This is a genomic window from Halorubellus litoreus (assembly GCF_037081675.1).
Taxonomy (GTDB): Archaea; Halobacteriota; Halobacteria; order Halobacteriales; family Natrialbaceae; genus Halorubellus; species Halorubellus litoreus.
In genome coordinates this window covers 286133-336663 of the sequence record NZ_JAZAQL010000005.1, presented here as the reverse complement: position 1 = coordinate 336663, position 50531 = coordinate 286133, and the positions used below count along the sequence as shown (strand labels likewise).

Annotated in this window: 55 protein-coding genes and 2 tRNA genes (1 of these 57 cut by a window edge); 26 read left to right on the top strand and 31 right to left on the bottom strand. The window is 69.1% G+C overall.

The window, feature by feature from the left end; genetic code table 11:
* The first annotated feature begins 186 nt into the window (after positions 1-186).
* The 3 genes from VYJ16_RS20870 (at position 187) to VYJ16_RS20860 (ending at position 2446) form a co-directional block, all read left to right on the top strand.
* Positions 187-1110: a cation diffusion facilitator family transporter gene (locus VYJ16_RS20870; protein WP_336352248.1), complete on the top strand. Its 924-nt coding sequence runs from the start codon at positions 187-189 to the stop codon at positions 1108-1110.
* A gap of 94 nt (positions 1111-1204) precedes the next feature.
* A complete protein-coding gene (locus tag VYJ16_RS20865) occupies positions 1205-1855 on the top strand; it encodes a metal-dependent hydrolase (protein WP_336352247.1) in 651 nt (216 codons plus the stop codon).
* A gap of 63 nt (positions 1856-1918) precedes the next feature.
* Positions 1919-2446: a GNAT family N-acetyltransferase gene (locus tag VYJ16_RS20860; RefSeq protein ID WP_336352246.1), complete on the top strand. Its 528-nt coding sequence runs from the start codon at positions 1919-1921 to the stop codon at positions 2444-2446.
* A gap of 6 nt (positions 2447-2452) precedes the next feature.
* On the opposite strand, the gene VYJ16_RS20855 is transcribed toward VYJ16_RS20860, so the two are convergent.
* Together VYJ16_RS20855 and VYJ16_RS20850 are read right to left on the bottom strand one after the other, a co-directional pair.
* Entirely contained in the window at positions 2453-2830 is a 378-nt protein-coding gene (locus VYJ16_RS20855) for a hypothetical protein (protein ID WP_336352245.1), read from the bottom strand.
* Positions 2831-2974: 144 nt separating this feature from the next.
* Complete coding sequence (locus VYJ16_RS20850; RefSeq protein WP_336352244.1) at positions 2975-3598, bottom strand: DUF7978 family protein; 624 nt, start codon at positions 3596-3598, stop codon at positions 2975-2977.
* Positions 3599-3768: 170 nt separating this feature from the next.
* Here VYJ16_RS20850 and VYJ16_RS20845 point away from each other — a divergent pair, with 170 nt between their 5' ends.
* From VYJ16_RS20845 to VYJ16_RS20835, 3 genes are all read left to right on the top strand, one after another.
* Entirely contained in the window at positions 3769-4845 is a 1077-nt protein-coding gene (locus VYJ16_RS20845) for a M24 family metallopeptidase (RefSeq protein ID WP_336352243.1), read from the top strand.
* Positions 4846-5056: 211 nt separating this feature from the next.
* The gene (locus tag VYJ16_RS20840; protein ID WP_336352242.1) at positions 5057-7315 is read left to right on the top strand and encodes an NADP-dependent malic enzyme; all 2259 of its coding nucleotides are present in this window, start codon (positions 5057-5059) and stop codon (positions 7313-7315) included.
* A 220-nt stretch (positions 7316-7535) separates the two neighbouring features.
* Positions 7536-8003 (top strand): hypothetical protein, encoded by a 468-nt coding sequence (locus VYJ16_RS20835; RefSeq protein WP_336352241.1) that lies wholly within the window; start codon positions 7536-7538, stop codon positions 8001-8003.
* A 136-nt stretch (positions 8004-8139) separates the two neighbouring features.
* Here VYJ16_RS20835 and VYJ16_RS20830 read toward each other — a convergent pair whose 3' ends face one another.
* Complete coding sequence (locus tag VYJ16_RS20830; RefSeq protein WP_336352240.1) at positions 8140-8763, bottom strand: reverse transcriptase-like protein; 624 nt, start codon at positions 8761-8763, stop codon at positions 8140-8142.
* Positions 8764-8903: 140 nt separating this feature from the next.
* On the opposite strand from VYJ16_RS20830, the gene VYJ16_RS20825 reads away from it, so the two are divergent.
* Positions 8904-9833, top strand: a complete 930-nt coding sequence (locus VYJ16_RS20825) for a DMT family transporter (RefSeq protein WP_336352239.1) — start codon at positions 8904-8906, stop codon at positions 9831-9833.
* Positions 9834-9923: 90 nt separating this feature from the next.
* Here the strand turns inward: VYJ16_RS20825 and VYJ16_RS20820 are convergent, their stop codons facing one another.
* The 4 genes from VYJ16_RS20820 to VYJ16_RS20805 all read right to left on the bottom strand — a co-directional run bounded on the left by VYJ16_RS20820 (position 9924) and on the right by VYJ16_RS20805 (position 15000).
* Positions 9924-10157 carry a DUF8028 family protein gene (locus VYJ16_RS20820; protein ID WP_336352238.1) on the bottom strand — a complete coding sequence of 78 codons (234 nt, stop codon included), beginning with the start codon at positions 10155-10157 and terminating at the stop codon, positions 9924-9926.
* A 304-nt stretch (positions 10158-10461) separates the two neighbouring features.
* The gene (locus VYJ16_RS20815) at positions 10462-12075 is read right to left on the bottom strand and encodes a hypothetical protein (protein ID WP_336352237.1); all 1614 of its coding nucleotides are present in this window, start codon (positions 12073-12075) and stop codon (positions 10462-10464) included.
* A 204-nt stretch (positions 12076-12279) separates the two neighbouring features.
* Entirely contained in the window at positions 12280-14502 is a 2223-nt protein-coding gene (locus tag VYJ16_RS20810; protein ID WP_336352236.1) for a CDC48 family AAA ATPase, read from the bottom strand.
* Between the two features lie 174 nt (positions 14503-14676).
* Positions 14677-15000: a hypothetical protein gene (locus VYJ16_RS20805; RefSeq protein ID WP_336352235.1), complete on the bottom strand. Its 324-nt coding sequence runs from the start codon at positions 14998-15000 to the stop codon at positions 14677-14679.
* Positions 15001-15117: 117 nt separating this feature from the next.
* Here VYJ16_RS20805 and larC point away from each other — a divergent pair, with 117 nt between their 5' ends.
* Both larC and VYJ16_RS20795 read left to right on the top strand, forming a co-directional pair.
* Positions 15118-16485 (top strand): nickel pincer cofactor biosynthesis protein LarC, encoded by a 1368-nt coding sequence (gene larC / locus VYJ16_RS20800; RefSeq protein WP_336352234.1) that lies wholly within the window; start codon positions 15118-15120, stop codon positions 16483-16485.
* 143 nt (positions 16486-16628) lie between these two features.
* Entirely contained in the window at positions 16629-16853 is a 225-nt protein-coding gene (locus VYJ16_RS20795; RefSeq protein ID WP_336352233.1) for a hypothetical protein, read from the top strand.
* A 207-nt stretch (positions 16854-17060) separates the two neighbouring features.
* On the opposite strand, the gene VYJ16_RS20790 is transcribed toward VYJ16_RS20795, so the two are convergent.
* Positions 17061-17864, bottom strand: a complete 804-nt coding sequence (locus VYJ16_RS20790; protein WP_336352232.1) for a hypothetical protein — start codon at positions 17862-17864, stop codon at positions 17061-17063.
* A gap of 111 nt (positions 17865-17975) precedes the next feature.
* Here VYJ16_RS20790 and VYJ16_RS20785 point away from each other — a divergent pair, with 111 nt between their 5' ends.
* Positions 17976-18260 (top strand): DUF3892 domain-containing protein, encoded by a 285-nt coding sequence (locus tag VYJ16_RS20785; protein ID WP_336352231.1) that lies wholly within the window; start codon positions 17976-17978, stop codon positions 18258-18260.
* A 96-nt stretch (positions 18261-18356) separates the two neighbouring features.
* Positions 18357-19064 carry a DNA repair and recombination protein RadB gene (gene radB, locus VYJ16_RS20780; protein ID WP_336352230.1) on the top strand — a complete coding sequence of 236 codons (708 nt, stop codon included), beginning with the start codon at positions 18357-18359 and terminating at the stop codon, positions 19062-19064.
* A gap of 76 nt (positions 19065-19140) precedes the next feature.
* Here radB and VYJ16_RS20775 read toward each other — a convergent pair whose 3' ends face one another.
* On the bottom strand, positions 19141-20319 hold the full coding sequence (locus VYJ16_RS20775) for a cation:proton antiporter (protein ID WP_336352229.1): 1179 nt from the start codon (positions 20317-20319) through the stop codon (positions 19141-19143).
* Positions 20320-20321: 2 nt separating this feature from the next.
* A complete protein-coding gene (locus VYJ16_RS20770; protein WP_336352228.1) occupies positions 20322-20804 on the bottom strand; it encodes a cation:proton antiporter regulatory subunit in 483 nt (160 codons plus the stop codon).
* A gap of 211 nt (positions 20805-21015) precedes the next feature.
* Between VYJ16_RS20770 and pyrF the strand changes: the two genes are divergently transcribed.
* Both pyrF and VYJ16_RS20760 read left to right on the top strand, forming a co-directional pair.
* Positions 21016-21837, top strand: a complete 822-nt coding sequence (pyrF, locus tag VYJ16_RS20765) for an orotidine-5'-phosphate decarboxylase (protein WP_336352227.1) — start codon at positions 21016-21018, stop codon at positions 21835-21837.
* Positions 21838-21957: 120 nt separating this feature from the next.
* Positions 21958-22131: a hypothetical protein gene (locus tag VYJ16_RS20760; protein ID WP_227133569.1), complete on the top strand. Its 174-nt coding sequence runs from the start codon at positions 21958-21960 to the stop codon at positions 22129-22131.
* Between the two features lie 18 nt (positions 22132-22149).
* Here the strand turns inward: VYJ16_RS20760 and VYJ16_RS20755 are convergent, their stop codons facing one another.
* The 4 genes from VYJ16_RS20755 to VYJ16_RS20740 all read right to left on the bottom strand — a co-directional run bounded on the left by VYJ16_RS20755 (position 22150) and on the right by VYJ16_RS20740 (position 26094).
* Positions 22150-23034, bottom strand: a complete 885-nt coding sequence (locus tag VYJ16_RS20755; RefSeq protein ID WP_379762907.1) for an ATP-dependent ribose-1-phosphate kinase — start codon at positions 23032-23034, stop codon at positions 22150-22152.
* Complete coding sequence (locus tag VYJ16_RS20750; protein ID WP_336352225.1) at positions 23027-23890, bottom strand: DUF63 family protein; 864 nt, start codon at positions 23888-23890, stop codon at positions 23027-23029. Before VYJ16_RS20750 ends, VYJ16_RS20755 begins: the two co-directional genes overlap by 8 nt.
* Positions 23891-24012: 122 nt before the next feature.
* Positions 24013-24993 (bottom strand): ribose 1,5-bisphosphate isomerase, encoded by a 981-nt coding sequence (locus VYJ16_RS20745; protein ID WP_336352224.1) that lies wholly within the window; start codon positions 24991-24993, stop codon positions 24013-24015.
* Between the two features lie 105 nt (positions 24994-25098).
* Positions 25099-26094: a phosphate uptake regulator PhoU gene (locus VYJ16_RS20740; RefSeq protein ID WP_336352223.1), complete on the bottom strand. Its 996-nt coding sequence runs from the start codon at positions 26092-26094 to the stop codon at positions 25099-25101.
* 279 nt (positions 26095-26373) lie between these two features.
* Here VYJ16_RS20740 and phoU point away from each other — a divergent pair, with 279 nt between their 5' ends.
* A complete protein-coding gene (gene phoU / locus VYJ16_RS20735; protein ID WP_336352222.1) occupies positions 26374-27045 on the top strand; it encodes a phosphate signaling complex protein PhoU in 672 nt (223 codons plus the stop codon).
* A 63-nt stretch (positions 27046-27108) separates the two neighbouring features.
* Here phoU and VYJ16_RS20730 read toward each other — a convergent pair whose 3' ends face one another.
* A complete protein-coding gene (locus VYJ16_RS20730) occupies positions 27109-27648 on the bottom strand; it encodes a hypothetical protein (protein WP_336352221.1) in 540 nt (179 codons plus the stop codon).
* A gap of 113 nt (positions 27649-27761) precedes the next feature.
* On the opposite strand from VYJ16_RS20730, the gene VYJ16_RS20725 reads away from it, so the two are divergent.
* Positions 27762-28688 (top strand): prolipoprotein diacylglyceryl transferase, encoded by a 927-nt coding sequence (locus VYJ16_RS20725; RefSeq protein ID WP_336352220.1) that lies wholly within the window; start codon positions 27762-27764, stop codon positions 28686-28688.
* 204 nt (positions 28689-28892) lie between these two features.
* Here the strand turns inward: VYJ16_RS20725 and VYJ16_RS20720 are convergent.
* Positions 28893-29049 (bottom strand) — tRNA-Met (locus VYJ16_RS20720).
* A 137-nt stretch (positions 29050-29186) separates the two neighbouring features.
* Here VYJ16_RS20720 and VYJ16_RS20715 point away from each other — a divergent pair.
* Positions 29187-30572 (top strand): DUF7115 domain-containing protein, encoded by a 1386-nt coding sequence (locus tag VYJ16_RS20715; RefSeq protein WP_336352219.1) that lies wholly within the window; start codon positions 29187-29189, stop codon positions 30570-30572.
* Positions 30573-30625: 53 nt separating this feature from the next.
* On the opposite strand, the gene VYJ16_RS20710 is transcribed toward VYJ16_RS20715, so the two are convergent.
* Entirely contained in the window at positions 30626-31030 is a 405-nt protein-coding gene (locus VYJ16_RS20710; RefSeq protein WP_336352218.1) for a DUF5830 family protein, read from the bottom strand.
* A gap of 141 nt (positions 31031-31171) precedes the next feature.
* On the opposite strand from VYJ16_RS20710, the gene VYJ16_RS20705 reads away from it, so the two are divergent.
* Positions 31172-31834, top strand: coding sequence for a TVP38/TMEM64 family protein (locus VYJ16_RS20705; protein WP_336352217.1), 663 nt, complete (start codon positions 31172-31174; stop codon positions 31832-31834).
* 104 nt (positions 31835-31938) lie between these two features.
* Here the strand turns inward: VYJ16_RS20705 and VYJ16_RS20700 are convergent, their stop codons facing one another.
* Together VYJ16_RS20700 and VYJ16_RS20695 are read right to left on the bottom strand one after the other, a co-directional pair.
* On the bottom strand, positions 31939-32088 hold the full coding sequence (locus tag VYJ16_RS20700; protein WP_336352216.1) for an HVO_2523 family zinc finger protein: 150 nt from the start codon (positions 32086-32088) through the stop codon (positions 31939-31941).
* 128 nt (positions 32089-32216) lie between these two features.
* On the bottom strand, positions 32217-32612 hold the full coding sequence (locus VYJ16_RS20695; RefSeq protein WP_336352215.1) for a hypothetical protein: 396 nt from the start codon (positions 32610-32612) through the stop codon (positions 32217-32219).
* A gap of 125 nt (positions 32613-32737) precedes the next feature.
* Between VYJ16_RS20695 and VYJ16_RS20690 the strand changes: the two genes are divergently transcribed.
* Positions 32738-33715, top strand: a complete 978-nt coding sequence (locus VYJ16_RS20690) for a hypothetical protein (protein WP_336352214.1) — start codon at positions 32738-32740, stop codon at positions 33713-33715.
* Positions 33716-33773: 58 nt separating this feature from the next.
* Here VYJ16_RS20690 and VYJ16_RS20685 read toward each other — a convergent pair whose 3' ends face one another.
* Together VYJ16_RS20685 and VYJ16_RS20680 are read right to left on the bottom strand one after the other, a co-directional pair.
* Complete coding sequence (locus VYJ16_RS20685; RefSeq protein ID WP_336352213.1) at positions 33774-36926, bottom strand: adenosylcobalamin-dependent ribonucleoside-diphosphate reductase; 3153 nt, start codon at positions 36924-36926, stop codon at positions 33774-33776.
* 323 nt (positions 36927-37249) lie between these two features.
* Positions 37250-37963 carry a hypothetical protein gene (locus tag VYJ16_RS20680; protein WP_336352212.1) on the bottom strand — a complete coding sequence of 238 codons (714 nt, stop codon included), beginning with the start codon at positions 37961-37963 and terminating at the stop codon, positions 37250-37252.
* A 151-nt stretch (positions 37964-38114) separates the two neighbouring features.
* On the opposite strand from VYJ16_RS20680, the gene VYJ16_RS20675 reads away from it, so the two are divergent.
* Complete coding sequence (locus VYJ16_RS20675; protein ID WP_336352211.1) at positions 38115-38351, top strand: hypothetical protein; 237 nt, start codon at positions 38115-38117, stop codon at positions 38349-38351.
* A gap of 52 nt (positions 38352-38403) precedes the next feature.
* On the opposite strand, the gene VYJ16_RS20670 is transcribed toward VYJ16_RS20675, so the two are convergent.
* Genes VYJ16_RS20670 through trpD form a run of 4 tightly spaced genes read right to left on the bottom strand, consistent with a single transcriptional unit; the run spans position 38404 to position 42537 of the window.
* The gene (locus VYJ16_RS20670; RefSeq protein WP_336352210.1) at positions 38404-39078 is read right to left on the bottom strand and encodes an aminodeoxychorismate/anthranilate synthase component II; all 675 of its coding nucleotides are present in this window, start codon (positions 39076-39078) and stop codon (positions 38404-38406) included.
* Positions 39075-40820, bottom strand: a complete 1746-nt coding sequence (gene trpE / locus VYJ16_RS20665; protein ID WP_379762901.1) for an anthranilate synthase component I — start codon at positions 40818-40820, stop codon at positions 39075-39077. Before trpE ends, VYJ16_RS20670 begins: the two co-directional genes overlap by 4 nt.
* Complete coding sequence (locus VYJ16_RS20660) at positions 40817-41503, bottom strand: phosphoribosylanthranilate isomerase (RefSeq protein ID WP_336352209.1); 687 nt, start codon at positions 41501-41503, stop codon at positions 40817-40819. Before VYJ16_RS20660 ends, trpE begins: the two co-directional genes overlap by 4 nt.
* Before the next feature lie 2 nt (positions 41504-41505).
* Positions 41506-42537 carry an anthranilate phosphoribosyltransferase gene (gene trpD / locus VYJ16_RS20655; RefSeq protein ID WP_336352208.1) on the bottom strand — a complete coding sequence of 344 codons (1032 nt, stop codon included), beginning with the start codon at positions 42535-42537 and terminating at the stop codon, positions 41506-41508.
* Between the two features lie 186 nt (positions 42538-42723).
* Between trpD and VYJ16_RS20650 the strand changes: the two genes are divergently transcribed.
* Positions 42724-43443 (top strand): PKD domain-containing protein, encoded by a 720-nt coding sequence (locus VYJ16_RS20650; RefSeq protein WP_336352207.1) that lies wholly within the window; start codon positions 42724-42726, stop codon positions 43441-43443.
* Between the two features lie 86 nt (positions 43444-43529).
* A tRNA-Val gene (locus VYJ16_RS20645) sits at positions 43530-43603 on the top strand.
* Positions 43604-44243: 640 nt separating this feature from the next.
* Here VYJ16_RS20645 and VYJ16_RS20640 read toward each other — a convergent pair.
* Positions 44244-45176: a hypothetical protein gene (locus VYJ16_RS20640; RefSeq protein WP_336352206.1), complete on the bottom strand. Its 933-nt coding sequence runs from the start codon at positions 45174-45176 to the stop codon at positions 44244-44246.
* A 534-nt stretch (positions 45177-45710) separates the two neighbouring features.
* Between VYJ16_RS20640 and VYJ16_RS20635 the strand changes: the two genes are divergently transcribed.
* From VYJ16_RS20635 to VYJ16_RS20615, 5 genes are all read left to right on the top strand, one after another.
* Positions 45711-46013, top strand: a complete 303-nt coding sequence (locus VYJ16_RS20635) for a hypothetical protein (protein WP_336352205.1) — start codon at positions 45711-45713, stop codon at positions 46011-46013.
* 107 nt (positions 46014-46120) lie between these two features.
* Entirely contained in the window at positions 46121-46534 is a 414-nt protein-coding gene (locus tag VYJ16_RS20630) for a hypothetical protein (protein ID WP_336352204.1), read from the top strand.
* A gap of 6 nt (positions 46535-46540) precedes the next feature.
* Positions 46541-47242, top strand: a complete 702-nt coding sequence (locus tag VYJ16_RS20625; RefSeq protein WP_336352203.1) for a DUF7546 family protein — start codon at positions 46541-46543, stop codon at positions 47240-47242.
* On the top strand, positions 47215-48717 hold the full coding sequence (locus VYJ16_RS20620; protein WP_336352202.1) for a hypothetical protein: 1503 nt from the start codon (positions 47215-47217) through the stop codon (positions 48715-48717). Before VYJ16_RS20625 ends, VYJ16_RS20620 begins: the two co-directional genes overlap by 28 nt.
* The gene (locus VYJ16_RS20615; RefSeq protein WP_336352201.1) at positions 48714-49121 is read left to right on the top strand and encodes a DUF7410 domain-containing protein; all 408 of its coding nucleotides are present in this window, start codon (positions 48714-48716) and stop codon (positions 49119-49121) included. The genes VYJ16_RS20620 and VYJ16_RS20615 overlap by 4 nt, the downstream gene beginning before the upstream one ends.
* Before the next feature lie 30 nt (positions 49122-49151).
* Here the strand turns inward: VYJ16_RS20615 and VYJ16_RS20610 are convergent, their stop codons facing one another.
* The 5 genes from VYJ16_RS20610 to VYJ16_RS20590 all read right to left on the bottom strand — a co-directional run.
* On the bottom strand, positions 49152-49343 hold the full coding sequence (locus VYJ16_RS20610) for a hypothetical protein (protein ID WP_336352200.1): 192 nt from the start codon (positions 49341-49343) through the stop codon (positions 49152-49154).
* A gap of 97 nt (positions 49344-49440) precedes the next feature.
* Complete coding sequence (locus VYJ16_RS20605) at positions 49441-49656, bottom strand: hypothetical protein (RefSeq protein ID WP_336352199.1); 216 nt, start codon at positions 49654-49656, stop codon at positions 49441-49443.
* Complete coding sequence (locus VYJ16_RS20600) at positions 49653-49994, bottom strand: hypothetical protein (protein ID WP_336352198.1); 342 nt, start codon at positions 49992-49994, stop codon at positions 49653-49655. The genes VYJ16_RS20605 and VYJ16_RS20600 overlap by 4 nt, the downstream gene beginning before the upstream one ends.
* A complete protein-coding gene (locus VYJ16_RS20595; protein ID WP_336352197.1) occupies positions 49991-50254 on the bottom strand; it encodes a cytochrome C oxidase subunit IV family protein in 264 nt (87 codons plus the stop codon). Before VYJ16_RS20595 ends, VYJ16_RS20600 begins: the two co-directional genes overlap by 4 nt.
* A gap of 4 nt (positions 50255-50258) precedes the next feature.
* Positions 50259-50531, bottom strand: the final stretch of a protein-coding gene (locus tag VYJ16_RS20590; protein WP_379762921.1) for a cbb3-type cytochrome c oxidase subunit I. The gene runs 2322 nt beyond the window's last position; 273 of the gene's 2595 nt are visible here — the last part of the coding sequence; its start codon lies off the right edge, out of view; it ends in the stop codon at positions 50259-50261.

Here is a 50531-nt window from a genome sequence, read left to right as displayed (position 1 = left end):
AGAAACGGCGTCCTGGCGGACGCCGTACGCTCGTGCGAGCAGTAATACCCAGAAACGGCGTCCTGGCGGACGCCGTACGCTCGTGCGAGCAGTAATACCCAGAAACGGCGTCCTGGCGGACGCCGTATGCTCGTGCGAGCAGGGGAGTCGACACGCCCTTGAAACCCGACGCCGTAACTCGAAGCGATGAGCGACGCGAAGACGATGCGACGCATGGGCGCACTCGTCCTCGCGGTGAACCTCGCGCTCGCGGCCGGGAAGACCGTCGTCTACCTCGACGGCGGGAGTCTCGCCGTCGGCGGGGAAGCCGTGAACAGCTTCGCGGACGCCGCCTACAGCGTCTTCGTCCTCGTCGGGCTCTACTACACCACGCAGCCGCCGGACTTCGAGCACCCGCACGGCCACGAGCGCATCGAGCCGTTCGTCGCGCTGTTCGTCGCCACGGGCGTGTTCGCCGCCGGCGGCGCCATCCTCTACCAGGCCGGGACGACGCTCCTCTCCGGCGACGCGACGGTTACCACCGGGTTCGCCGCCGTCGGCATCCTCGCGGTCTCCGGCGTCACGAAGTACGCGCTCTACCGCCTCGTGTACGCGCGCGGCGAATCGACGAACTCGCCGGCGCTCAAAGCGGCCGCGCTCGACAACCGGAACGACGTCCTCACCGCGGGCGCGGCACTCGTCGGCGTCGTCGGCGCACGCGCCGGGTTCCCGCTCCTCGACCCCATCGCCGCGAGCGTCGTCGCGGTCGCAGTCTGCTACACGGGCGTCGAGATCGTCCGCGACAACGTCGGGTACCTCGTCGGCTCCGCGCCCCCGGAGGAACTCCGCGTCGAGATCGTCGACCGCGCGCTCGCGCACCCGGACGTCGAGGGCGCGCACGACGTCGTCGCGCACTACGTCGGCCCCGAGGTCGACGTCTCGCTGCACATCGAAGTGGAGGGCGACCGGACGCTGTTCGAAGCGCACGACATCGAGACCGAGGTGATGGACGCCATCCGCGAACTCCCCGAGGTCGACGACGTGTTCGTGCACGTCGACCCGAAGGAACTCGGCGAGTGGAAGGCCGACGCGGACGTCGACCGGCTCGCGCGGAGACACCGAGAGGACTGACCCGGCGGTCTCGGCGGAGACGCCCGAGGCCGGTGGGCGAGGGGGTGAGCGAGGCCGGGATAGGGTTTTGGTACCTGCACCCTTGGCTCGTGGTATGCCTTCGACGCTCGTGCACGTGGCACTCGGTGGGCTGGTTGGGTGCGCGTTGCTCGCCGGTGCGTTCTCGCCGCGCGCCATCCTCGTGGTGCTGGCAGCGGTCGCGGCGGTCGACCTCGACACGTTCCTCGGGTGGGTGGTGGTGGGCGCGCATCGCTCCGCCACCCACACCGTCCTCCTCCCGCTCGCACTGGGCGCGCTCGTGGTCTGGGACGTCCGCGTCCGCGAGCACTCGTGGCTCCGTGCGCGCTTCGGGGCGACCGCGCCGCGGGTCGCGAGCGTCGCCGTCGTCGCGGTCGCGTTCGCGGGCATCGGTCCGGACGTGGTGACCAACGGCGTGAACGTGCTCTGGCCGGTCCACGACCAGTTCTACGAGGTCACCGGGCGGACGTACCTCAGCGACCAGAAGGGGTTCGTGCAGACGTTCGTCGACCTCGGGAACGAGGAGCCCGTGAAGGACGCGAGCCTCGGGTCGACGAAAGAACGCCAGTACCACACGGGCGCGGACACCAACCCCGACAGGAAGGGCGAGCCCGAGGTCCAGGAGCGAATCTTCCCGCTCGCGGGCTCCGGCACCCAACTCCTGCTCGTCGCGACCGGCGCGCTCGTCGTCGCCGGGCGCGTCTACGAGGACGTCCGCGGGCGCTGAGACCCGAGCGGTCACGGGGACCGGACCGCAACGTTCCTGTCGGTCCCGCCTGCACCCTCTCGCATGGACGCGACCATCCGCCCGTACGACGCCGAGTGCGACCGCGACGCGCTCTGGGAGTTGAAGACCGGGTTCGAGACCGGGCTCGGTGCAGGCACCGGCGACGACGAGAAGCAGGCGACGTACGAGGACAAGCTCACTGACGCGTATCGCGCGGACTGGCTGGACTGGGTGGACCGCTGCGTCGCCGACGACGAACGCTGCGTGACCGTCGCGAGCGCGCCCGACGGCCACGAGGACGCGGGAGGGGACGGCGGCGAGACGCTGCTCGGGTACGTGTTCGTGCTCCCCGAGCGCCTCGCGTTCGTCTGGGACGCCGCCGTCCTCAACGAACTCTACGTCGCGCCCGACGCACGCGGGACCGGCGTCGCGGACGACCTCATGGACGCCGCGGTCGCGCTCGCTCGCGACCAGTCCCTCCCGCTCGACCGGCTCGTGCTCGACGTCGACCGCGAGAACGACCGCGCGAAGGCGTTCTACGACCGCCACGGGTTCGCACACTGGGGCGAGATGGTCGCCCGCGAACTGTAGACTGCGTCAGACCGACCGCGATGGGTCCGCCGTGTCGTCGCCCGAACGAGAGACGAAGAACGCGCTCAGCAGGAGAAGCACGCCCACGACCAGCAACTGTGGGCCGACCGCAACGCCGACCATCCCCACGACGAGTACCACGCCGCTCCCAATCCAGAGCGGAAGCTCCGTACCGGTGTACGCGCTACCGAGACACAGGAGGCTCACGAGGACCGGGAGGACCGCGAGGGAGAGCAGCACCACGTTCCCGGCTTCCAATGCAGTCGCGGCGGTCCCGTCGACCGTCGTAACGTCCGTGAACAGCAAGTACGCAGCGGACGCGACGGCGACCGCCGATGCGACGGTCGTCGTCGCCAGGCCGAGTTCGTACGATGACCCACCCATAAGGTATCTAGCCATTCCGTCCCTCGCAGTAAGTAGTACCGACGCGAGGCCGCGCACTGGGGCGAGATGGTCGCCCGCGAACTGGCGGTGCAGAGAAGCAGTCAGTCGAGTCGGACGGCGTCGACGCGGGGAGACGCAGTCGAGTCAGGCGACGTCGGCGAGGACGCCGCCGATGGCGCCGAAGACGACGGGGTAGACGACGCCCGCGATGATGATGGCGTTCGCGAGCGGGACGGTGAGGCTGCCGGCGTCGCCCTCGGCGCTGAACGCGATGGCGCCGACGACGGCGAGCGCGAGCTGGCCGACGACGACGAGCGCGCCCGCGGCGGCGGACTGGCCGGTGCCGCGGATGCTCGGCGACGACGCGACCGCGTAGCCGGCGGCGACGAGCGCGACGGCGGGGACGAGGTACGCGAGCGCGAGCAGCGAGCTGTCGGCGAGCGCGATGAGGCTGAACGTCGACTCGGAGAGCGCGCCCTCGAACGTCACCTCGACGAACTGCGCGTTGAAGAGCACGTAGCCGGCGGCCTTCCACGCGGGGACGCTATCGCGGACGATACCGATGACCGCCTGGTTCAGGGCCTCGCCGATGCTGTCCGGCTCGGGGAGTTCGACGAACGTCCACAGGAGGAACGAGACGACGTACGTCGCGACGAACGCGGCGGCGCCGGCGCCGGCACCGCGGATCGCCGTGGACGCGTCGATGCCGCTGCGGGCCGTGCTACCGCCGGTCGCTGCGTCGTGGTCGCGGGTCGAACGGGCACACATATCAACTACCGGTATCGAACGGGTGCGTAATAAACGAGGGGCTAGGTGTCCGTTGCCCAACGTGTCGATGCGGCTGGCGCCTCGATGGTTCGTCTGGGGGGCGCGAATCGCGGTCGTTCCGCGGTGCGCGAACCGACGGGATTACGGCGCGTCCACTCGACGGCGCTGGTATGGAACGACGGCGACTCGACGACTACCTCGACGCGGAGGACCTGGCGTCGGTGTGGTTCGCGCGCCCCGAGGGGTTCGCGTGGCTGACCGGCGGCGACAACCGCGTCGACCACGAGGCGGGCATCGGCGTGGCGGCAGCGGGCTACGACGGCGAGGACGTGACCGTCGTCGCACCGAACAACGAGACCGAGCGATTGCGCGACGAGGAACTCGCCGAGGACGTGACCGTCGTCGAGTACCCCTGGCACGAGCGCGACCTGCCGGCGGCGGTCGCGGCGGTCGCGAGCCAGCCGGCTGTGGCGGACGTGGACGTCCCCGGGTTCGGTGACGTGGACGCGAGCGCGCTCCGCCAGCCGCTCTCCGAGCGCGACCGCGAGCAGTACGCGGACGTCGGCCGACGCACCGCCGCCGCGGTCGAGGCGGTCTGCACGGAGCTCCAGTCGACTGACACCGAGGGCGAGGTCGCGTCCGCGCTCTCGGTCGCGCTCTCGGTGCGCGAACTCACCGCGCCGGTCGTCCTCGTCGGCGGCGCCGACCGCGCCGCGCCGTACCGGCACTTCACGCCGACGGAGAACCAGCTCGGTGACTACGCGATCGTCTCCGTGACGGCGTACGACGACGGCCTGTACGCGTCGTGTACGCGAACGGTCGCGTTCGACGCGCCCGACTGGCTCGCCGACCGCCACGAGGCGGCGGCGCGCGTGGAGACGACGGCGCTCGCGGCGACGCGCGCCGTCGGTCGCGACGACGGCACCGCCGCGGACGTCTTCGAGCACGTCCAGGCAGCGTACGACGCGGTCGGGTGGCCCGACGAGTGGCGCGAGCACCACCAGGGCGGCGCCGCCGGGTACGCCGGCCGCGAGTGGATCGCGACCCCGACGAGTACCGAGCCCGTGCACCTCCCGCAGGGGTACGCGTGGAACCCGACCGTCGAGGGCGCCAAGAGCGAAGGCACGGTGCTCGTCGACGACGACGGGTTCGAGCCGCTGACGACGGGCGACGACTGGCCGACCATCTCGGTCGACGCCGTCGACTTCGACGTGACCCTGGAACGCCCCGCCGTCTACGACGCCTGACCGCGGTCGCTTCTCCCGGTTCGTTCCCCGCAACGCGAGCGCCGTCGACGTACGTCACCTGACGACGCCGACGAACCGGCCAGACCGTGGCCGGTGGCGTCGTACGCCGGAATCCGACCATGGACGCCCCCGGTCGCGCCGCCCGGTTATCGACAGTCGTCGAATGTGGCTTTCGATTACCTTTTAGTCCGCGCCGGTGGTGGGTTCCTCCATGGGACTCGACGAGGACTCACTGGACTATCACGCGGAGGACCCCCCCGGGAAGCTCGAGATATCGACGACGAAGCCGACGAACACCCAGCGGGACCTCTCGCTCGCGTACTCGCCCGGCGTCGCCGCGCCCTGCGAGGCGATCGCGGCGAACGAGGACGACGCGTACAAGTACACCGCGAAGGGGAACCTCGTGGGCGTCGTCTCCAACGGGAGCGCCGTCCTCGGCCTCGGCGACATCGGCGCCGCTGCCTCCAAACCCGTCATGGAAGGCAAGGGCGTGCTCTTCAAGCGGTTCGCGGACATCGACGTGTTCGACATCGAACTCGACCAGGACGACCCCGAGAAGATCATCGAGGCCGTCGACGCGATGGGCCCGACGTTCGGTGGGATCAACCTCGAGGACATCAAAGCGCCGGAGTGCTTCCAGATCGAGGAGGCGCTCAAGGACTCGATGGACGTCCCCGTCTTCCACGACGACCAGCACGGGACCGCCATCATCTCCGGCGCGGCGCTCGTCAACGCCGCCGAGATATCCGGCAAGAACCTCGAGGACCTCGACATCGTGTTCTCCGGTGCCGGCGCCTCGGCCATCGCGACCGCGCGATTCTACGTCTCCCTCGGCGCGAAGAAGGAGAACATCACGATGTGCGACTCCTCGGGCATCATCACCCAGGAACGCGCGGACGCCGGCGACGTCAACGAGTACAAACAGCAGTTCGCGCGAGACGTCCCCGGCGGGGACCTCGCGGACGCGATGGACGGCGCGGACGTCTTCGTCGGCCTCTCCATCGGCGGCCTCGTCAGTCAGGAGATGGTGCAGTCGATGGCGAGCGACCCCATCGTGTTCGCGATGGCGAACCCCGACCCCGAGATCGGGTACGAGGAAGCGAAGGCGGCGCGCGACGACACCGTCATCATGGCGACCGGGCGCTCCGACTACCCGAACCAGGTGAACAACGTCCTCGGGTTCCCGTTCATCTTCCGCGGGGCGCTCGACGTGCGCGCGACCGAGATCAACGAGGAGATGAAGGTCGCCGCGGCGCGAGCGCTCGCGGAACTCGCACAGAAGGACGTCCCGGACGCGGTCGTGAAGGCGTACGGCGACCAGCCCCTGCAGTTCGGCGCGGACTACATCATCCCGAAGCCCCTCGACCCGCGCGTCCTGTTCGAGGTCGCGCCCGCGGTCGCCGAGGCCGCGATGGACTCCGGGTGCGCGCGGCACGAGGTCGAACTCGACGCGTACGAGGAGCGCCTCGAAGCACGGCTCGGGAAGTCCCGCGAGATGATGCGCGTCGTCCTGAACAAGGCAAAGAGCGACCCGAAGCGCATCGCGCTCGCCGAGGGGACCGACGAGAAGATGATCCGGGCGGCGTACCAGCTCGAGGAGCAAGGTATCGCGGAGCCGGTGCTCATCGGGAACCCGAAGACGATCGCGAAGACGACCGAACGCCTCGGGCTGGACTTCGAGCCGGAGGTCGCGAACCCCCGCGAGGCCGGCGAGTACGAGGAGTACGCGAAACGCCTGCACGACATCCGCAAGCGCAAGGGCCTCACGGAGAACGAGGCCCGCGACCTCGTGCGCCGTGACTCGAACTACTTCGGGAGCGTGATGGTCGAATCCGGCGACGCGGACGCCCTCATGACGGGGCTCACGCATCACTACCCGAGCGCGCTCCGGCCGCCGCTGCAGGTCATCGGGACCGCCGAGGACGCGGACTACGCCGCGGGCGTCTACATGCTGACGTTCAAGAACCGCGTCATCTTCTGCGCTGACGCAACCGTGAACCAGGACCCGGACGCGAAGGTGCTCGCCGAGGTCGCAGAACACACCGCCGACCTGGCCCGCGAGTTCAACGTCGACCCGCGCGTCGCGATGCTCAGCTACTCGAACTTCGGGAGCGTCGACAACCCCGGCACCCGCAAACCCCGGCGCGCCGCGCGGATGCTCCGCGAGAACCCCGAGTTCGACGCGCCCGTCGACGGCGAGATGCAAGCGGACACCGCCGTCGTCGAGGACATCCTCGAAGGCACGTACGACTTCAGCGACCTCGAAGGGCCCGCGAACGTCCTCGTCTTCCCGAACCTCGAAGCCGGGAACATCGGGTACAAGCTCCTCCAGCGCCTCGGCGGCGCGGACGCCATCGGCCCGATGCTCGTCGGCATGGACAAACCCGTGCACGTCCTCCAGCGCGGCGACGAGGTCAAGGACATCGTCAACCTCGCCGGCGTCGCCGTCGTCGACGCGCAAGAGAACTGAGCGAGCTTCCGCGCTCACCTTTTCGCCCACGTTTTGCGGACCGCGAACGAAACGAGGCGACGCAGTCGCCTCGATGGCGAACGCGTCGTCGCGCTCGCCAGCGGCGAGACGTGATGGCTCGGACACGCTGGAGGTGGTCGTCTGGAGACGCGCGCGAGTTGGTCAAATCGGCGTTTGTCTCTCCGGCCGGCTTTTTTCAGTGGGCGTCGTCGGTGGATGCGTGAAGCGACGGGAGTTCGTCGCGGCTGCGGTCAGCGTGGCCTGTGCGGGAGTCGTCGGTGCGTCCCAGGCCGACGAATTCGCGTCGGCGTCGGCGTCGCGCCCGGACCGACTCGACGACGCTGGAGCGGCCGCGAGTGCGGACGCCAGCACCGAGACCGACGCTTCGGCGACCGAGGCCGAGGACGAACTGGCGGAGCCGGCGACGCTCGAGGTCGTGTCGACGGCGTCGGGGACGACGCCCGTCCACTTCCGGCTGGTGCACGAGACTGGGAGGGTCGCGTACGACGACGTCCGCGAGATGACCTACGGGGAGCGCGCGTACCTCTCCGGGCGCTGCGAGCGCGGCGAGACGTACGTGTTCTCGCTCGCAGTCGACGGCGCGACACTCGTCCGCGAGACCATCGAACCCGGCGAGCGCGCCGTGTTCGAGTTACTCGACGAGACGACCGTCTCTGTGGTCGCCTGACCGACGCAACTGAACGCGAAGCATCCGTTTTCGGGAGCGAGAGACTGCCCCGTGGATGGACCGCGAGCCTCGAAGGCCACCTTTTCGCCCACGTTTTGCGGGCCGCGACCGAAGGGAGCGGCCCGACAAAAGGTGGTTAGTCGGAGGCGTGGCGGTCGGCGCGGCTCGGCGGCGGGTACTGCGGGCTGGACCCTGGTGACTCGGGGAGCACGCACCGGTCGGGCTCCTCGTTGACGTGCGCGTACTCGCGGGGTGCGTTCGCGAGGTAGTGCGCGGGGTTGTCCTCGGAGTGGATGCGCGCGGCACGCACCTCGTCGAACCCGGAGACGCGAGCGCGGATGCCGCGCCAGTGGTGCTCGCTCGCCGTCGGCACCTCGATGGCGCGCGTCGGCTGCCAGTCCGGGTGGTGGCCGGCGAGGACGGCGGTGTTCACGTTCCCGGCGAGTTCGTCGTGGTCGACGAGCACGCCGACGCTGGCTGTGCGCGGTGCACGCTCGGCGACGACGTCGAGGCCGAGGTGGAGCGCGCGGTATTCGGCGACGTTGTTGTCGGGCGCATCGTCGCTTGCGGCGATGCGAGCGACGCGCTCGCCGTCTCGAGTCTCGATGACGGCGCCGATACCCCCGTCGTCGTTCGCGCGGAACGACCCGTCCGTCGCCACGTAGAAATCACGATGGTGGGTCCGGGGCGGGTGCGCGATGTGGGGGGTCGGCGACTCATCGAACAGGTCCCGCAGTGCGGGACGGCCGTGAGCGGCCATAGCTGACAGGATGCGACTCTCAGACTTAAATCCATCCCCCGTGAGAGACCATAGCACACGAGAGCGCTCGGGAGTTTCGGTAGCGGCAGACAGCCCTTCGAATCGAAGCATTGAGGCTGGGGCCCGTCGTCGCGTTCGACGTGAGTCGCTATCGAGACGTCGTCCTGTTCGTCGTCCTCGCCGCCGTCTGGGGGAGCGCGTTCCTCGCCATCAAGGAAGGCGTCGAGGTCGTCCCACCCGTGCTGTTCGCGGCACTCCGATACGACATCGCGGGTGTCATCATGCTCGCGTACGCCGCCTGGCGCGTCGACCACTGGATTCCCAGTGGCCGCGGCGAGTGGGCGCTGATCGCGGCCGGCGCGACGCTCATGATCGCCGCGTACCACGCCCTCCTGTTCGTCGGCGAGACCGACCCGGCGGTCACGTCCGCGGTCGCCGCCGTCCTCGTCGCACTCTCGCCAGTCCTGACCACCGGGTTCTCGCGACTGCTCGTCCCCGACAACCCCGTGACGCCCGCGACCGTCGCCGGCACGCTCCTCGCGCTCGTCGGCGTCGCCGTCCTCGTCCGCCCCGACCCCGCGAACCTCCTCGCCGGCGGCGCGGTCGCGAAGACGCTCGTCTTCCTCGCCGCCGCATCGTTCGCGCTCGGGAGCGTCCTGACGAAGGTCCCCGACGCCGAGCTCCCCATCGAGACGATGCAAGCGTGGTCGATGACCGGCGGTGCACTCATCATGCACGGCATCTCCCTCGGGCTCGGCGAGACGCAGACGTTCGGCGTCGAGTGGACGACGACCGCGCTCTGGTCGCTCGCGTACCTCTCCCTCGCCGCCTCCGCACTCGGCTTCCTCCTCTACTTCTACCTCCTCGAGCGCCTCGGCCCCATCGAGATCAACATGGTGAGTTACGTCGCCCCGATATTCGCTGCACTCGCAGGGTGGGCGATACGGGGCGAAGTGCCGACCGCGTACACGGTCGTCGGGTTCCTCGTCATCTTCGCCGGGTTCGCGCTCGTGAAACGCGACGCGCTCCGCGAGGAGGTCGCGTCACTCCAGCGGTCGCTCTCGTCCTGAGAACGTACGACGGCGACGCCGAGTGAGGGAGGGAGTCGATTCCAGCGTCGCCGAGTGGAGGAAGGCAGTCGATTCGAGCGTTGCGTCGGTTCAGTGGTCGCCGTGGCCGTGCCCGACGACGAGCGCGAGGACGTTCAGGGCGAACAGCGCGAGGAACGCGAGCGTGTCCGGGGTCCCGTCGAGTCCGGTCAGCAGGAGCGGGATGTGGAGGAACGGGAGTGCGACTGCGCTCCAGAAGCCCAGGAAGCGCACTGGCTTGACGACCGATTCGGTGACGTGCCGCGAGCGGGGGAGGACGCGGGAGTCGGAGAGCGGGGATGCCATCGTATCTCCACCATGGACGGACAGGAGCATATAATGCCGAGATTATTCGACCGGTTTCAACTCTTTTCACCGCGCTCTAGTCAACACATTAACCTTTCATGAGCGGCCGAGAGACGTCTAGACGTTTTACAATCGCCTTAGAGCCAGTCGTAGTATCCGGGCTCGCCTCGGATGTTAGTCGGTAACTACTAGGGCAGTAGCACGCCACCACCGCGTGACCACGCGGTCCGAGTGCGCCGCGAGCACGCGACCACGCGCCACCACGGAGCCACCACGACCAACTCGTTCACCGCGAGTTACCGGTTCAGACGGCCGGTTCGCCACCGATTGCCGGCAGTCGGCTGCGAGAGTCGTGCGAACCCACGGCCAGACCGTCTGACAGCCCACTCGCGGCGCGCGAGTCCAGGGCCGAGTGCACGAGCACTGGGCCAGCACGCTCGCGGACGGGCGCGTTCGCCGACGGACCGGTCGTCCCGTTCGCCGAGTCGTTCGTCGACGCGACGAGCCGGACCGTGCGCTCGACGCGGACCTCCTCGTAGCGGACGACGACGGTGACGTTCCCGGTCGCGTCCGGCGTCGTCACCTGCCAGCTCGCGGTCGTCGTCTCGCCCGCCGGGACCGTCGTCCTGACGCGCGTCGTCGCCGTTCCGACCGTCACGACCGCGTCCTCGCTCGCGCGCTCGTTCCCGACGTTCGAGAGCGTCGCGTTCACGCGCATCGTCCCGTCCGCCGGCGCCGTCTCCGGGACCGCGACCGCGTCCGCGACGACCTCCGGGCCGACGACGACGAACGACGCGTTCGCACCCACGAATCGCTCGCGCGCCGTGGACGCCTTCGACGCCGACACCGTCGCGTTCCCCGGCGCGTAGAACGGGAACGAGACGCGACCGTCCGCCCCCGTCGGGTACGCGCTCCCGTAGAGTTCCACGGACGCGCCGACGCGCTCGCCCGTATCCGTCCGTCGAACGACGAACCGAGCACGCTCGCCCTCCCGAACCGGGTTCGGCGACACCGACACCGAGAGCGGAACGGGAATCCGTCGCACGTCGACGCGCGCCCGACCGTCGACGAACCGAACCGCCTGCGTCCGGTTCGCGCCCGCCACGACGACCACCTCGCCCGCGGCGTCGAAGCGCACGGTCGCCACGCCGTCCGCGCCCGTCGCGACCGTCCGACCGTCGAGCGACAGCGTCGCGTTCACCGCCTCACCCGTGTCTCGCCGCTGCACCGACACCGCGACCGGTTCGTCGACCCGGGGCGCGCTCCGGTTCGCGGTCGCGACCAACGCCACCGCTCGCCGCTCCACCGTCACCGCCCCAGTCGCCTCGACGAACCGGTACTCCGCAGTCGGCTCCTTCGACGCCCGCACTTCGAACTCGCCAGCGACGTCGAAGGTCACGTTCGCGACGCCGTCCGCGCCAGTCCGAACGGTCTCCCCGTCAGCAGCGACGACCGCATCGACGGCGCTCCCGTTCTCGCGAGCCACGCGAACCGGCATCGACTCGCCAGTCACCACGGACTCGGGGACCGACACCGACAGCGCACTCTCGAACCGCCGCACCCGGAGGGTCGTCGTCGCCGACCGATTCCCGTCCGGACGCACCCCAGTCACCTCGTACGACCCCGGGTCGTCGACCGACACCACAGCTGTCCCATCGCCACTCGTCGCGTACGACGCACCCGCAACTCGAACCGTCGCGTCGCTCACCGGCTTCCCATCGACCGACACCGTCACCGCAACCAGGTCGCCGGGGTCCACCGCCGACCGATTCACCGACACCGACACCCGGCCGTCCTCGCTCTGGTCGCGGAACGGGAACACCGGCCCGCTCTCCCCACCCGAGAGCGTCGCCGGCGACATCACCCCCACGACCCATAGGCCGACGACGGCGACGACGATACCGACGAGCAAGAGCACCTGCGGGTCACGAGTCGGTCGATACGGACCGTTTGCGGTACGACGCGTCGAGGTAACCGAAGACACTGGCGCGTCCTAAGCGGAGCGCGCGTAAAATCGTTTCCGCAGGCACTCGCCCCGAACCAGCCGGTCACCGACCACCGAACACCGGCAACAGAAGAACGCACGCAGTCGACTACTGGAAGCCGATACGGCCGCGCTCGACTACTGGAAGCCGATACGGCCGCCCCGGCGGTCGCGGGTCTCCGCGGCGCCGCCGCGGAACTCGTCCTCGATCTGGTCGTAGTACTCGAGGAGGTCGTCCGTGATGGTGGGACGGACGGACTCCATCGCGGTCCGGAAGTGCTTCATGTCGACCGCGGTCGCCTCGTCGTCCGCGCGCAACGCCTCGATGGCGGCTTCGCGCGCGATGGACTCCAGGTCGCTGCCGACGTACCCGTCGGTCATCTCCGCGAGCTCGCGGAGACTCACGTCCGGCGACAGCGGCGTGTCCTCCGTGTGGATGCGGAGGATCTGCTCGCGACCCTCGAGCTCGGGCTGGCCGACCATCACGAGGCGGTCGAACCGCCCCGACCGGATGAGTGCAGGGTCGATCATGTCCGGGCGGTTCGTCGCCCCGATGACCATCACCTCGCCCATCTCCTCCAGGCCGTCCAGTTCGGTCAGAAGCTGGTTGACGACGCGCTCGCTGACGTTCGACCCGACCTCGCCACCACGGGCGGGGGCGAGCGAGTCGAGCTCGTCGAAGAAGATCACCGTGGGGGAGACCTGGCGGGCCTTCCGGAACGTCTGCCGGATCGCCTTCTCGGACTCACCGACCCACTTCGAGAGCAGTTGGGGACCGCGGACGCTGATGAAGTTCGCGTTCGTCTCGTTCGCGACCGCCTTCGCCATCAGCGTCTTCCCCGTCCCCGGCGGCCCGTAGAGCAGGACGCCCGCCGGCGGGTCGATACCCATCCGCTCGAACTTCTCCGGGTTATTGAGCGGCCACTGGATGGACTCCTCGATGTTCTGCTTCGCGTCGTCGAGCCCGCCGACGTCGTCCCACGTGATCTTCGGGAGTTCGACGAGGACCTCCCGCATCGCACTCGGCTCCACCTCGTTGAGCGCGCCACGGAAGTCGTCGCGCTTCACGATCATGCGGTCGATGAGGCTCGGCGGGATGTCCTCCTCGTCCAGGTCGATCTCGGGGAGGTACCGCCGGAGTGCCTTCATCGCCGCTTCCTTCGTGAGGCTCTCGATGTCCGCGCCGACGAACCCGTGCGTCTCGCTCGCGAGACTCGGGAGGTTCACGTCGTCGGAGAGCGGCATCCCGCGCGTGTGAATCTGGAGGATCTCCTCGCGGCCCGTCTCGTCAGGCACGCCGATCTCGATCTCGCGGTCGAACCGGCCCGGGCGACGGAGCGCTGGGTCGACGGAGTCGACGCGATTGGTGGCGGCGATGACGATGACCTGCCCCCGACTCTCGAGGCCGTCCATCATCGTCAACAGCTGCGCGACGACGCGACGCTCGACCTCGCCCGTGACGTCCTCGCGCTTGGGCGCGATGGAGTCGAGTTCGTCGATGAAGATGATGGAGGGCGACTCCTCGGTCGCGTCCTCGAAGATCTCGCGGAGCTGTTGCTCGGACTCGCCGTAGTACTTCGAGATGATCTCGGGGCCCGCGATGGAGAAGAAGCTCGCGGACGTCTCGTTCGCGACCGCCTTCGCCAACAAGGTCTTCCCGGTGCCCGGCGGGCCGTGCAGGAGCACGCCCTGGGGCGGCTCGATGCCGAGCTTCTTGAAGATCTGGGGGTGCTTCATCGGGAGTTCGACCATCTCCCGGACGCGCTGGATCTCGCCTTGGAGGCCGCCGATGTCCTCGTACGTGATGCCGCCCCCGGTCTTCTCGAACCCGCTGATGGGTTCCTCGCGGAGTTCGACGTCGGTGTCCTCGGTGATGAGGACGACGCCCTCCGGCTGGGTCTCCACCGCGATGAGCGGGATCGCCTGCCCGGGCGAGCGCATGAACGGATGGTTCGTCGAGGACATCACGGGCACGATGTCGCGCTCGACGACCGGGCGCTTCAGGATCTGGCGTTTGACCATGCCCGCCGCGTCGCTCCCGAACTGCACGCTCGCTTCCTCGGGCGGTGCGAGCGTGAGCTTGTCCGCTTTCGTCGCTTCGGCCTTCCGGATGGTCACGCGTTCGCCGATACCGACGTCGGCGTTCTGCCGCGTGAACCCGTCGATGCGGACGGTGTCGGTGTTCCAGTCCTGTCGGTCCGCGCGCCAGACCTTCGCCGCGGTCGTGTCCGCACCTTCTATCTCGATGATGTCGCCGGGACTGAGCTTCAGGTGCAGGAGCGTGTCCGGGTCAAGTCGCGCGATACCGCGCCCCGAGTCGTTCGGGTACGCCTTCGCCACCTCCAGTTGGACTTCGTTCATGATTTGGGGACTGCCTGGATGGTCGAACGTGGGTCTCCGGTCCCGATATGTCTTTTGCTCAGACGGGGTTTCGGCGGTCCGTCACCGTCTCGTCGGGACGTCACCAACCCACCCATGCCACTCACTAGCAAGGTTGTTGGCGGGCCGCATAACGCTATCGGCGTCGCCGACCACTTACGCCGCGTCCGGTGCACGCGGTTCGTCGAACCACTCCACGTCGACGACGTTGCCGTCCGCGTCGAAGTGCACTGTCGCGACCTCGTGGCCGACCGGCGTCGGCCGGATCTCGTAGCGCTCCATCGCCTCCTCGTGGAGGTCCTCGACGTCCCGCCAGTCGGGCTGCCAGCCCTTCGCGTCGCCGAGTTTCACGCCGAACACCTCGCGCCCCCGCTTCTGGACGACGCCGAGCGGCCGCGAGTGCGCCGGCTCGCCGTCCCCCCGCCACGCCGCCCATCGATCTCTGAGACCCTCGAACACGTTCGATTCGTACGCACCCACCGCACTTAGTCCCTCGCGGTCGCACATCTCGCCGCTCGACCGAAGCCAGTCGCGGCGCTGGTGTGGGGGTCGCAGCCGACCGCGGGCCTTTTCGCGCTCGCCACCGCTCGTTGAGGTATGCGAACGCTCGCGTTCGACGGTCGGACCGGCGCCAGCGGCGACATGCTCATGGGTGCGCTCGTCGCTGCCGGCGCGGACCCGGGCGTCCTCGACGACCTCGCCGCCCAGCTCCCCGTCACCTACGAGGTTCACGACGTGGACAGGAACGGCATCACCGCCACGAAGGTCGACGTCGTCCACGACGACGCCACCGGCGAGAACGACAGCGACGAGGAGGACGACGGCGACGGCCACAGCCACGACCACGAACACGGTCACGACGACCACGACCACGAACACAGTCACGACGACCACGACCACGAACACAGTCACGACGACCACGACCACGAACACGGTCACGACCACGTGCACGGTGATTCGAGTGAGGGCCACGGCGCGAGTCGGTCGTACGCGGCGGTCGTGGAGTTCGTCGAGGGGCTCGACCTGCCGGCGGGCGTTCGCGAGGACGCGCTCGGCGCGTTCGAACTCTTGGGGAAGGCGGAGGCGAGCGTGCACGGCGTCGAGCTGGTGGAGACGCACTTCCACGAGGTCGGGACGGACGACGCCATCGCGGACGTCGTCGGGGCGTGCGCGCTCGTGCACGACCTCGACGTGGAGCGCGTGGTGACGACGCCGGTCGCGGTCGGCGGCGGGAGCGTCGAGATGGCGCACGGGACGTATCCGGTTCCGGCGCCGGCGGTGATGGAGCTCGCGGAGCGCGCGGACTGGCAGGTACGCGGTGGCCCCATCGACGTCGAACTCCTGACGCCGACGGGGGCGGCGCTGCTGGCGTACTACGCCGACGGCGTGGATTCGCTGCCGTCGATGACGGTGGACGCCTCGGGGTACGGCGCGGGCTCGAAGTCGTTCGACGCGCATCCGAACGTGCTGCGGGCCTCTGTTGGTGACGCCACGGGCGGCCTCCGTCGGGAGGACGTCGCGGTGCTGGAGACGAACCTGGACGACGCGACGCCGGAAGTACTGGGCGGCCTGCAGGACGCGCTCGCCGACGCCGGGGCGTACGACACGACGGTTCTCCCGACGACGATGAAGAAGTCGCGGCCGGGGCATCTCGTGAAGGTCGTGTGCGCGCCGGCTGACGCGGACGCGGTCGCGCGCCGGCTCGCCGAGGAGACCGGGACGCTCGGCGTCCGGGCGGCGAGCACGAGTCACCGCTGGGTCGCCGACCGCGCGTTCGAGACCGTCACGGTCGACGTCGACGGGGAGTCCCACGAGGTGACGGTGAAGGTCGCGAGCGACGAGGCCGGCGAGCGCTACGACGCGAGCGCCGAGTACGACGACGCCGCGCGCGTTGCCAGGGAGACCGGACTGCCTATCAGAGAGGTCGTTCGGCGCGCCGAGAGCACGTACTACGAGGGCGTGTGACGCAGGAACAAGGTCTCTCTCGCCAGTCTAGCGTCGGCCGCCACCCACTCGAAAGTACTCCTTATACACCTCTAGGAAGCGGGATGCACATATATCCATCCAGACATAGCCTTATACTCGATGCGGTGCCAGTTGGAGGTGAGATGGCCGACCCCACCGAAGCCCACGACTTCACGTTCGGCTGCTACCGCGGCGTCGACGTCACCCTCGAGGACGCCGACGCGTCCACCACCACCAGCGTCGACGAACCGACCCCCGTCACCGACGGGGGGCCCGCCGGCGCGACCGCCTGTCCGGCGTGCGAGAGCGACCTCGCGAACGTGCAGGGCGTTCCCGCGTGCACGCACTGCGCCTGGAACGCACGCTGACTGCCCGCTGCCGCGGACCGCCCGATGACGGCACGCTGACTGCCCGCTGACCGCCAGTGCAAGCGCCCACTGGTCCGACCGGCGTCGCCCCGCACCGACCGCCCACCTCGGCCGGCCTCGCACACTGCCCCGCGGGGCGACGGCGCGGCCCACCGTCACTGCTCCTGATATCGTTTCGTTCACTCGCCGCGAGCGTCCAGCCTCGCGTTACGCGTCCTCTTCGACTTCGCCGTCGCCATCGTCGTCGCCGTCGTCCTCGGCGCGGTGCTCGGCGAGCGCGGCCTCGACATCGAGTTCGCCGCGAGCGACGCGACGCGCGAGCGCGGTGTCGACCGCGCGGTTGTCCGGCGACAGCTCTCGCGACCGGTCCTTGACGCGCTGTATCTCGCCGTCGGTCGGCTCGAACTCGCGGGACTCGACGGGCTCGCCCTCGGTGCGCGCGATGTTCACCGCCGCGAGGACGTCGCCCATGCCGCGAGCGCCCGTTCCCAGATAGGGCGTCGTCCCGGTCTCGTCGACGAGTTCCACGCGGACGTCCTGGAGGCCGCCGATCACCTTCGCGCCCTCGCGGCGCGCGCCGTCGCCGACGCGCACCACCGCGTCCGTCTCCCCGGCGACCTCCTCACTGACGACGGCGGCCGCGTCGCTCGCCGGCACCTGGAACGCCGCCACCACGACGCCCCCGGCGAGCACCGCGATACCGGGTTTGCGGCCCGGGTCGACGCCGACGACCGTCCGGCCGTCGCCGCCGCGGAGGTACGCGAGCGCCGCCTCCACCGCCTTTCGCGGCGCGTCCGGCTCCGCCTCCACGACGTGCACGCCCTCGACGCTGTCGCCCCCCAGGGCGTCGCGCTCGACGGTGTCGCGCTCTCCCGGGCCGGTGACGACGACCGCGGCGTTCTCGGGGAGGTTGTCGCCGGGTTCGACGGTCGTGAACGCCACCCCGCGGTCGCGCAGCTCCCCCACCACGTCGTGATACACCTCGAAGTCCGCCGTCGCGACCACTATCACGCCACGCCGGTTCGAGCGCCGGCGAGATAAGTCCCGTCACCGCGGGCTCGACGCCAGACGCGAGCGCGGTGCCGCCGAACGCTCTTCCCGTTCGCCCGCCAAAGGACTGACATGGCGAGTTACGAGGTCGCGTGCGTGAGCATGGACTACGACGCCGACGTCGACGACTGCCGGTGCATCGAGGAGATCGGGTTCACGACGCGCTCGGGGTCGATCACGACGCGGACGCCCGCGGAGGTCCACGAGATGATCGCCGAGGACGAGAAGACCATCGTCGTCTCCTACAAGGGCGAACGCTTCCGACTCGCGGCCGTCGAACGCGACGGACAGCGGTACGTCCGCACCGCCGATTCCGATACGGGCGACGACACGCTCCTGAAGAAACCGAGCTGCTGACGGCCGAGTGCGCGGCGACGACGCGGCCGCGCTCCGGGTCGCGTGGGCCGCGTCGCTTCCCGTGCGTTTTTGTGCGGTCCCGTCCCCAGTACCTTCGTGAACGACGGCGTCATCTCGACGGGCTGTGGCCCCCTCGACGACCTGCTGGGTGGTGGACTGGAGCGCGGGACCGTCACGCAAGTGTACGGGCCGCCGGCGGCGGGGAAGACGAACGTCGCGCTCTCGGCGAGCGTCGCGGTCGCCGCCCAGGGCGGGCTCGTCGTGTACGTCGACACCGAGGGATTGTCGCTGGACCGCTTCGAGGCGGTGGCGGCCGCGGCCGCGGACGCAGCAGGCGTGGCCCTCGACGACGTCACGGGGAACGTCGTGGTGAAGGACGCGCTCGACTTCGACGAGCAGGCCGAGGCGGTCCAGGACGTCGCGGAGTTCGCCGAACAGGCGGACCTCGTCGTCGTCGACTCCGTCACGGGCTTCTACCGGTTGGAGCGCGGGAACGACGCCGAGGGCGGGGATTCGCTCCGCGAGGTCGCGAACCAGGTCACGCACCTCCTCGGGCTCGCGCGCCGGCACGACCTCGCGGTGGTCGTCACGAACCAGGTGTTCAGCGACCCGGACAGCGACCGCACGCGCGCGCTCGGCGGTCACACCCTCGAGCACTGGACGGGGACGGTCGTCCGCATCGACCGGTTCCGCGGCGGGAACCGGAAGGCGACCCTGGAGAAGCATCGCGCGAAACCCGCCGGCGAGAGCGTCCAGTTACAGATCACCGACGCCGGTATCGAGGCCGGCGACCAGCGACCCTGACGGCGCCGCGGCACCGCGGCGTCGCGTCGCCGCTCGGGTGCGACGACGCTGACGCGACCACGTCTCTCCGTTTCCGTCACGTCGCGGGGGCGAGCCGGTCGGTGATGAGGTCGCTGTACCGCATGAGCGTCGTGCCGAGGATACTCATCACGAGCACGTAGCCGACGGCGAACGCGGGAATCTCGGTGCCGAGCGCGCCGGTGCCGACGCTCGTGGCGATGGCGGCGAGGACGAGCGAGAACTCGCCGCGCGCGACGAGCGCGACCGCGACGCGGACCGAGCGTCGCTGGTCGAGGCCGTACGTCCGGCCGGCGTAGTACGCCGACGCGAGCTTGCTCGCGGTCGTGAGGACGACGGCGACGACGACGAGCGCGAGCGCGCTCCTGACCGTCCCGAGGTCCGTCTGGAGGCCGATGGAGAGGAAGAACACCGCCGCGAACAGGTCGCGAGCGGGCGAGAGGATGCGTTCGATGCGTTCGACGTGACTCGTCTCGCTGAACGCCATCCCGAGGAAGAACGCGGCGACGGCCTCGCTCACGCCCGCGGCGAGCCCCGCAGCGCCGAGGAGGACGAGCGTCCCGAAGACGCCGAGCAGGAACTGTTCGTCGGACTCGTGGGCGTACACGCGCTCGGCGACCGGGCCGCCGAAGCGAGCGACCGCGAACAGGACGACGAGGAACGCGAGCGCGATACCGACGGAGACGACGGGGTCGCCCGCGCCGGTGGCGACCGCGGAGACGATCGCGAGGTAGACGGCGATGACGAGGTCCTCGAACACGAGCACGCCGAGGACGGGCTCGGCCTCGGGGTCGGCGACCCACCCGAGGTCGACGAGCGTCTTCGTGACGATCGCCGAGGAGGAGATGTAGACGATGCCGGCGACGAACGCGGCTTCGAGCGGGTCGAAGCCGAACGCGAGCGCGATGGCGAGGCCGACGCCGGCGTTCGCGACGAAGTCGACGGTGCCGGCGCGCGTGAACTCGCCGCGGCGCGCGAGCAGGCGGTCGACGCTGAACTCCAGGCCGATGAAGAACAACAGGAGGACGATACCCAGTTCGGCGAACAGCGTGATGAACTCGTACTTCTCGAGGAGGTTCAGCGAGACGCCTTCGACGACGGGCGCGTTCGGACCGACGACGATACCGACGACGATGTACGCGGGGATGACGGACTGCCCGAATCGGTGGGCGAGCAGGCCGGCGGCTGCGAGGACGACGATGGCGACGGCAGCCTGGAACAGGAGGGGTTCCGCCACGATTACGCGGCGGTGACGAACGACTCCAGTTCCGCGTGTTCGTCGCGCGTCCCGAGTGCGACGAGGACGTCACCCGCGTTGAGCGTGGTGTCCGCGTCCGGGTTCGCGATGGTGTCCGGGCCGCGCTGGACCGCGATGACGCTCGCGCCGGTGGCGTCCCGGAGGTTCGAGTCCGCGAGCGTCACGTCCTCGACCGGCGACCCTTCGGGTATCGTCACCCACTCGATGATGGCGTCACCGAGGGGGACGCTCGTGTTCGAGAACTCGACGGGCTGGAAGTACGCACCGCCGAGGACCGCGCCGAGCTTGCGGGCTTGCTCGCCGGTGAGGTCCGCGACGCGTTCGCTGTCCGCCTCGGGGCGCTCGCGGACGAACAGCTCGCGGCGGCCGTCGTGATGCAGGAGGACGACGAGTCGCGACTCGTCACCGACCTCCAGTTCGAACTTCCGTCCGACGCCGGGGACGTCGGTCTCGTAGACAGTCACGTCAAGAACGGGGACCGCCTCGGTATTGAAGATTCGCCTGCAGTCGCCTCGCGCACTCCTCTGGGCGCCTCATCTCCCTGGGCGCCTCATCGCCCTGGGCGCCTCATCGCCCTGGTCGCCTCGTGGACCCGGCGGTCGGAGACCGACACTGGTCGAGTGCGCGTGGGGGCGAATGGAAAGACCGATTTGTGCCGGGCGAGCGCGTGCTCGTATGACAGCTGGCTTCTTCGAGCGCGTCGCGGACCGCATCGAGTCCACCGGGGGGCCGGTCTCGGTCGGCCTCGACCCGGACCCGGAACGCATCCCCGAGTTCCTCGCGGACCACGACCTCCCGCGGTGGGCGTTCAACCGACGCATCATCGACGCGACCCACGAGCACGCCGCCGCGTTCAAGCCGAACGCGGCGTTCTACGAGGACCCCGACGGCTGGCGCGCACTCCAGGAGACCGTCGCGTACGCCCACGGGAAGGACGTTCCCGTGCTCCTCGACGCGAAGCGCGCCGACATCGGGAACACCACGCGCCAGTACGCGCAGGTGCTCGACGACGTCGACGCCATCACCGTGAACCCCTACATGGGGCGTGATAGCCTCCAGCCGTTCCTCGACCGCGAGGACAAGGGCGTCTTCGTGCTCTGCCGGACGTCGAACCCGGGCGGGAAGCACCTCCAGGACCACGAGCTCGCTGACGGCGGCACCGTGTACGAGCACGTCGCGCGCCTCGCGAGCACGTGGAACGAGCACGGGAACGTCGGGCTCGTCGTCGGCGCGACCACGCCCGACGAACTCGAAGCGGTGCGCGACCTCGTCCCGGACCTCCCCTTCCTCGTCCCGGGCGTCGGCGCGCAGGGCGGCGACGCCGAAGCCGCCGTCGAGTTCGGGCTCGCGGAGCGCGACGGCCGCGACGTCGGGCTCGTGAACTCCTCGCGCGGCATCATCTTCGCCGGCGAGAACACAAGCGGCGAGAAGGCGTACTTCGACGCCGCCGGCGACGCCGCCAAGCGCCTCAAACGTCGGCTCGCGACGCACCGCTGAGCGCGCCGGGCGCGAGCACGCCGGCCGGGAGCGCGCCGCCCGCGACCACCGCCGACCGCTGGCTCGCCACCCTCCGTCGGGCGCCGTACCTTTTTCCCGCAGGACGATGACGACTCGGGCATGCAGGACGTGGACGTGCACCTCTGGGTGGGAGACCAGGACGACGTCGTGACGTACACCGTCGCCGTCGAGGACGGCGTGTTCGACACGCAGGAAGCCATCGAGAAGGCCAGCGAGCGCGCGCAGGCCGACGGCTACGAGGACGTGAACCTCAAGGAGATAGAGGCGGCGTAGCGGGTCGCCGTCGCCGAACTACGTCCGTTCGTCGAGGAACGCCGCGAGCGCGTCGCTCGTCGGCGCCTGCCGCGCACCTTCCGTGCTCGCGGTGTACGCGCCGGCGGCGTTCGCGCGCTCCAGCGCGGTGTGGTAGTCGCCGCCGTCCAGGCGCGTCGCGACGAACGCAGCCGCGAACGCGTCCCCGGCGCCCGTCGTGTCCACGGGGTCGATACCGAACCCCGGGTGCTCGAAGTGCCCCTCGGGCGCGTGCACCTCCGCACCCGCCGCGCCGCGCTTGACGACGAGCACCTGGCCCGCGAACACCTCCTTCGGCGGCGCGTCCAGTACCACCTCCGCCTCCTTGTCGTTCACGAACACCACGTCAGCGTTCGAGAGCACGTCGCCGTAATCGCGGTGCGCGAGCCGCCGCCCCGGGTCGACGCTCACCGTCGCCCCCGCGTCGCTCGCGACCCGCGCGATGTGTGCCGCCGTATCCGGCCGCTGACTCGTCAGGTGGACGTGCTCGGCGCTCGCGACGAACGCGTCGTCGACGTCCGCTGGCGCAACCGCCTCGTTCGCGCCGTCGTTCGCGAGCATCGACACCTCGCCGCCCTCCTCGACGAGCACGTACTTCACCGTCGTCTCCGCACCCTCGACACGCGCCATCCCCGACAGGTCCACGCCCGACTCCTCCAGTTCCCGCGTCGCGAGGAACCCGTACTCGTCGTCGCCGACGCTCCCCACGATCCCCGCGGGAACGTCCAGCAGCGTCAGGTCGTACGCGACGTTCGCCGCCGACCCACCCCCGGAGGAACGCTGGTCGTGGATGCGCGACTCGCCGTCCGGCTCCGGGAGTTGGTCGACCCGCAGCGTCACGTCCCAGTTCACGTGCCCGGCAACGAGCACCCGCACGTCAGGCACCTCCGAGCGCGCGAACGGCCGCGAACACGACGTCCTGGTCGGTCAACGTGAACTGGAGGAGGTTGTACACGCCCGGGCCGAACCCGACCGCCGCGACGAACGCGAGCACCAATCGAGCGCGCCGCGGCGACTCCTCGAGGTACTCGCGGAACGCCGCGACGATGACGAGCGCGAGCACGACCTTCACGACGACGAACAGCCAGCCCGCGCCGACGTACTGCGCGGTCGGCAGACTCCCCGAGAACTCGAGGATGACCCGCGACAGCGGCGTGCGTTCACCCGCCCCCAGGAGGTCGTACCCGAGCGCGGTCGACACGCCGTCGAGCGAATGCGCGAACACGACGAACGCACCCGTCCGCCCCGTGTACCGCGCGACGTCCGTGTACGTCAACGAGAGGAGCACCCACGCGAGCGCCGTCACGAGCGCCGCGACGATCGTCCCGAACACCGGATAGACGGGGTTGAACGTCTGCGCGTTGATACCCGTCAGGAACAGGAAGACGACGAGCATGAGGGCGACGCCACCGCCGAACACGCCGACGCCGTAGTAGATGTCGAACCCCTTCCGGATGCCGGCGATGAACGTCATGAGTATCCAGACGAACCCCGCGAATATCGCGGTCGTCACGTACACCGTCACCGGCCCGAACAGTGGCGCGACGATGGCGGGGTACGCCTCGAGGCCGTCGAGCAGGAAGAGGACTGACCCGATGGCCATCCACGGCGCGAACGACACCACCGTCCAGTCCGTCGTCGGGGGCTGTATCGCCCACAGGAGCGCCGCCACCCCGAAGAACGCGAGGAGAAGCGGCACCACGTACAACAGCGACGGAATCGTGTAAACGCCACCAACCATGTCATATCCTCGGTACGGGGAGTGGAAAGAAGGTTCCGGTCGGGACACCCGCACGTTCGCACGAGGCGGTCTGCTGGCGCTTCGCTCCCGGCGGTTTACCGGCGCGTGCGACTATCGACGCGTCACTCCCAGGGTTCGCCGACGTCGGTCCCGAACAGCTCGCGCATGAGCGTCACGATGCTCTCGGGCGGGAACTGGCCGCGTTCGGTGACGATCGCGTCGACGTACCGCGGCGGCGTCACGTCGAACGCCGGGTTCTCGACGACGAGGTCCGCGTCGTCGGGGTCACCGCCCGTGATGCGGTCGCGTTCCGCGTCCTCGAGCACCTCGCTCTCGTCGCGGTTCTCGATCTCGACGGTGTGACCCGTCAACGTTCCCGGGTGGAGTTTGATGGTCTGGGCGGCGACCATGATGGGGACGCCGCGGTCGCGCGCGTTCACCGCGAGCCCGGACGTCCCGATCTTGTTGATGACGCTGCCGTCGGCCGCGATGGAGTCCGCGCCGACGAGCACGTGGTCGACGCGCTCCAGGTATCGGCGCGCGGCGTTGTCGACGACGAGCGTCACGGGCACGCCCCACTCGCGGAGCTGTTCGGCGGTGATGTGACCTTGCTTTCGCGGTCGCGTCTCCTTCACGACCGCCGAGATGTCCTTCCCCTGGTCGAGCGCCGCCTTCACGCACGACAACGCGTCCGTCGAATGACAGTGCGTCATCACGACGTCGCCGTCCCGCAGCCGGTTCGCGCCGATGCGACCCAGTCGGTCCTGGGCCTCCGCGAGGTCCGTCTGGAAGCCCGCCGCGCTCTCGGCGACGCTCTCCCGGAGCGCGTCGACGCTCCCGCCTTCCATGTCCCAGAGCACGAACCGGAGTGCGTTCGGGAGCGACACCGCCGTCGGCCGCGTCTCGTAGAGCCGTCGCGCCGCCGCCTTCAACTCCGCCTCGAACGCCTCGGGCGTCTCCGCGGTCGACGCCTCCGCCTGCGTCGCGAGCGCACCTGCGGCCGCGTCAGCGATCGTCGCCGCACCTCGAATCTCCATCGACGCGATGTCCTCGGCCGTGTCGTGAACCGCCGGCACGATTCGCTCCGCGGGTTCGTCAGTCATACCCCCACACTCCACGCCACAGCGTCGAAAATCCCTCGGTCCGCACTCGCCGCGTATCCCTTCCTCAGCCCGCTCGCGCAGTCGTCCAGTGCTCCGTTCGCGCGCTCAGGGGCTCGGTGCAGCCTTCTGCAAGGCGGTCTCGGCGATGTTCCCGCCGTAGTCCGCGCTACGGGACAGCGAGTCGACGACGAGCCCGAGGCTCTGTGCGACCTGCGGGTCGCGCTCCCGGAGCAACTCGTCGATGCGTCGCGTGTGCTCGTCGATGCCGAGGATGTCCTTGCGCGCCTGGTTCGCGAGCCGCGTCGCCTCGTCGGCGTCCGCCTCGAACAGCGCGTCCATCGCCAGGTCGACGACGTTCGACGCGTCCTCGTGCAGGTCGTCGAACGCGCCCGCGAGTTCGTCGTCCATCCCCTCCAGGTCGAGCGCGAGGTTCCCGATCTTCGCCGCGTGGTCCGCGATCCGTTCGAGCTGGCGCGCGCTCGAGTGGTAGTCGAAGCAGTCCTCGCGGCTCACGCCGAGTTCCTCGGCGGCCCGCGGCGACCGGAGCGTCGACCGGAAGATGCGGGAGACGACGAACCAGAGCCGGTCGACGTCCTCGTCGCGCTCCACGACGTCGCGCGCCACGTCCGTGTCGTTCTCCACGAGCGCCGTCACCGCGTCCTCCAGCATCGACTGCGCGATGAGGCGCATCCGCGTCACCGCGTTCGTGATACTCAACTCGGAGGAATCGAGGAGGTCCTGGATGACGACGCTATCCCCGGTCTCCTCCAGGACCTCGACGCCGACCAGGCCCTGAGTGGCCTCGCGGATGGCGCGACGCTGGTCGGTCGTGATGCGGTTCGCCTCGAGTTCGATGATGTCGAACCCCGAGACGTACATCGTCATCACCGCGCGCGTCAACTGCTCGCCCTCCAGGTTCGTGACGTCGAGCGCGCCGCGCGTGCGCTCCGTCTCGCTCTTCGGCGTCAACAGCAGCGAGTCGTCCTCCGGGTAGAACTCGACCGTCGTCCCCGCCGACACGCCGTTCTCGGTCGCCCAGTCCTTCGGGAGCGAGACGGTGAACGTCGACCCACCGGTCACCTGCACCTTGCGCGTCTCCATGCCAGTCGATATCCAACCGCCGACCATAAATCCGACTATTCCTATATATCGACGCGGTCGGCTCGGTGGCGATCCCCACGTGGACGCCAGAATGCCGGGAGGAGCCGCCGATACCGCCGAGAGCCCAGCAGCGAACCCGCTCGAAGTGCGTCGGTATCGCTCCCGCCCACACTAGAGAACTACGTGTAGTATATAGTCAAATAGAACGATATACACACTATAGAAACAGCGGGGTCGAGTGACGAAGATTTTTGAACGGGGACGGTCTGAGGTTCGCGTATGCCACGACAGACCTACCAGGACCAACTGGAGGAGCTACGCGAGGACATCCTCTACATGAGCGAACTCGTCCTCGACCGCCTCCAGGACGCGTTCGTCGCCCTGGAATCCAAGGACGACGAGCGCGCTCGCTCCGTCATCGAGGGCGACGGCGAGGTCAACGACACGTACCTCGAACTCGAACAGGAGTGCATCGACCTCATCGCGCTCCAGCAACCGGTCGCGAGCGACCTCCGGTTCATCGCCGCGTCGTTCAAGATCATCACCGACCTGGAGCGCGTCGGCGACCTCGCGGTGAACCTCGCGGAGTACACGCTCGAAGCGGACCGCGACGTGTTCCCGGAGGTCGACGTGCAAGCTATCGGCGACGTCACCGCGGAGATGGTGCGCGACGCCATGGCCGCCTACGAGACCGAGGACACCGTCGCGTGCCGCGAGATCGCGGCGAGCGACGACGACCTCGACGAACTCTGTCAGGACGCGAGCGAGATGGTGGTCCGGGACCTCATCGAGACGGAACTCGAGGACGGCGCGAACGTCGAGACGCTCATGGCGGACGTCTCCCGCCTCCTCCTGACGATCCGGGACCTGGAGCGCGTCGGCGACCACGCCGTGAACATCGCGGCGCGCACGCTCTACATGGTCGAGAACGACGACGAACTCATCTACTGACTCGCGCGCTTCGTTCGGCCGGTCCGCACGCGCTTCGTTACCGGAGCCGGTCGGTGTCCCTTCTCAGACGTCCGCGACGAACCGCCAGGGGTCGCCGTCCCCGCCGGATTCGACGCCGGGGAGTCGCGACAGGCGTGGTGCGACCATCCCCCACCACGCCTCCTCGCTGTCGTATCCGGCCTCGTGAGTCGGGTAGACGGCGTCGACGACCGCCGAGGCGTCCGCTCGCTCGGCGTCCCGGAGGTGCTCGAACGCTTCGCGGACGGCGTCGCGCCGCCAGTCCTGCATGAGTTCGCTCGCACCGGGGACGGCGAGTTCGGCGAGTGCGTCGTCGACGCGGTCGTCGAGCGTCGCCTCGTCGGTCTCGCGCGGCCGATACCAGACGTCGACGACGCCGACGCGACCGCGGACCTGTCGGTGCGCGAGGTCGTCGGCTGCGGTCAGTTCGAGGAGTGCGTCCCGTGCGGTCGCTCGCGGGACGTCCAGTTCGTCGGCGACCTCGGTCGTGCTCACCGGGTCGTTCGACGGGACCGCGGCGAGCGCTGCCGCGGTCGGCGGGTCGACGAGGACCCCGCCGGAGCCGTGCTCGTCGTGTTCGCTCATGACACGACACTCGCCCTCCAGGAGCATTATTTTTTCGCCGCGTTTCCTCCAGGAATCATGTTCGTGGCGTGGCGTGGCAAGTTTTAGGTGGGGTGCGAGCGTCGAACTCGGGCATGGCCGACCTCTCCTCGTGTTACTTCTGTGGCGCGGCGATGGACGTCTCGCTCAGGGAGTCGACAGTCGTCCCCGAAGCGCTCGCGCCGACGCCAGCACACCAGACCACCGTCGTCCTCTGCGGGACCTGCGAGCGAAAGCTCGAACGCGTCCTCGACCCTGTCGTCGCCGCAGCGAACGCGTCCGCGACCACGCGCGCCGCCGCGACCGATGACTCGACCGCCGGCGGTGACGCTACCGCAGCCGATGCCGGCGACGAACCCGACGCGACCGGAGCAGGGGACGCGGACGCGGTCGTTCCGCCGAGCATCCTCTCGGACGTCGCCGACGACGACGCGTCGACGACGACCGACGGCGACGCGAGCGCGGACGAACGCGACGCCACCGGGACCGCATCGGCCGCGGACGACACCGCCGAGACTGCATCCGCCGGCGAGGACGGCACGCCGTTCGAGGTCGACGACACCACGTCCGTGTTCGACGACGCCGACGACACCGCCTCGAACAGCGTGTTCGCCGACGCGAACGACGCACCGACGACACCCATCCAGGACGCCGAATCGGACGACGACACCGACGGCATCGCGTTCGACGACCAGTCCCGCGAGGAGACCGCCGCGACGAACCGCGAGTCGACCCCGAGCACGGCGAGCGCGTCGAACGCCAGCCCCGACGGCTCGATCGACGACACCTCGGCGTCGTCGAGCGAACGCGACACCCCGGACGTCGACCCGCGGACGTACAACAAGGTCGTCCGACTCCTGAAGAACCGCGACCTCCCGGTGCCTCGCGCCGAGATCGAGTCCATCGCGGGAAGCGCGTACGACATCCCGGACCACGAGTGCGAGGCCATCATCGACGCCGCCATCCAGCGCGGGCTCGTCGCGGAAGCCGACGACCAGCTCACGCACCCGGACGGTATCTGACCGCGTCACCGCTCACCAACCGTTGGCTCTCGTGGAAGAAGTGGCCGGGGCGGGCTCCGAACTACCGCGAGACTCACTTCGTTCGTCTCGCGACTCCCCGCTCGCTGGCGCTCGCGGGGACCGTAAACGGGTTCTCCGCCCGCTCCCGGCCACGTTTCGTGTGGAGAAGCCGCTCGCTGACGCGTCGTGGCGTCTCCGAGAAAGTGGCCGGGGCGGGCTCCGAACCCGCGATCTCCGCATGACCCAGGTTCGAGGCTCGGCGGGCCCCGAGGTCACGCGTAAGCCTTCCAAGGCTGTGGTACCGCACCGAATCTCTGAAACCCTATGAGTGCGGCGCTATGTCCAGCTAAGCCACCCGGCCTCACCAGTTCGTAGTCCGCTCCGGGACTTGAACCTTCTCATGTTACCGCGGTACGAGACGGGGTCTCAGTCCATCGCGTCGCCGCGGCGACACGACGTCCCCACGGATTTAAGCCGCACTCTCGTGAAGGACGGCGCATGGACGTTCCGGGTATCGTGCAAGGAGAGCTCGACGGCGAAGAGGTCGCTGCGAGCGTGTCGCTCGGCGGCGAAGACGGCCTGTTCGTCACCGCGTCGCGGACGCTCGTCTACCGCTCGGAGAGCCTCCTGAGCGACGAATCCGTCGAGTCGTACCCGCACGACGCAGAGCGCGTCACCGTCAAGGACGGTCGTCGGAAGACGCGCATCACGCTCACGTACAGTATCGACGGGGAACGCGACTTCACCGTTCCCTCGAGTGTCGCCGACGACGTCCTCCATCCCGTGCTCGCCGGCGTCCTCAACGGCTCCGGCGTCACGGACCCCGGGGAGACGGTCGTGCAGACGTTCCGGTTCAGCGAGCTGACGCTCATCGTGACGAGCGACCGCCTCCTGAAGCACGTCGGGAGCGCGGTCTGGGACGCCGACCACGAGCAGTACCACTTCGAGGACGTCACCGCGCTCGACTTCGAGGAGGGGAGCGTTGCGACGCAGATCGTCATCGCGGTCGACGGCCGCCCGCAGCGCATCAAGACGCCGAACGAGCACATCGCGGTGGTCCGCGAACGCCTCACGCAGGCGTTGTTCGCGTACTACGACGTGAGTTCGCTCGCGGAACTGAACGCGCTCGTCGACCCGGCCGAGGAGACGCCGGATTCGGCGACCGGCTCGGGGTCCGCGGGTGGCGGCGTCGACTTCGGCGAGGGCGTCGACCCGCTCGGGTCGGGGTCGGGGTCGCGGCCGGCGGACACGAGCGGCGACCCGTTCCTCGACGACGAGAAATCCGAGTCGCTGGACGCCGACTCGGGTGCGAGCGACCCCGCGGATGCGAGCGAGGACCCACGTCGACCGGTGTCCGGTGGCGGGGACGCTGCCGGTGGTGGAGCCGAGACGAGGGGGGCGGACGCGAGCGCCGACGCCAGCCGGCGGCGCGCGGAACCGGCCGACGACGCCACCGACCGCCGACCGCAGGCGAGTGAGAGCAATGGCTCGGCCGACCGCCGACCGCAGTCCGCTGACGCCGAGTCCGCCGACAGCCGGCGTGCAGAGCCCGCGGACGATACCGCGAACGCAGACGCCGACGGGGACGCCGCTCCGGGCGGCGTCGAGGAGTCGTCGCGGCTCCTGTCCCCCGAGGACGGGAGCGCGACCGACGACGCCGGGGACGGCGCGGGCGCCGACGGGAGCGACGGGAGCGAGGACGACGAGAGCGGTGGGTTCGCGGCCGCCGGGTTCGAGCCCGCGACCGAATCGGGCGTGACGGCCGCGGACCTCGCGGACCGCATCGAGGACCTCGAATCCCGCGTCGACGCACAGAACGACCTCCTCGAGCAACAGCAAGCGCTCATCCAGCAACTCATCGAGGAGCTCCGCGAGCGCTCGTAGCGCGAATCGACCGCTCTCGGCGGCCGTCGTCGTCGTCCGCGGTCCTCGAGCGGTCAGTCGTCGCGGCCCGTGACTTTCCTGACGCACTCGGAGCCGAACGGCCCGAGTTCGCCGGCCTCGAGTTGCACGAAGTGCCCAGTGGCGAGACCGGTGCCGCAGCGCCGGCAGTCGTAGTCGCCCTCGCGGCGGACGACGTCGGTCGTCTGCGAGACGTACCCGCCGCCGCCCGCGACCGCGACGACGCCGTCCTCGCGTTCGATGACGCCGCGCAGCTCGGCGGTGTCGAGTATCTCGCGGACGACCCGCGGCGCGGTACTGACCGCTTCGACGCGGTCCATCGCGTCGGCGAGCGACAGCTCGGCGTCCTCGGCCTTCGCGAGCAGTTCGACGCCGACCTCCACGGGGTCGCCCTCCACGCCCCCGCCCGCACTCGGGCGCTCGCCGTCGTCGCCAGTCATCGCCTTCGAGTCCTCGGCCGCGAGCCAAAAGCGTTGCGCGCCCCACTGCCGTCCGGCGACCTCGCACCGCGGTGACGCGAACGTGGTCTACCGGGGGGCGAGGGGAAAGACGTTCATGCACCCGGGGGATAGTCGGTGGTGATGCATCGTCGCGCTGCGGTCGGGGTCGCGCTCGTCGCCACGGTCGTCGTGGCGTCGCTCGCGGTGTCGCCGAGCGCGACGTTCTCCGCGCTGGACGCGCTCGCAGACGACCCCGTCGTCTTCGGCGTCGCGCTCGTTGCGTGCTACCTGCTCCGACCGCTGGTGGCGTGGCCGACGACGCTCGTCGCGGTCGTCGTCGGGTACGGGTACGGCGTCGCGGTCGGGATTCCGGTCGCGCTCGCGGGCGCGGTCCTGACGTCGATACCGGTGTTCGCCGCCGGCCGGTACTTCGGTGACGGCGAGGACAACCCGCTGTCGTGGCTCGCGCCCGGCGAGCGATTCCTCGCCGCCGCGGGCGAGTACTTCGAGACCACTGGAGACTTCCGCGGGGTCACCGCCGCCCGGCTCGCGCCGCTTCCGGCGGACGCCGTCACCGCGACCGCCGCGATGACCGGCGTCTCCCTGCCGGCGTTCTGCGCCGCGACCGTCGTCGGCGAACTCCCGTGGACGATCGCGGCCATCCTCGTCGGCAGTTCGCTGTCGACGCTCTCCGCCGAGGGCGTCGGCGCCGTCGACCCCCGGCTCGTCGTCGGACTCGGTATCGCCGCCGCCATCCTCCTCGCCGGCCCGCTCTATCGACGGGTGGCCGTCGGAAGCGACTGACTGACTGACTCGGCAAGCATACGCCGACCGCCAGGTCGGCGTTTCCCTGTCGCTCGCTCTCGCTACGTCGGCGTTTCACGGGCCGTCGCTACAGGGCGACTGACTCACTCGCGCTGGAGGTGGAAGGTGTCCGAGCAGTCCATGACGACGCCGTGGTTCGGGCAGACGTACTTGCAGTGGCGTCGGTAGAGGACGGCGTCGCACATCGGGCACGGGCGGCCGCCGCCGGCGGTCGCGTCGGCGTCGTCGGTCATCGCGTGCACGTTCCGGTCCCGGTGGCTTAACGACGGGGGTTCGAGGAGGGTGACTGCGGCTTAACGACGGGGGTTCGAGGAGGGTGACTGCGGCTTAACGACGGGGGTTCGGGCGGGAAGACCGTGGCTTATTGCTCGGGGGTCGCGCGGTCGCGGGCGACGAGTGCGAGGACGGCGAGGCCGCTGGCGGCGGTGATGGCGACGCCGGGGCCGGGGAGGAGCCACGGAACCATGACGCCCTCGACGCCGGTGTCGAGCGCGACGACGGTCGCGGCGGCGCCGACGACCGCGGCGGAGGTGGTGGCGACGCGGCCGTCGCGAGCGACGAGGACGCCGACGGCGAGGACGGCGAGTGCGAGCGTCGCGAGCCCCCACGTCTCCAGGCCGGTTCCCTGTCCGGGATAGTAGACGGTCGGCGAGACACCGTCGTAGAACGGGTTCCGGAGGAACCACGGCGGGAGTGCGCCGAGGGCGACGCCGGCGAGCGCGGCGACGAGGAGGCGGTCCGTCCGGGAGGCTATCACGGGAACGCGTCGGTGCGCCGCGAGCGTGAACCTTTCCCCGACCACGCGCGGGGTGCGAGCGAGGAACTCGACTGACGGGAGTCGTCCGCGACACGCCTTTCCGCGCTCACGACCAACGCTCGGGCATGAATCCACTGTCGTCCCTGAAGCGACTGTTGGGTCGCGGCGCGAACGCCGACGCGACAGCACCCGGGGCGAACGCGGACGCGGGCGAGGACGCGAGTCGGCCGCGCGACCTCGCCGCCGCGTTCGTCGACGCGCACCCCGACGCGACCCTCGATTACACGCCCGAATCGCTGCACGCGCTCGACGACATCGCGGACGAGGTCGCCGCCGACCTCGCCGCCGCGACAGACCAAGACGCTGGAAGCGGAGACGCTACCGAGACCGACGACGTCGAGGCGTTGAACGAGACGGTGCGGCGGATGGGCGCGTACCTCGGGGAGACGTTCGTTCGCGCGTACGACGGCGAGTGGACGTTCGACGACAGCGCCGGGTGGGTGGTCGAACTCCCCGCGACGCACCGCGGGCAGCCGCTCGTCCTCACCGTCCCGAGCGTCCTCGGCGACGTCGTCGAGGGCGAGTCGTCGTTCGCGGTCGTCCACGACGTCTTCGCGAGCGAACTCGACGCCGAAACGCCCGAACTCGCCGCCGAGGACGCCTTCGAGGACGAAGCCGACCCGCGCGAGGAGCCCGCGCCCGCGGACGTCGTCGCGGCGTTCGACAGGCTCGCCGCGGAGTTCGCCGCCGAACACGACGCGCTCGACTTCACGCCGGGGTCGCTCGGTGCGCTCGACGACATCGCGCGCCGGGACCGAGAGTCCGACGCGGACGCCGTCGCGTTCGACCCGGACGTCGACGACGTCGACCTCTCCGTCCGCGGCCGCACCGACGCCATCGCGGGCTACTTCGCCGGCGTCGTCCGCACGCACCACACCGCCGAGTACCGCGGCGAACTCGCCGAAACCCTCGTCGTCGAAGGCGCGACGCGGCAGGCGACGCTCGAACCGCGCGCCATCGCCGCCGCAGCCGCCGCCGACGAGACCAGCTTCGAGACGCTGTACGCGAACCTCAGCGAGGACCTCGGACTCGGCGGGAACTAAGACGAGAAGCCCGGAGAACCGGGAGAAGAAGACGAGAGAAGATGACGTTGCTACGCGGTCAGCACTCCGACCAGCCGCAGGACTCGCAGGTCTTGCAACCCTCGGTGTACGCGAGCGACATCCCGCCGCACTCGGGGCACTCGGGGCTCTCCCCGGCCGCGATGAGGTCGTCGACCGCGTCGCTCGTCTCCTCGGCCGCCGGCTCGCCCTCCGCGGGCGGACTCGGGGCGGATGCGTCCACCGCGGACGCGTCGGCGGTCGTCGCCCCGCCGTCGGGCTGGGTCGCGTCCGCCGCGTCGCCGTCGTCGGCCGCCTCCTCGAGCGTCTTCTGCTCGGGGTAGGGCTTGTCGATGTCGTCGTCGAGGTACCGGCGCATCGCCGTGCCGATGGCGTCCGGGATGGACTGGATCTGCTCGCCGCGGTCCCACGCCACCTTCGGCGACCGCGTCCCGCAGAGCTCGTCGACGATCTCGTCCGGGTCGACGCCCGCCTGAAGCGCCGTCGAGATGACCTTCCCCAGGCTCTCCGTGAAGGAGTTCGTGAACCCACCGGAGTGCCCGATGTTCGCGAACACCTCGAACGGCTCGCCCGTGTCGGGGTCCTCGTTGATGGTGACGTAGAGCTTCCCGTACCCGGTCTTCACGCGCTGGCTGACGCCGCGGAGCGCGGCGGGCCGGTCGCGCTTCCGGCGGCGGTCGCCGTCCGCGGCCGCGAGCAGGCTCGAGACCTCCTCGGTGAGTGCGGCCTGCACGTCGTCGTTCTCGAGGAACGCCTCCATGCCGCCGAAGACGTCCTGGATCTGCTCGACGAGGACCTCCGCGGCCTCGTCCTCGTCCGCGAACTCCTTGTTGTCCGCGCGCGTCGTGAGGACCTGCTTCGAGCGGGTGCCGTCGCGGTAGACGGTGACGCCCTTCCCGCCGTTCTCGTAGATGTAGCGGTACACCTCGTCCATGTCGGACGGCGAGGCGTCGTTCGGGAAGTTACACGTCTTCGAGATGGCGGAGTCCACGCCGTCCTGGCACGCGCACTGGACCGCGGCGTGGTCCTTCCCCTCGAGGTCGCTCGTGACGACGAACAGCTCGCCGATGGCGTCCGGGACGGTGTCGAGTCCCTCGACGCCGTCGAACGCGTTCGACGCCATCTGCTCCTGGGCCTCCTCCTTGACGGCGTCGACGTCGATGTCGTTCGCCTCCAGGACGCGCAGGAAGTAGTCGTCGAACTCGACGAGCATCTCGTCGCCCTGCACGTCGTCGCTGACGTTCTTGTAGTACGCGACGTTGTAGATGGGCTCGCAGCCACCGGTCGTGTTCCCGACCATGCTCGTGGTGCCGGTCGGCGCGATGGTGGTCGTGTTGTGGTTCCGGATGGGGAACCCGTCTGCCCACTCGTCGGCGTCGAGGCCGGTGTGGTGCTCGAACCAGTCCGCGTACTCCGTCGGGTTCGCGTACTTCGAGTCCGCGTAGTCCGCGAACGCGCCGCGTTCCTCGGCGAGCTCGTGACTCGTCCACTTGGACTCGTGGTTGATGTGCGTCATCAGCTGGCTCGCGACCTCGTTGGACTCCTCGGAGCCGTACCGCATTCCGAGCTGGATGTACAGCTGCGCGAGCCCCATGACGCCGAGCCCGATCTTCCGCATCTCGCGGACCTTCTCCTCGATCTTCGGGACCGGGAAGTCCGACATCGTGACGACGTTCTCGAGGAACCGCGTCCCGAGCTCGATGCGCCGGTTGAACTCCTCGAAGTCGACGGCCTCGTCGAGGAACGCATCGACCGCGTTCTCGAGGTCCGCGTAGTCGTCGCCGTGCTCGTCGTACCAGACGCGCCAGTCCGGCGCGTCCAGGTCCGCGAGCGTCGAGAGGTTGATGTGCCCGAGGTTGCACGCCTCGTACTCCTCGAGGGGCTGCTCGCCGCAGGGGTTCGTCGCGAGGATGCGGTGCTCGGGGTGCTCCTCGACGTCGAAGGAGTGCTTCTTGTTGACGCGCTCGAGGTAGATGACGCCCGGTTCGCCGTTCTCGTGGGCGCCTTCGATGACGTCCTCCCAGAGGGCTTCCGCGGGCACGGAGAGCTCTTCGCCGACCTCGACGTGCTCGCCGAGCCCGAACATCTCGTAGAGCTCCTTCGTCTCCGCGGTCGCGATATGGGGTTCGCCCGTGCGGGGGTTCGTGAACGTGAACTCCTCGCCGGCTTCGAGGGCGTCCATGAAGTCGTCGGTGACGCCGACGGAGATGTTGAAGTTCGAGAGGTGGCCTTCGACGGCGTTCCGGAGGTGCTTGGGGACCTTCCCCTCGTCGTCGATGAGCTCCCGTGCTTCCTCCAGTGCGTCAGCGAAGGAGTTGTGCGTGTAGTCGTCCGGGTCGTTCAGGCGCAGCGAGTGCGCGAGGCTGACGTCCTTGTTCTTCGCGTGGATGAACTGGATGACGTCCGGGTGCGAGATGCGCATGACGCCCATCTGTGCGCCGCGACGCGCCCCACCCTGGGCGATCGTCTCGCACATCTGGTCGTACGTCCGCATGAACGTGATGGGGCCGGACGCGATGCCGCCCGTGGACCCGACGGGGTCGCCGTAGGGGCGGAGCCGCCAGAACGCGTACCCCATGCCGCCGCCGCTCTGGAAGACCTGCGCGGCCTCCTTGGCGGTCTGGTGGATGTCGTCGATGTCGTCCTCGGGCGAGTCGACGAAGCACGCCGAGAGCTGCTGGAGTTCGTCGCCGGCGTTCATGAGCGTCGGCGAGTTCGGCATGAACGACAGGTTCTCCATGAGCCCCTGGAACTCGGTCGCTTTCTCCTGGACGTGCTCGCGGACGCCGTCGGGGAGTTCCGGGACGACGGTGTCGTACGCGAACTTGTTGACGTTGTACACCGAGAGCTCGGTGGACGCGTCGTCGTCGACCGTGGTACCCTTCCCGAAGACCTCCTCGGCGAGTTCGTCGCGCCGCGGGTGGTCGGGCTTGAGCTGGTCGGGCGTGACCTCGACGGTCACGTCCTGGTTGTCGGCCTCGTAGACGGCTTCGGCGAGTGCGATGTTCTTCGAGACGCGAACGAAGAGGTCCTCCTGTTCCTCGATGAGGTCGCCGTTGGCGTCCTTGCGGAGGTAGCGCGCGGGCAGGATGTTGTGGTACGCGTTCCCCGTGAGGCGGTCCTCGAGCGTGTCGCCCTCGGTTCGCTTGATCGGCAGGTCGACCTCGTCCGCTCCGACGTTCGACCGACTCATCGCTTCCCCTCCCCGCCCGCAGCGTCGAGCTTGCGGGCGTTTTCGGCGGCTGTAGATGGTGTCATATGCATCGTTCGAGACGAAGATTTGGTACACGCGAGGGTACCATAAATGGTCGGATTTCTACTCCGATTGATGTTACACAACCCTGTTTTAATTGGGGCGCTGTCGCTACCGGACACTCGGGATCATCTCTGTCAGACGCTTCGGGAGCGAGCGACTTGAACCCTCCCAAACCGAAGTGAAAGTGGACGGGCGTGGCGGCGACCGCCTCGCGGTTCGCGGCCACCGATGGCGGCGGCGAGCAGGCCCCGGCGGCGCGGTCAGCGGTCCTCGACGCGGACGTTGTCGAAGGCCGTCTCCGTGTCGTCGCGGACGCTGAATCCGACGGTTCCGGGACCGAGCGGCGACGCGGCCTCGTACTCGGTGACGCGGTCGCCGTCCACGGTCACCGCGACGGTCGCACCGGTGACGTCGACGACCAGTTCGTGTTCGGCGCGTGCGTCGAGCTCCAGATCGACGCGTTGCGGCGCGCGGCTGGCGTCTGACTTCCGGAGGACGAACTCCCCCGCTGCCACCCCGCAGTCGGCCTGCCAGCGGACGTCGTCCGCGTAGAAGTCGACGAGCGCCGACCCCTTCTCGTAGGCGTCGTTCACCTCGAACGCCACCGCGATGCGGCGGTCGCCCGTCCACTCGTACGTTCCGGGGTCGTACGCGACGCTGCTCGCGACGTCGGACCCGGTCAGGCTCTCGCCGTCGAGTCCGTCCTCGACTGCCCACTCGTCGACCGAGCCGTCGACCGCGACCAGCGGGTCGACGCGCTCGCGCTCGAACTCGTCGACGAACGCCCCGTTCGTCGTCCGCGGCCCGCCACCCCCGTCCGACGCCGGTTCCGTGCTCGTCTCCGGCCCCCTCGACGAGGCGAGCGCGGGCGTCGACGACTGGATTCCGAGTAGCTCCTTCGCCCCGGCGTAGTACCCCGCGATGCTGCCGATGGCGGCTGCACCGACCAGCTCGAACACCCCACGTCGTTTCATCCCAACCGTTTGACGCGTCTCCTACATAGTTCCTCGCGTCGCCTCGGCGCGGTCCCGACGCGCCATCGAACCGAGTTCGGAGCGTTCAGCGCACCGTCGACCACCCATCCTTGCCCACAAACTTATGCCCGCCGTGGGTCTGGAATCGGGTATGTTCCCACTCCAGGTGGCCTTCGGGTTCGACGCGCTCGCGCTCGCGGTCATCGCGCTCGTCGTGCTCGTCGTCGTCGTGCTGCTCGTGCGCGTCGCGGTCGCCATCGCCATCCGCGTCGGTATCGTCGCCGCGATCGTCCTCGGCATCCTGTACGCGCTGAACGTCCTGTTCGACTTCGACCCGCTGGGCCTCCCCGGAACCACTGTCGTCGACGTCGCATCGCTCCTGGCGTAGGGACTCACCGAAGACGTAGCGGAGCAATCCTCTCAGCGGACGGTCGACGCGGTCAGTCGACGAGCGAGAGGAAGTTCTCGACGACGTCGTGTCCCCGACCCGTGAGTACCGACTCCGGGTGGAACTGCACGCACGAGATGGGGTGTTCGCGGTGGCGGACGCCCATGACGAGCGCGTCGCCGTCGCCGCGCGCCGCGCCCGCGCGGACGCCGCCGTCGGTCGCGACGTCCACGCCGCTCGGCCCCTCGTCGCTGTGGTCGGTCGTCGCCGACACCTCGAAGCACTCGGGGATCTCGCTCGCGACGAGCGAGTGATAGCGGCCAGCGGAGAACCCCTGCTCGATGCCCGCGAAGACGCCGCGGCCGTCGTGCGCGATCGGCCACGCCTTCCCGTGGACTGGCTCGGGCGCACGACCGACCGTCCCGCCGTACTCGTAGACCGCGGCTTCGAGCCCGAGGCAGACGCCGAGCGTCGGCACGTCCGGGCTGACGTCGCGGAAGACGTCCATCGTCACGCCGACGTCGCGCTCGTTCTTCGGGTGCCCCGGCCCCGGCGAGACGACGATGGCGTCCGGGTCGAACGCGCGGACGTCGTCGACGGTCGCGGTGTTCCGGACGACCTCGACCGCGACGTCCGCGGCGGGGCGCGTCGCGAGCAGCGACGATTCGACGTACTCGACGAGGTTGTACGTGAACGAGTCGAAGTTGTCGACGAACAGGACCCTCATCGCGACACCTCCGGTGGCGGGACGTCGTCCTCGGGTTCGGTCGTGATGCGGTCGAGCGCGTCGAGGACGCCCTGCATCTTCTGTTCCGTCTCCTCGTACTCGCTCGCCGGGTCGCTGTCCGCGACGACGCCCGCACCGGCGCGTACGGTGACGCGGTCGAACTCGCCCTCGTCCTCGACGGTCGCGGTCCGGATGACGATGGCGACGTCCGCGTCGCCCGTCCACGAGTAGTACCCGACGCCGCCGCCGTAGACGCCCCGCGGGTCCTCCTCGAGCGCGTCCACGACCTCCATCGCGCGGATCTTCGGCGCGCCCGAGAGCGTCCCCGCGGGGAAGCTCGCACGGGTGGCGTCGAACGCGTCCGCATCTGGCGCGAGCTCGCCCGTGACGGTGGACTCGATGTGCTGGACGTGACTGTACTTGAGGACGTTCATGAACTCCTCGACGCGCACGCTCCCCGACTCGCTCACGCGCCGGACGTCGTTCCGCGCGAGGTCGACGAGCATCGTGTGCTCGGCGCGCTCCTTCGCGTCCGCGAGCAGTTCGCCGGCGAGGGCGCGGTCCTCGACGGGGCTGTCGCCGCGCTCGATGGTGCCCGCGATGGGGTTCGCGACGACCTCGTCGCCCCGGACCGAGACGAGCGTCTCCGGGCTCGCGCCGACGACGTCCAGGTCGTCGTGCCCGAGCAGGTACATGTACGGCGACGGGTTCACTTCGCGCAAGCTCTCGTAGAGCCCGAGCGCGTCCACGTCGCCGTCGAGTTCCCGCGTCCGCGAGAGCACGGCCTGGTAGACGTCGCCGTCGAGCACGTGCTCCTTCGCCTTCGCGACCGACTCCTCGTACGCCTCGCGGCTCCCGGCGCGTTCGCGCTCGCGAACGAACCCGCCCGTCTCCAGGGCGTCGGCGTTCGCGAGGCACTCGCTGACGCGCTCGGCCTCGCCCTCGAGGACGTCGTAGACGGCCCCGGGGTCCTCCTCGGGCGAGAGCACGGGCGTGAACACGAGTTCGAGCGACTCGGCGACGTCGTCGAACACGAGCGTCTTCGTCGACAGCACGAACTGCGCGTCCGGGAACCGCGATTCCGGACGGTCGACGCCGACCTCGTCGAGGAACGCGTCGTACACCGCGTCGTACCCGACGAACCCGACGAGTCCGCCCTGGAGATGCTGGCGGTCCCCGGTCGGGAAGCCCGCGGTCTCCGCGTCGGGCATCGCCGCCCGCAGTCGGTCGAAGACGTCCGCGGACGACTCGCCGGGACCGTCGTCGGTCGCGGCCGCGTCGGCGAGCGCGCCCTCGGGGTCGACGAGGTCCTCGTACCGGTCGCTCCCGAGGACGTCCACGTCCACGTCGCGCCCGTCGACGGTGACGACCGCCGCCGGGTCGTACCCGACGAACGAGTAGCGCGCGTGCCGGCTCGCGTCGTCGTCCTCGTCGGCGGCCGCACTCGGCCGGAACGCGCCCGCCGGGTCGCTCGACGCGACCTTCTCCGCGCTCTCCAGGAGGAACGCGTAGTCGTCGTCGCTCCCCGGCGGGTCCGCGGTCCGCCCCGTCAGCGCCGCGTACGCGCCAAGCGGCGTGACGTCGACGTCCAGTTCGACGCTCGCACGCACCACCGCGGGGCCGCCGTCGCGGAGCGCGTGCTCGGCGATCGTCCCGAAGGACTCGCGGTCCGGCGCCAGCGAGACGCCGTCCGTCGACTCGTCGCTCGCGTCGCTGTCACCCGCCGCGCGGTCGTCGGTCACGCCGCCACCTCGTCGTCGACGTCGCCGGCGGCGTCCTCGCGTGCTGCGCGCGTCGCCGCACCGACCGCGTCGACGAACTCGCGGACGCGGTCGTGGTCCTTCACGCCACCGCTGGCTTCGACGCCGCTGGCGACGTCCACCGCGAACGGGTCGACGACGTCGATGGCGCTCGCGACGTTCCCCGGCGTCAACCCGCCCGCGAGGACGACCGGCGCGTCGAGGTCGCGAACGGCGTCGCGCGTCCGCTCCCAGTCGTGGGTCTCGCCCGTGCCGCCGCCGCCGTCCGCGTCCGCGGAGTCCACGAGGAGTGCGTCCACGACGTCCGCGTACCGCCTCGCGGTCTCGACGTCGTCCGCGTCCACGGCCTTCAGGACGCGAGCGTCGACGCGCGACCGGAGGTACGCGACGTCGCCCGGCGACAGGTCGCCGTGGCACTGGACGACGTCCGGGTCGACGCGCGCGACGAGGTCGACCGCGCGCTGCGGTGCGGTCGGCATCGTCACCAGCACGGTCGTCGCGAACGGCGGGACGCGACCGACGAGTTCCGCGGCGCGCTCCGCGGCGAGTTCCCGGGGCGTGTCCACGGGGACGTCGACGACGAACCCGAGCGCGTCCGCGCCGGCGTCGACCGCCTGGTCGACGTCCGCCTCGCGCGTCAGTCCACAGACCTTCGTGCGCGTCATCGCTAGTCCGCGCCCGCTTCGGCCGTCGCGGCGGTCGATGCCTCGCCCTGGAGGTCCGCGAGCTTCGACGCGGCCGCGCCGGACTCGATGGCCTCGCGCGCCGCCGCGACGCCGTCCGTGAGCGACTCGGCCTCGCCGGCGACGTAGATGGCGGCGCCCGCGTTCGCGAGGATGATGTCTCGCTTCGCGCCCGTCACGTCACCTTCGAGGATGCCCGTCATGTCCGCGGCGTTCTCGGTGGGCGTGCCGCCGGCGACCGCCTCGACGGGGGCGCGTTCGAGGCCGAGGTCTTCGGGCGTGAGCGTGTACTCGGATATCTCGTCGCCGGTGACCTCGGCGACGACGGTCTCGTCGTGGATGGCTATCTCGTCCATGCCGCTGCCGTGGACGACGAGCGCGCGCTCGACGTCCATCCGCGCGAGCGCTCTCGCGAGGACGGGGACGAGGTCGGGGTCGTAGACGCCGACGACCTGCGCGTTCGCGCCCGCCGGGTTCGTGAGCGGCCCGAGGACGTTGAACACGGTGCGCATCCCGAGTTCCTTCCGCGGGCCGATGACGGCCTTCATCGCGGGGTGGAAGACGGTCGCGAGCATGAAGCCGACGCCGTCGGCCTCTATCTGGGATTCGACCGCCGGCGGTTCCGCGTCGACGTCGACGCCGGCCTCCTCGAGGACGTCGGCGCTGCCGGAGGAGGAGGAGACGGAGTAGTTGCCGTGTTTGGCGACGGGGACGCCGGCGCCGGCGGCGACCATCGCGCTCGTGGTGGAGACGTTGATGGTGTCGTAGTCGTCGCCGCCGGTCCCGCACGTGTCGACGAGCGGGGCGCGGTCGGGCTGGATGGTTCGGGCGGCGTCGCGCATCCCTTCGGCGAACCCGGCGATCTCGGCCTCGGTCTCGCCCTTCGCGCGGAGCCCCGAGAGCAGCGCGCCGATCTGTGCGTCGGTGGCGTCCTCGAACACCGCGGTGGCGGCGTCGCGGGCCTGGTCCTGTGTGAGGTCGGTGCCGTCGGTCACGCGCTCGATGTAGTCCTGCATAGTGAATCACTAATGAACGGCTTCGTCTTACGATGTACAAATCCGTACATTCACTTAAGCGTATCGACGGTGCGAGGCATCGTCGGATGCTAGCACGCCACGCGACTGGGTCGCGATTGGGCCGCGAGGGACCCGACCGCGCGGCGCCGAGGGTTGAAGGCGGATGGGGCGGCCAGCGTCGGCGTCATGCTCGAACGCACGCTGACTCGACGGAGCGTCCTCGAACACGCCGGTACCGCGGCCGCCGGCGCGACCGGTCTCGGCGTCCTCGACCGCACGCCCGGCGACGAACCAGGAGAATCAGGCCGGAACGCGCCGGGCGAGGACTGCGGTCGCGACCACGTCCACCCCGACATAGCGGTCGTCGGCGCCCGACGCGAGGACGGTGACCTCGTCGTGCGCGCGGGCGACGCACTCACCTTCGACGCCTCGGGCACCGAGTCGACGGCGCCGGTCGAATCCTACACGTGGACGGTTGCTGGTGAAGCCATCGACGGCGAGCGCGTGCATCACGCGTTCGAGCGCGCCGGCGGCGTCGAGCCCGTCGTGCTCGCGGTGACGGACGAAGCGGGCCGAGCCGCGTCCGCGAGCGTCGACCTCCACGTGCTCGGGCGCGACCGGGACAACGAGCCGCCGACGCCGGTGCACGACGTGTCGCCGGCGCGGACGTACGACGACGGGTACATCGTTCGCGTGGGTGAGCGGGTGACGTTCGACGCTCGGGACTCGTGGGACGAGGACGGGGACGTCGTGGGCTACGAGTGGCGGTTCCGCGGGGGGACGCGGTCTGGCGCGGTCACCGAGCACGTGTTCCGACGGCGCGGGAACTACCGGGTGACGCTGTCGGTGACCGACGATGCGGGCGCGACGGAATCCGTCGAGGTGCCGGTGCACGTGACCCGGTAGCGACGATTCACCACACGGCGACCGATTCGAAACCCTTTTTTAACGTCCCGGGCAACGAACGAGTGCAGGGAAGACCGACGCCACCTGGGTTGGTGGTCTAGTTGGTTATGACACCTCCTTGACATGGAGGAGGCCGGCGGTTCAAATCCGCCCCAACCCACTTCTCGCGCGAACAGATCGACGAGCGTAGCGAGTCGCGTTCGTGGGAGAACGTTGATGGCGTGATTTGAACCCTAGCAGTCGCGCGCAGCGAACGCAGGGAGAGCACGTCTGCTTCAGTTCAAATCCGCCCCAACCCGCTTGCGCCGCACACGTTTCTCAAGGAACTGACCCCGGATCTGTATCCGGGTTTTGTCCTTTCGGCACTTTCACTTGAACTGCGGGGCTGCTTTTCCTGTCGCACCACAGAACTGTATGGGGATTCACTCCTAAGGAGACATGCCACATCCTAGAATCTACCGATCCATTACACATCGAGCGCACGAAACATCGATGGGAGACTCTGTTACCAAGCTGTTTTCCTAGTTCGACGGAAGGTCGAGGAGGAACTCACGACTGACGTGGAACTACGGGAGAACCCTCTGGAACTCTACGCGGAACTCCGTGAGGTAGTGTGTGAAGCTGAGTGAACCAGCGCATCGAGCGGGGAGAGGGAACAACCAACTCGATGCAGTAATCCCCACCAGTTAGAACATCGCCGAGCGCCAGCAAGCGAATTTTAAGTAACCACCTCTGCGAAAATTCTGGCTGAGAGTCAGAGTTAACAGTGCTAATTTCTGTAACGGATTGCGCAACCCGGGTTAGAGAACTTCAACAGGATAAAACGCTCTCGGAGACTTCGAGTGTATCATCGGCGTGCTTTGGCTGTGTTGCATATCCTGTAGAACCTCTGTTCGTGTTTCTTGGTAGTTGCAGGTTGCAAGTTCGTCAAGAAGCACTAACGAACACAGGGTTAGAACAAGAGAACCAATCGCCTGTGTGCTTCCCTCCCCGTGGACGTTGTAATTGCGCTGTTCTTTGACTAGCCACAGCAAACTATCCTTATCGGATAAATCGGGGACTCCAGACATTTTACGCTCCAGTACTTGCCGGTCGTATCTATCGAGGTCGTCTATCGTTTGTAAAACTTCTTTCACGACTGGTGAGACATCAGAATCATCAATCAACTTCTCAAAACCGCTCCAGACATTAATACCAGTATCGGGGCTTAGGTCGCTACAGCGACGTTTTAGTAGTCCTTCTAATACGGAAAATCCAAAGGTTGCGGCCAAAGGCAGTCCAGAGCCTCTGGTGACTTCTTCCAAACTAGGGTTGAGTCTTGAGAGAGTCATATGAAGATCATGGTTCTCCCGGACAAGACGGGAATGTCGTTCTGATACGAGAGCAGAGTGGACAAGATAGTAGTAATCTCTAAGGATTTCCTGATACCTCTCAAAATCCTGATTTCGTTCGGTGTGACTCACCAGCGCCGCTGTCCAGCCCCAATAAGCACTAAAGTCAGTGGTTTTGGCGTTGGTGTGGGTTTTGAGAGCGGAATCAATCAAGCATTTTGAAAAGTAATGCAGTTCGTCCATGTAGAACTCGTGAAGTGGAAGATCTCCCGGTAAGAGATGGTACCCCTCTAATCCAAGAATATTCTCGGTCCCTTCGTCTTTGACTAGGTTGCCTTCGTCTATCGTTTTGATAAACTCGTCAACTTTTTCGTCCAATATTTGACGGCTGGAATCACGCATACCCCGTCAATGCCCTCTCCAGTTATAAATATCAGCCAACAATAAATCCCCCTCTGAGTCCCATTAACCTGTCGCAGTTTGGCTTGATTGTCGATCTTCTCTTGCCTGAGCCGCTGAAATTCACGGTCATCGGGAGTTGGGAAACGGAGAGTATGGAGGCCCGTCATAGCCTCCTTCACGCCTCTCGCGGGGGTTCAAGATGCACCGCCGAGGAATCATCACGGAATCTTTGAACAATGTGACGACCCTGCTGTTGACGCATTCAGGTGATGTAATCTCCTTTGTAGAACCCCGCGGGGAGCCATCATTCTTTTATAAACAATACCAGATTTGATTAGAGCTATCCCGTTGCAGTACTGCGTTCTCGCAACATAACTTAGTGGTTGGTGGTGGGTGCTGGGGGGTGCTGGCGGTTGGGGTGGCGGGTCGGGGCGTGGTACTGGTGGTGAAAGGTCGAGAGCACCTGGCGTTACACTCCGAAACGCGCTGTTACAGTTCGTTACACTTAACGGGATGGTTGGGTTATCGCTGCGTATGTCGGAGCCAGTGCGCATCCGCGACGAGGATCACGAGGCGATCACGGCGGCTCAGGAAGTGCTCGGCCTCCCGTACCCGGAGGTCGTGCACCTGGCGTTGACGACGGACGTCCTCAGCGGGAGTCCGGCGCAGAACGCGCGGCGAGCCGTCCAGTACTACCACACGTACGTCCTCGAAGCGTACGACGACGTCCACGACGTCCCCGTCGAGGATCTCGAGTTCGACAGTGCCGACCAGGCGAAGGCCGGGCTGAGTATCGGTGCGGAGAAGCACGAGCGACGACTCGCCCAGCAGGAGTGAGCGGAGCGGTCGGTGGCGGGTACCGTCGGCGCTGATCGCTTGCGGGGTCGAGCATCCGGGCGAGGGAAACACATTTGAGCCCGAACCTCGATGTGGTATGTGATATCATGGCTAATGGTGCGTTCGTCGCGAGCACGCTCGTGATGGTGGCGTTGCTCGCGGCGGTGTTCGTGCTCGTGACACGAGCGCAGGCGGTTCGGGCGTACAGTCACACGCTCGGCGTGAAGGCCCGCGGTATCGCGGTCGGCGCGGGGTCGCAGCGCGGCGTGCGCGTGGACCCGAAGATGACGCTCGCAGCGCTCGTCATCATCGGGTTCGTCGCGGCGGCGGCCGTCCTCGGCCCGGACCCGATGGTGTTCGTCGGCGCGGTCGCCGTGCTCGTGCTCGCGTACCTCGCGTGGGGCGTGTACTACCTCGGGCGCTCGCACGGCCTCGGGAACGCGCACGCCGTCGGGTTGAGCGCGTGGTTCATGTCGATGGTCGCGGTGCTCGCCATCGCCCTGAAGCTCCTCGTCGGCTGACTCGGGATGACGGACACCGAGGCATCGCGCTCGATAGCGGCGGTCCGGCGACGAGCGACGCGGCCCGCAGCCCTCGCACTCGCCGCGGTCGTCCTCGCCGAGCTCGCGCTGCTCGCTGGCTACCTCGGCCTGACGGGCGCGAGCGCGACGAGCGTCCGGTACCTCCTCTACCCGTTCGTGTGGATAAATCTCGGCCTGTGGGCGGTGTTCGCGGTGGACGTCCCGCGAACGGGGAGCGCGGTCGCGCGCCGAGCGGCGCTTTCGGTCGCGGGCGCGTACCTCGCGACGCTCGCGTTCGCCGGCGGCCTCGTCGACGTCGCCGTCCTCGGGAGCGGGCACTCGCACGGCGCGGGCGTCGACCTCGCGGTGTTCACCGCGCTCCCGCCGGGCTGGGGGCCGACGGTCGTCCTCGACGCACCGTCGCTGACGCTGACGCTCGTCCCGTACAAGGTCGTCGGGTACGTCGCGCTCGCGTACCTCACGTACGCCGCGGTCGTCGACACCGCCGCCTCGGCCGCGAGCGGCGCCCTCGGCCTGCTGTCGTGCGCGAGCTGCTCGTGGCCGGTGTTCGCGTCGCTGCTCGCCGCCGCACTCGGCGGGGAGGCGGTCGCGAACGCGCTGTACGCGTACTCGATGGACCTGTCCACGGTCGCGTTCGTCGCGGCCGTCGTCCTCCTCGCGTGGCGACCGGGGACGGGGGGAGCGTGATCCGGCAGTTCCTCCTCGCGGCCGCCGCCGCGGCGGTCGGCGTCCTCCTGGATTCAACGCTCATGGCGGCCGCCACCTCGATCGGCGCGTTCGCGCCGCTCCACGTCGGCGCCCTCTCGGACGCCGTGAACGTCGGGACGGTCCCGTCGTGGTTGACCGTCGCGACCGGCGGCGTCCTCGTCGGCGGGTCGTTCCTCGGCACGAGCCTCCTCACGGACCACGAGGGCATCCGCGCCATCAACGCGTGGAGCGCTCTCGTCCCGACGACCGCGACGCTCCGCCGCGCACTCGTCCTCGCGACGCGCGCCGCGGGCGTCCTCGGACTCGCCCTCGTCCTGCGCGCGGCCGCGGTCGGGTCGACGGACCCGACGGCGAACTTCGCCATCGTCGTCGTCTGGATCGGGTGGTGGGCGGGGTTCGCGATCTCGACGTACCTCGTCGGGAACGCCTGGCCGCTCGTGAACCCGTGGCGGACCATCGCCACCTTGCTCCCCGGCGCTGGCGGTCGCGACCTCCCGGCTGACCACGGCGCGTGGCCGGCGGTCGTCGGATTGCTCGCGCTCGTGTACGTCGAGGTCGTCAGTCCGCTCGCCGCGGACCCGCGAGCGCTCGGCGTCGTCGTCGCGGCGTACTCGCTGCTCGCGCTCGCCGGCGCGTACCGGTACGGGCCCGATGCGTGGTTCGAGCGCGTCGACCCGGTGTCGCGCGTCTTCGCCGTCTACGGGCGGCTCGCGCCACTCCAGCGCGACGCCGACGGCGTTCGTCTCCGACTCCCCGGGAGCGGGCTCGTCGCCGGCGCCCGCGAACGGCTGCACGGCGAAGCGGGAACGCCAGCCCTCCTCGGCGGGGAGGCAGGGACGACCGCGCTGCTCGGGAGGGAGTCGGGAGCGACCACGTTCGTGATAGCGCTCCTGTGGTCGACGACGTTCGACGGGCTCGTGACGACACCAGCGTGGAACGACCTGGCGCCCGTGGTCGTCGAGGCCGGCGTCCCCGCGCTCGCCGTCTACCTCGTCGCGCTGCTCGCCGGGTTTGCGCTGTTCCGCTGGCTGTATCGAGTCGCCGCGACGCGGTCGCGCGCCATCGTCGACAGCCGGCTGTCGCCGGCGGCCATCGAGGCGTGGTTCGCGCCGGCGCTCGTCCCCATCGCCGCCGGCTATCACGTCGCGCACTTCCTCGGGTACTTCCTCTCGCTGTCGCCCGCGCTCGAATCGGTTCTCAAGCACCCGCTCGGTGGCGGGGGCGTCCCGCAGGTCGCGGTCGTCCCTGGGTGGTTCGGGACGGTCGAACTCGGGTTCGTCGTCGTCGGCCACCTGCTCGCGGTCTGGGTCGCCCACGCGCTCGCCCTCGAGGTGTTCCCCGGGTTGCTGCGACCGATCCGCAGCCAGTACCCCTTCGTCGTCGTGATGGTCGCGTACACGATGACGAGCGCGTGGGTCATCGGCCAACCGTTCGTCAATCCAGTATACCTATGAGCGAGAACGAACCGGTCACGACCGAGTCCGAACGCGGCGGGAGCGACGCCCAAGTGCCCGCCAGCGACGCCGAAACCCTTGGCGAGGACCGAGGCACTGTCGCGGCTGGTCGCGGCGTCGACCGCGCGGGCCTCGAGACGCTCGTGCGCGACGGCGAGTCGGTCGCGGGCGCGTGCCCGTACTGCGACCGGCCGTTCGCGACGCGGGCGGCGTACGACCTCCACGTCGGCGAGGTCCACGAGGACGCGTGCTCGGCGAGCGAGCGCGAGGCGTACGCGGACGCGCTCGCCGCGGAGGAGGACGAGTTGTTCTACTTCCACCTGCGCGTGGTCGCGGGACTGGCGGCGCTCTACACGGTACTCGTGCTCGTGTACATGGTCGCGCTCGGGAGCGGGTTCCTGTAGGGCTCGTCCGTCACGGCGCCACGGGCGCGGTCAGTGCTCGTGCGCTGGCGGGTCGTTCTGGCTGATGAGGAACGTTATCGCGCCGACGGAGACGAGCGCGAGGCCGCCGCCGACGGGGAGGAGGACGTCGACCCCGTTGAAGTACTCGGCTGCGAGGAGCGCGACCATCCCGAGTGCGACGCCGACGACCGCGCCGAGGTACGCGAAGCCTTCGAATCCCATCTGTGGCGGGTCCTTCGCACGCGGACCGCCTAAATCTATGGGGCGTGTTTGCACGACGCACGGCGAGTGGGGGGTCGGGGCGAGGAGTGCGGGAGCGTTACTCGAAGCGCTCCTGGGGGACGTCCGTCGACCCGACGCTCGCCGCGAGGAACATGAACCCGAACATCACGACGGCCGTGACCGCGAACGCGGCGACGACGAGGGGGTCCGCGAGCGTCGTCAGCCCGACCTTCGCGGTCGCGAACGCGATACCAGTGGCGGGTGCGAGCGAGAACAGCGCCGCCCACGCGAGTCGTTCGCGTCGCGACGTCACCGACGGTCACCCCCGGTCGGGCCCTCCGGCGGAATCCGGGTCGCGCAGGCTCCACAGAACGCGTACGCCGAGCGCACCACCGACCCGCACTCGGGGCACGCGACCGCGCCGTCGCCGCCCGGGCCCGCGGCGACCGCGCCCGAGCCGTCGCCGCGCGCGTCCACGTTCGACGCCGGCCGTGCGTCGACGGTCCCGTACGTCACGTAGCCCTTCGACGCGTCCGGGCGCTCCGCGTCTTCGTCGAGCTCGACGTGCCGCGACAGGTACGCGACCAGCGGCACCTGCGCGAGCACCACGACCGCGACCGCACCGACGACGAACGGGTTCGGCGCGGTCATGGGGTGATGGAGTACGTCGCCGCGACGGTCAACGCCAGTACCGCCAGCAGGCCGATGCCCATGAGGTACGTCAACGACCGGGGCTCCCAGCGCAGATGCTGGTAGTACGCCGCGACGATGACGGCCTTCACGAACGACAGCGCCAGGATGAGCGCGAGCGCCGTCTGGTACGCCATGCCCGCCTGCTCGACGAGCACCTGCACCGTCGCCGAGACGAACAGTACCACGTATATCGCCGTGTAGAGTCTGAGTCTGGTCATTGTCTTAGAGGATGTAGAACAGCGGGAACAGGAACAGCCACACGATGTCGACGAAGTGCCAGTAGAGCCCGAAGTGCTCCACGGGCGAGGCGTCGTCGAGGTACGCGCCGTTCCACGCCCTGAGTATCATGTACAGCGTGATGACGAGGCCGACGATGACGTGCGCCGCGTGCAGGCCCGTCGTCACGAAGAACGTGGACTCGCGGATACCGGAGTCGATCCAGATGCCCTTGTCGTTGAAGAGGTGCTCCCACTCGATGGCCTTGTTCCCGAGGAA

Excerpts from the sequence above, each read along its gene's own strand:
- VYJ16_RS20870 (WP_336352248.1), top strand. The coding sequence starts at position 187 with ATGAGCGACGCGAAGACGATGCGACGCATGGGCGCACTCGTCCTCGCG.
- VYJ16_RS20865 (WP_336352247.1), top strand. The coding sequence starts at position 1,205 with ATGCCTTCGACGCTCGTGCACGTGGCACTCGGTGGGCTGGTTGGGTGC.
- VYJ16_RS20860 (WP_336352246.1), top strand. The coding sequence starts at position 1,919 with ATGGACGCGACCATCCGCCCGTACGACGCCGAGTGCGACCGCGACGCG.
- VYJ16_RS20855 (WP_336352245.1), bottom strand. The coding sequence starts at position 2,830 with ATGGGTGGGTCATCGTACGAACTCGGCCTGGCGACGACGACCGTCGCA.
- VYJ16_RS20850 (WP_336352244.1), bottom strand. The coding sequence starts at position 3,598 with ATGTGTGCCCGTTCGACCCGCGACCACGACGCAGCGACCGGCGGTAGC.
- VYJ16_RS20845 (WP_336352243.1), top strand. The coding sequence starts at position 3,769 with ATGGAACGACGGCGACTCGACGACTACCTCGACGCGGAGGACCTGGCG.
- VYJ16_RS20840 (WP_336352242.1), top strand. The coding sequence starts at position 5,057 with ATGGGACTCGACGAGGACTCACTGGACTATCACGCGGAGGACCCCCCC.
- VYJ16_RS20830 (WP_336352240.1), bottom strand. The coding sequence starts at position 8,763 with ATGGCCGCTCACGGCCGTCCCGCACTGCGGGACCTGTTCGATGAGTCG.
- VYJ16_RS20820 (WP_336352238.1), bottom strand. The coding sequence starts at position 10,157 with ATGGCATCCCCGCTCTCCGACTCCCGCGTCCTCCCCCGCTCGCGGCAC.
- VYJ16_RS20810 (WP_336352236.1), bottom strand. The coding sequence starts at position 14,502 with ATGAACGAAGTCCAACTGGAGGTGGCGAAGGCGTACCCGAACGACTCG.
- larC (WP_336352234.1), top strand. The coding sequence starts at position 15,118 with ATGCGAACGCTCGCGTTCGACGGTCGGACCGGCGCCAGCGGCGACATG.
- VYJ16_RS20795 (WP_336352233.1), top strand. The coding sequence starts at position 16,629 with ATGGCCGACCCCACCGAAGCCCACGACTTCACGTTCGGCTGCTACCGC.
- VYJ16_RS20785 (WP_336352231.1), top strand. The coding sequence starts at position 17,976 with ATGGCGAGTTACGAGGTCGCGTGCGTGAGCATGGACTACGACGCCGAC.
- pyrF (WP_336352227.1), top strand. The coding sequence starts at position 21,016 with ATGACAGCTGGCTTCTTCGAGCGCGTCGCGGACCGCATCGAGTCCACC.
- VYJ16_RS20760 (WP_227133569.1), top strand. The coding sequence starts at position 21,958 with ATGCAGGACGTGGACGTGCACCTCTGGGTGGGAGACCAGGACGACGTC.
- VYJ16_RS20750 (WP_336352225.1), bottom strand. The coding sequence starts at position 23,890 with ATGGTTGGTGGCGTTTACACGATTCCGTCGCTGTTGTACGTGGTGCCG.
- VYJ16_RS20745 (WP_336352224.1), bottom strand. The coding sequence starts at position 24,993 with ATGACTGACGAACCCGCGGAGCGAATCGTGCCGGCGGTTCACGACACG.
- VYJ16_RS20740 (WP_336352223.1), bottom strand. The coding sequence starts at position 26,094 with ATGGAGACGCGCAAGGTGCAGGTGACCGGTGGGTCGACGTTCACCGTC.
- phoU (WP_336352222.1), top strand. The coding sequence starts at position 26,374 with ATGCCACGACAGACCTACCAGGACCAACTGGAGGAGCTACGCGAGGAC.
- VYJ16_RS20730 (WP_336352221.1), bottom strand. The coding sequence starts at position 27,648 with ATGAGCGAACACGACGAGCACGGCTCCGGCGGGGTCCTCGTCGACCCG.
- VYJ16_RS20725 (WP_336352220.1), top strand. The coding sequence starts at position 27,762 with ATGGCCGACCTCTCCTCGTGTTACTTCTGTGGCGCGGCGATGGACGTC.
- VYJ16_RS20715 (WP_336352219.1), top strand. The coding sequence starts at position 29,187 with ATGGACGTTCCGGGTATCGTGCAAGGAGAGCTCGACGGCGAAGAGGTC.
- VYJ16_RS20710 (WP_336352218.1), bottom strand. The coding sequence starts at position 31,030 with ATGACTGGCGACGACGGCGAGCGCCCGAGTGCGGGCGGGGGCGTGGAG.
- VYJ16_RS20705 (WP_336352217.1), top strand. The coding sequence starts at position 31,172 with ATGCATCGTCGCGCTGCGGTCGGGGTCGCGCTCGTCGCCACGGTCGTC.
- VYJ16_RS20700 (WP_336352216.1), bottom strand. The coding sequence starts at position 32,088 with ATGACCGACGACGCCGACGCGACCGCCGGCGGCGGCCGCCCGTGCCCG.
- VYJ16_RS20690 (WP_336352214.1), top strand. The coding sequence starts at position 32,738 with ATGAATCCACTGTCGTCCCTGAAGCGACTGTTGGGTCGCGGCGCGAAC.
- VYJ16_RS20685 (WP_336352213.1), bottom strand. The coding sequence starts at position 36,926 with ATGAGTCGGTCGAACGTCGGAGCGGACGAGGTCGACCTGCCGATCAAG.
- VYJ16_RS20680 (WP_336352212.1), bottom strand. The coding sequence starts at position 37,963 with ATGAAACGACGTGGGGTGTTCGAGCTGGTCGGTGCAGCCGCCATCGGC.
- VYJ16_RS20675 (WP_336352211.1), top strand. The coding sequence starts at position 38,115 with ATGTTCCCACTCCAGGTGGCCTTCGGGTTCGACGCGCTCGCGCTCGCG.
- VYJ16_RS20670 (WP_336352210.1), bottom strand. The coding sequence starts at position 39,078 with ATGAGGGTCCTGTTCGTCGACAACTTCGACTCGTTCACGTACAACCTC.
- VYJ16_RS20660 (WP_336352209.1), bottom strand. The coding sequence starts at position 41,503 with ATGACGCGCACGAAGGTCTGTGGACTGACGCGCGAGGCGGACGTCGAC.
- trpD (WP_336352208.1), bottom strand. The coding sequence starts at position 42,537 with ATGCAGGACTACATCGAGCGCGTGACCGACGGCACCGACCTCACACAG.
- VYJ16_RS20650 (WP_336352207.1), top strand. The coding sequence starts at position 42,724 with ATGCTCGAACGCACGCTGACTCGACGGAGCGTCCTCGAACACGCCGGT.
- VYJ16_RS20640 (WP_336352206.1), bottom strand. The coding sequence starts at position 45,176 with ATGCGTGATTCCAGCCGTCAAATATTGGACGAAAAAGTTGACGAGTTT.
- VYJ16_RS20635 (WP_336352205.1), top strand. The coding sequence starts at position 45,711 with ATGTCGGAGCCAGTGCGCATCCGCGACGAGGATCACGAGGCGATCACG.
- VYJ16_RS20630 (WP_336352204.1), top strand. The coding sequence starts at position 46,121 with ATGGCTAATGGTGCGTTCGTCGCGAGCACGCTCGTGATGGTGGCGTTG.
- VYJ16_RS20625 (WP_336352203.1), top strand. The coding sequence starts at position 46,541 with ATGACGGACACCGAGGCATCGCGCTCGATAGCGGCGGTCCGGCGACGA.
- VYJ16_RS20615 (WP_336352201.1), top strand. The coding sequence starts at position 48,714 with ATGAGCGAGAACGAACCGGTCACGACCGAGTCCGAACGCGGCGGGAGC.
- VYJ16_RS20610 (WP_336352200.1), bottom strand. The coding sequence starts at position 49,343 with ATGGGATTCGAAGGCTTCGCGTACCTCGGCGCGGTCGTCGGCGTCGCA.
- VYJ16_RS20600 (WP_336352198.1), bottom strand. The coding sequence starts at position 49,994 with ATGACCGCGCCGAACCCGTTCGTCGTCGGTGCGGTCGCGGTCGTGGTG.
- VYJ16_RS20595 (WP_336352197.1), bottom strand. The coding sequence starts at position 50,254 with ATGACCAGACTCAGACTCTACACGGCGATATACGTGGTACTGTTCGTC.